Raw genomic sequence first — 55,019 nt, forward strand, 5'->3', positions numbered from 1 at the left:
GTACCGGCTGTACCGGCGGCCACCGACGTACCGGCCGTACCGGCGGCCGACGAAGCAACGGCTGAGCCTTGGTTCGAGGAAGAGCCGGCTTCTGTGCTCGATGCGCGACCGCAGGCTCCCGTGCCACTCCCGCCGATGCTGCAAGAGCTCGTCCACACCAGCGAGGAAGCCGAACCGGAGTCCTGGTTCCAGGCGAAAGAGCCACCCCCGGAGTACTCCGAGGAGACCCTCGCCGAGATGGCCGCCGCCACCCCACCCACCGACGCCACCGACGCTGACGCCACCGACTCCGATTCCGGCGCGGACGACGACTCGGACGAGGACGGGCAGCCCCGCGGCCGGCACAGTGCCGCGCCCGACGTGAGCGCCGTCCAGCGTCCGAACTGATGTCCTGCCACGCCGAAGCCGCCATCGACCTGCCGCTCGACCCGCAGGCCGCCTGGGACGCGGTGATGGACTGGAACGGTCAGTCCGCCTGGATGCTGTTCACCCGCGTCTGGTCCACCGACAACGACGGCCAGGGCGTCGGCGGGGGAGTAGCGGCGCGAACAAGTGTCGGTCCCTTGGGATTCACTGACGACATGGTCATCACCCACTGGGACCCACCCCACGAATGCACGGTGAAACACCTCGGCACGATCGTCCGCGGCACCGGTACGTTCGCAGTCCGCCCCACGACGGGTGGCAGCACGTTCACCTGGTCCGAGGACGTCATCCCACCCCTGGGCGCCCTCGGCCGGATCTCCTGGCCGCTCGTCCGCCCCGCGTTCGAGCTGATGATGCGCATCTCGCTCAAGCGCCTCGCCGCGGTGGTCGCGCGATGACGGCCGTGACCGGCCCCGACGGGCTGCTGCGGTGCAGCTGGGCCACCTCCGCGCCGGAGTACATCGCGTACCACGACGACGAGTGGGGCAAGGAGATCCGCGACGACCACGGCCTGTACGAGCGGATGACGCTCGAGGGGTTCCAGTCCGGATTGTCGTGGATCACGATCCTGCGCAAGCGGGAGAACTTCCGCAAAGCCTTCGACCAGTTCGATCCGGAGCGGATCGCGGCGTACGGCGAGCAGGACTTCGACCGGCTGATGGCCGACGCGGGGATCGTCCGCAACCGGCTGAAGATCAACGCCACCATCACCAACGCCCGCGCCCTGCTCGAGCTGGAGCCCGGCGAGCTGACCGACCTGCTCTGGTCGTTCCAGCCCGCCGATCGCCCGGCCCCGAAGACGATGAGCGACGTCCCGGCCACCACCCCGGAGTCGATCGCGATGGCCAAAGCCCTGAAGAAGAAGGGGTTCGTCTTCATCGGCCCCACCACCAGCTATGCCCTCATGCAGGCCACCGGCATCGTCAACGACCACCTCGCCGACTGCATCGCCCGCTAACTGTGGTCGGCGCAGAGGCAGCGAACTCCTGACGTGATCCAGTCCTGGCCGGTCCAGTCGGGGTGGCGTTTCAGCATGACGTCGGTGACCTCGGCGACGATCGTCTCCTCGTCCATCGCGGAGTCGCGGCGGCGCCAGGTCTCGTCGCGGAGCAGTTCGAGGTAGTCGCGGGTGTCGGCCAGCAGCTGAGCACCACCGACCTCGCCATGCCCCGGTACGACGGTGCGCACCGGCTCCGCATCGACCAGCCGCTGCATCACCGCCAGCCACCGAGTGCCCGACACGTCGACATCATGCGGCGGGAACCACGGGAAGATCGCGAACTGCCCAGCCTCGACCAGGTCGCCGGTGAAGAGCACGTCATCCACCCTCACCACCTGATCACCCTTGCTGTGCGCGCGACCGGTCGCCCGCAACTCAACCACCCGATCACCGAGATCCAGCGAGTGTGCCGATGCGTAGACCGTGTCCGGCGCGACGAGCTCGACTCCGTCCAACGCCTGCGCGACCGTCTCGCCCAACCCGCGGAACATCTGCAGGTACCCAGCTCCCTTGACCGCCAGGTCGTCGGCCTGCGCCTGGTTGACGAGGTATGTCGCCTCGCCCGCGAAGACCGCGGCCCCGAACGCGTGCTCGGGATGAAAGTGCGTCGTAGTCAGATACAGGCGTCGCCCAGCGGCGTACTCGAGCGCGAACTCCAGCACCCGTTCGGCATTCCGCGGCCCCATCCCGGTGTCCACGACAAGCACCGCCTCGCTACCACCGATCACCCCGATATTGGGCACCAGCGGCACACTCCGGTCGGGGATGACCACCAGGTCGCGGCCGATCTCCCGCGCACCGCCGACGTCGACAACAGGCTCAGGTAATTCCATTCGAAGGACTCCTTTCGTGTCCCGTTCAGTCCAGCGCGGGGGAGCGGCCGGCGTCCAAGCCCGATCCTGATGGCCCGATACCTTCCGGGTATCGTCGCTGGTGATGGACCTGCGCAGCCTCAACTACTTCGTCGCCGTCGCCGAGGAACTCCACTTCGGCCGCGCCGCCGCGCGGCTCGCGATGACCCAGCCCCCACTGAGCCGCGCGATCAAGCAACTCGAGACCGACCTCGACGCCATCCTCCTGACCCGCTCCCCGGCGGGCGTCGCCCTCACCCCGGCCGGCACCGCCCTGTACGACGAAACGCGCCTACTCCTCAAGCAGGTCGACCAACTCAGATCGCGCGTCGCCATCGCCGCCGGCGCCGACACGATCACCATCGGCACCCTCGGCGGCAGCGTCGAGCAGGCCGGCCCCGCCCTCATCGCCGCCTTCCGCGAACAACACCCCGGTATCACCGTGCTGATCCACGAAGCCGACTTCACCGACCCGACCATCGGCCTCCGCACCGGCCTCGTCGACGTAGCCATCACCCGCTCCCCCTTCGACGACACCGGCATCTCGACCCAGCTCCTCCGCTCCGACCCGGTCGGCGCCGTACTCCGAACCGACGACCCCCTCGCCGACCACGAATCGCTCGCCCTGACCGATCTGGCCGACCGCCCGTGGTTCCGCCTCCCCGACGGCACCGACCCGATCTGGCGCGCCTACTGGACTACGAACGACAGCACAGGACCAGTCGTGCGGACGGTCCAGGAATGCGTTCAATCAGTGCTCTGGAACGGAACTGTCGGCATCGCGCCACTCGGGCACGACCTTCCGCCCGGCCTCACCGTGGTGCCACTCAGCGATCGCCCACCGAGCCATCTCGTGCTCGCCTGGTCCAGCACCAACAAGACCGCGCCGATCCGCTCTCTGGCCCGCATCGCCGCCACCCTCTATCAGTGACAACCCCAACTCTGTCAGCGATCTCAAACGCCGGGTTACCCGGCCGGTTTTCAGATTCAACCGAGGGTGCGTGCAGGAATACCCTCGGTTATTTGCCGCCCTGGTGCGGAAAATGCCGCCCCTTGGTATCACTGCGGGGTCAGTCGCTTTCGGTAGTCCACCGATCGCTCTCCGCCCCAAGATCTGAATGAGGCCCGCCCATGCCCCATCGCAAGCTCATTTCCTCCCTGGCCGTCCTGGCCACCGCCGCCCTCGGCTTCTCGGCCGCGGCGGCCGGCCAGGCGACCGCCGCTCCCGCCCCCGAGCGCGCGGAGGCGACCACCGTCTCGACCTACGCCGGTTCGCCGGCCGAAGCCGCCGCCAACAAGGCGTTCTACGACGCGGTGATGAAGTCCGCCACGGCCAAGCAGGCCAAGAGCGGCAACAAGCTCGCGGCCGTCACGGTCCGGTACCGGAACAACGCGTCGTCGTTCTCCAGCCAGATCTCCCAGTCGACGTCGATCTGGAACTCCTCCGTCAGCAACGTCAAGCTGCAGCAGGTGACCAGCGGCTCGTACGACTTCTACTACACCCAGGGCAACGACCCGCGCGGTTCGTACGCGTCCACCAACGGCCACGGCCGGGGCTACATCTTCCTCGACTTCGCCCAGGCGCAGCAGTACAACCCGACCCGGATCGTCGCCCACGAGACCGGTCACGTGCTCGGCCTGCCGGACCACTACTCCGGTCCGTGCAGCGAGCTGATGTCCGGTGGCGGCCCCGGCCCGTCCTGCACCAACGCCTACCCGAACTCGACCGAGCGCAGCCGGGTCAACCAGCTGTGGGCCAACGGCAAGACCGGTCTGAGCACCTTCCAGACCATCCGCTGATCCTCAGCTGAACAAGCAGCGGCCCGGAAACCCTCAGGTGGGGTTTCCGGGCCGCGGCGCGTCCGGGACCTACTTGCCGTGGAAGGTCGGCTTCTCCTTCGCGACGAAGGACGCGACCGCGTTGCGGTGGTCCTCGGTGTCGCCGGTGAGCTGCATCTTGCCGCCCTCGAAGGCGAGCGACTCGGCCAGCGTGTGCGTCGCGGAGTACGCGATCGACTGCCGGATCGACCCGTACGCGACGGTCGGCCCGTTGGCCAGCTTGGCCGCCAGCTCAGCAGTCGCGCCGGCGAGTTCCTCAGCCGGTACGACGGAAGTCGCCAACCCCAGCGTCAGCGCCTCAGCGGCCGGGATCGTCCGCGGGAAGTAGAGCAGCTCGGTCGCCCGCGCCGTACCGATCAGCCGCGGCAGCGTCCACGAGACTCCCGTGTCGCACGACAGCGCGATCCCCGCGAAGGCGAAGTTGAAGCCGGCCGTCTCCGCGACGATCCGGAAGTCGCAGGCGAAGGCCATCGACGCGCCGGCCCCGGCGGCCACCCCGTTCACCGCGGCGATCACCGGCTTCGGCATCTCGGCCAGCGCCAGCGCGATCGGCGCGTAGTGGTCGGGGACCGTGCTCCACAGCGCGTCCGTGTCGTTCGCCTCGAGCAGCCGGATGTGCTCCTTCAGGTCCTGCCCGACGCCGAAGGCGCGCCCGGTGCCGGTCAGCACGACACACCGGACGGCGTCGTCCGCGGCCGCCGCCTGGACGGTGTCCCGCAACGCCACCTTGGTCGGGGTGTCGAACGCGTTCATCGCGTCCGGCCGGTTCAGGGTGATCGTCGCGACGCCGTCGGCCACGTCGTACAGAACAGAGTCACTCATCGTTGCTGGCTCCCAACACTCGGTGAAGATAGTCAGTGAATCGTCAGGCAGTTGTCCACGAAACGCCCGGCCGCGTGGCCCAGCCGGGTGGCGTGGAAGTCGAAGAACGCGGCCGCCCTGGTACCGGCCCAGTCGGCCGGCAGCAGCTCGGCCGGCAGCCCCGGATCGAGGAACAGGAACTTGCGCCATTCGTGCAGCAGTTCCGACCGTACTGCGAACGCCTGCTCGTCGGTGAGGTCGTCCCCGGCGTCGTCCACCAGCGCCTTCGCGTCCTTCAGCCAGGAGTCGTACGACGCGCCTAGCTCGTCCAGCTTCCAGACCCGGCGGGCGAACTCCGCCGCGTCGTCCTCGACCGGCGCGCGGAACCGGTCCACGGCGATCCCTTCCAGACCGAGGATCTGGTCCACCTCGGCGTCGTTGCGCAGGCCGACCCAGGCCGCGTCGGACAGCGGAGCCCAACCCAGGAAGGCGAGTTGGCTCGCCAGCTGCTCGCGCCGGCGGGCGTTCGGGACCTCCCGCAGGATGCCCAGATGCCAGTGCCCGTCCCAGCCGCCGGGTGCCTCGCCGTTGCTGCCCGGCCCGTCTGGCCGGTCCGGTGGGAGGTTGCCGTCGGCCTCTGTCCGGTAGATCCGGACGGCGGCATCATCGAGGCGGCGACGCGCCCGGGACGTGAGCGCGTAACCGGGTTGCCCGTCGATCCGGACCGGCTCCAGCCAGCCCTGCCGGACCATCCGCGACACGGCGGTGCGGACGGCCGGAGGATGCACGCCCAGCGGGGCAAGCAGCCGAACCAGGGCGGCCACCGGTGCACGCGCTCCACGCGCGCGCAGGTGGTCGCCGTACAGGTCGAAGAGGGCTGAACGGGCGTGCACGAGACCTGAGTCTGCCGTATGGTGCACGGCTCTGGCCTGGGATCGGGGATAATGGGTCGAGATACACACTTTGCGATGCGCGCCGACGGCGCATCACCGTGCGGGCGCCGGGGACTCCAGCGCCCGTGTGGTGTCGTCGCTCAACACCGAAGAGGGCAGTATCCAATGAGGGAAGGGGTGCGCGCATGGCGGCGATGAAGCCGCGGACGGGCGATGGTCCGCTCGAGGTCACCAAGGAGGGCCGGGGCATCGTGATGCGGGTTCCGCTCGAGGGCGGCGGTCGGCTCGTCGTCGAGCTGAACGCCGATGAGGCGACCGAGCTGGGGAACGCGCTCAAAGCCGTTGTCGGCTGATCCGATTCTCCGGTGTGCTCCAGGCGGGCGCACCCACAACCACTCCACGACCCCGGTGGGTGCCTTTTCCGGCACCGGCCGGGGTCGTTACGGTGACATCGACATTTTCATCTGATCAAAACAGTGAGGACGACCAAGGTGGCTCGCCGCAGCAGCGCCCGCAACAGCTTCCCGACTCTGCCTGCCGTCGTCTGGCAGCCGGGGCTCCCCGTGCACGGGTCGCGGACCTGGGTCATCGTGATCGGCGAGGCGGGTCTGCCGGCCGCTGCCAAGGAGGCCGGCGAGCGGCTCGGGGTCGACCTCGGCAAACTGCTCGAGGCGCAGCGCGCGTCCGGCTTCAGCGCCGCGGCGGGTGCGACCGCGGCGTACCCGCTGCTGACCGGTGAGGTCGCCGAGGTGCTGCTGGTCGGCGCCGGTGACGGGACCGCCCGGGAGCTGCGACACGCCGGTGCGGCGATCGCGCGGTTCGGCCGGGGCAAGGACGAGCTGACCACGGTCGTTGCCGAGGGCATCGACGACGAGGCGCTCCAGGCGTTCGCCGAGGGGATCGCGCTCGGGTCGTTCACGTTCACCCGCAAGACGGTCGACGTGGGCAAGCCGCTGGTCGAGCGGGTCGTACTGACCGACGGGACCGAGCTGGACCGCTCCGCTGTGCTGGAGCGCGGGTTGGTGATCGGCCGGACCGGGTGGCTGGCGCGGCAGTTCGCCACCACGCCGTCCAACGAGAAGGACCCGGCCTGGATGGCCGCTCGTGCCACCGAGCTCGCGGCGCAGACCGGGCTCGAGGTCAAGGTCTGGGACGAGAAGCAACTGGCGGCCGATGGCTTCGGTGGCATCCTCGCGGTCGGCAAGGGGTCGACCCGGCCGCCGCGGTTCATCCGGCTCGACTATGTGCCGGCGGGCGCGACCAAGAACACGCCGTACGTCGTGCTGGTGGGTAAGGGCATCACCTATGACACCGGTGGCCTGTCGCTGAAGCCGCGCGAGGGCATGGTGTCGATGAAGCGGGACATGACCGGCGGCGGCTCGGTGATCGCGACGATGTCGGCCCTGCGCGACCTGGGGGCGCAGGTCAAGGTCACGGGGTTGATCTGCTCGGCGGAGAACATGCCGTCGGGGACGGCGTACCGGCCGGACGACGTGATCCGGCACTACGGCGGGCGGACGACGGAGGTCAAGAACACCGACGCCGAGGGGCGGCTGGTGCTCGCCGACGGGCTCGCTTATGCGGTCAACGAACTGAAGCCGGACGCGATCGTCGACATCGCGACGCTGACCGGCGCGATCAAGGTGTCGCTCGGCTCGATGCTGTACGGCGGCCTGTTCGCCACCGACGACGGCCTCGCGTCGCAACTGGCCGACGCCGGCGAGACCTCGGGCGAGCGCCTTTGGCGGATGCCGCTGCCGGACGAGTACGCCGACCTGATCTCCACGCCAGTCGCCGACTCGGTCAACAGCTCGAAGGGCCCCGGCTCCATCACCGCCGCCCTCTTCCTGAAGGCCTTCACCGGCGGCCTCCCGTGGGCCCACCTCGACCTGTCGAGCATCGCCGAGTCCCCCCGCGACGAGTACGAATACTCGTTGGGCGCCACCGGCGCCGGCGCCCGCCTCCTCACCACCTGGCTCACCAGCGAATCCCCAACCGCCGGCATCGGCTAGGACCAGCGCGCCCACCACACACCAACCTCGCCGACTCAGCTGGCTCACGCTCAGCGCGGCCGCCGGCACCCCACTCTTGCCGGGTTGGCGTGTGGTGGCGGCTCGCTGTCTAGATCAGCGACTGGTAGAGCTCGACGGTGCGGTTGGCTACGGCGTCCCAGCCGAAGTCGGCGATGGCTCGGGTGCGGCCGGCCTTGCCCATCGCCTCGGCCTTGGCGGGGTTGGCGACGAGGGCGTTGATGCCTTCGGCGAGTTGGCGTTCGAAGGTGGTGGGGTCGTTCTCGTCGTACGCGACGAGCGTGCCGGTCTCGCCGTCGACGACGACATCCGGGATGCCGCCGACCGCGCTGGCGACGACGGCCGTCTCGCAGGCCATCGCTTCCAGGTTGACGATGCCGAGTGGCTCGTAGATCGACGGGCAGCAGAACGCGAGCGCGTGGGTGAGCACCTGGCGGACCTCTTCGCGCGGCAGCATTTCGGAGACGATGAAGACGCCGTCGCGACTCGTCTTCAGCTCGTCGACGAGGGCGTCGGTCTCGGCCTTCAGTTCGGGGGTGTCGGCGGCGCCTGCCAGCAGTACGAGCTGTACCGACGGATCCAGCTGCAGCCCCGCGCGGAGCAGATGCGGCACCCCCTTCTGGCGAGTGATCCGGCCGACGAACGTCACGTACGGACGGCTGAGGTCGACGCCGAGCCGCTCGAGCACGGCCGTCGACGGGTCCGGGTGGTAGAAGTCCGCGTCGATCCCGTTGGTGATGATGTGGACCTTGGCCGGGTCGATCGCCGGGTAGCTGGCGAGGATGTCGTCGCGGGTCGCGTTGCTGACCGCGACGACGGCATCAGCAGCCTCGTACGCCGTACGCTCGGCCCAACTCGACAGCCGGTACCCGCCGCCGAGTTGCTCGGCCTTCCACGGGCGCAGCGGTTCGAGGGAGTGCGCGGTCACCACGTGCGGGATGCCGTACAGGAGCTTGGCCCAGTGGCCGGCCATGTTCGCGTACCAGGTGTGGGAGTGGACGAGCTGGGCCTCGCCGACCGCCGCCGTCATGGTCAGGTCGGTCGAGAGAATGCGCAGCGCCGCGTTCGCGTGCGGGATCCGCGGGTCGTCCTCGGAGTGCGCGATCGCGCCGGCTCGTGGTTCGCCCATGCAGTGCACCTCGACCTCGAGCAGCTTGCGCAACTCCCGGACCAGAAAGTCGACATGCACCCCGGCCCCGCCGTACACATCCGGCGGAAACTCACGCGTCAGAATCGCGATCCTCATCCCCCGACCATAAGCCACACCACCCCCTCCCCTCCCGCCCCCAGCCCCCTCTCCCGCCACCATCTGAGGGGTTAACCCCTCAGACGGTGGGTTGCCCAGCGAGTATCTGAGCAGGCAACCCACCAACTCAGGGGTTAACCCCTCAGATGGTGGCGGGGGAGGGGGCGGGCGGGAGAGGGGGCGGGCGGGAGAGGGGCGGGCTTCAGGATGTGTGGGTTGCTACCCAGAAGCGGAGTTTGCCGTGGCGTTCGTCTTCTTGTTCGCCGCCGGCGGCGAGGATGACCTTGCGGGATGCGTCGTTGTCGGCGTCGCAGGTGACCAGGGCGGGATCGATGCCGAGCCGGGCGGCGATCGGCAGCGACTGGTGCAGCATCTGGGTGGCGTGGCCGCGGCGGCGGGCGGACGGGCGTACGCAGTACCCGATGTGCCCGCCGAGCTCGAGCAGCGGCGGTGTGAGGGTATGTCGGATCGCGAGCCGGCCGAGCCACTCGACCCCGTCGTCGACGAACCAGAGCGTCGTCTGATGCACCAGATCGGGCGGCGGCGGGATGCTCTCGTCGGCGTCCGCGCGGATCGCCTCGACCATCCGCGCGAACTCGCCCGGGTCCTCGGCCTGCTCCCGGGTCCACCGCTCGCGGAACCCGCTCGCCCCCATCCACCGCTCCTCCGAAGACCGCAACTCGTCCCAAGCTTCGAGGAAGGATCGGTGAACAGAAGTGGTGGGTTCGACGAGCATCGGCATGCCCCCAGTGTGGCGACACTCGCAACCGTCTTATGCAAAGGGGAATCGAAAGCTAAGGTGCGGACATGGCGAAGGCACCCAGAATTCTCGGAATCGTGCTGGCCGGTGGCGAGGGGAAGCGGCTGATGCCGCTCACGGCGGACCGGGCCAAACCGGCCGTGCCGTTCGGGGGCAGTTATCGGCTGATCGACTTCGTACTGTCCAACCTGGTCAACGCGGGCATCCGCAGCTTGTGCGTCCTGACGCAGTACAAGTCGCACTCGCTCGACAGACACGTCACGGTCACCTGGCGGATGTCGACCTTCCTGGGCAACTACGTCACCTGTGTGCCGGCTCAGCAACGGCTCGGCCCGCAGTGGTACCAGGGCAGCGCGGACGCGATCTACCAGTCGATGAACCTGATCAACGACGCCAAGCCCGAGATCATCGTGGTGTTCGGCGCGGATCACGTGTACCGGATGGATGCCTCGCAGATGGTCGCCGACCACATCGCCCGCGGCAATGGGGTGACGGTGGCCGGGATCCGGGTACCGCGCGCCGAGGCGTCCGAGTTCGGCGTGATCAAGACCGCCGAGGACGGGCACACGATCGCCGAGTTCCTGGAGAAGCCGGCCGACCCGCCGGGGCTGCCGGACTCGCCGGACGAGACGTTCGCCTCGATGGGCAACTACGTGTTCAGCGCCGACGTCCTGGTGGAGGCGCTGCGCAAGGACGCGGCCAACCCGGCGTCGCGGCACGACATGGGTGGCGACATCGTGCCGATGCTGGTTGCCGAGGGCAAGGCCGGGGTGTACGACTTCAAGGACAACGACGTACCGGGGGCGCTGGACCGCGACCGGTCGTACTGGCGCGACGTCGGTTCGCTCGACTCGTACCACGAGGCGCACATGGATCTGGTCTCGATCCAGCCGGTGTTCAACCTGTACAACTCCGACTGGCCGATCTTCACCTCGCACCCGCAGCTGCCCGGCGCCAAGTTCACCGACAACGCGACCGTCGGTGAGTCGATCGTCTGCGCCGGCTCGATCATCTCCGGCGCGACCGTGGACCACTCGGTGCTCGGCGCCAACGTGATCGTCAGCGCGGGCGCGAACATCAAGAACGCGGTCATCATGGACAACTGCAAGATCGGCGCGAACGCGGTGCTGAAGAACGTCATCCTGGACAAGAACGTGATCGTGCCCGACGGCGTCGAGGTCGGCGTCGACCCGGACCGCGACCGCGAACGCGGCTTCACCGTCAGCAAGGGCGGCGTGACAGCAGTCGGAAAAGACACGGTCATCGAGTCGTGAGCCCAGACAAGCTGACGCCGGACGAGGACCAGCCCGGCCCGCTGGAGTCAGACTCGGAGAAGGCCGGCTCGGCGGGGTCGCAGAGCGTGGGGTCGGACTCGGCGGGGCCGGACGGCGTGGGGTTGGGCTCGGTGAAGCGGGGGTGGGTGCGGCCGGGGTGGATCGTGGATCCGGGGGAGGCCGAGGCGGCCGCTATCGCGCTCGACGAGGGCGACCCTGGGTGGCGGGAGTTGTTTGATGTTCCGCCGGTGCACTCCGGGGGGTATCCGGAGGTCGCGTACTTCGCGGGTAACTCGCTCGGGTTGCGGCCGAAGGCGACGCGGGTGGAACTGCTCGAGGACCTCGACTCCTGGGGACGCTGGGGTGTCGACGGGCATCACGATGCCGACCGGCCCTGGCTTCCGTACCACGCTCTGCTGACCGAGCCCGCGGCCCGGCTGGTCGGCGCGCTGCCGGCCGAGACCGTCGTGATGAACTCGCTGACGGTCAACCTGCACCTGCTGATGGTGTCGTTCTACCGGCCGACCGCCGACCGCTTCAAGATCGTCATCGAGGACGCGGCATTCCCGTCGGACAGCTACGCCGTACGGTCGCAGGCCGCGTTCCACGGCTACTCACCCGACGACGCGGTGGTGCGACTCCGGCCGCGCGACGGCGAGGACGTACTGCGGACTCCCGACGTCATCGAGGCCATCGGCCCCGACGTAGCGCTGGTGCTGCTGGGTGGGGTCAACTACCTGACCGGCGAGCTGATGGACATCCCGGCGATCACCGCGGCCGGTCATGCGGCCGGCGCGGTCGTCGGGTGGGATCTCGCACACGCGGTCGGCAACGTGCCGTTGTCGCTGCACGAGTGGGACGTCGACTTCGCCGCCTGGTGCTCGTACAAGTATCTGAACTCGGGTCCGGGCGCGCTCGCGGGCGCCTTTGTGCACGAGCGCCACCTGGATGCGGGATTGCCGCGCTTCGAGGGCTGGTGGAGCACGGAGGAGGCATCCCGCTTCGAGATGGCACCCGAGTCGCGCCCGCCGGCGTCGGCCGATGCGTGGCAGGTGTCCAACCCGCCGATCTTCTCGATGAGCCCGGTGCGGACCTCGCTGGAGATCTTCGACAAGGTCGGTATCTCGGTACTCCGGGAGCGCAGCCTGCGACTCACGGCGTACCTGGAGAAATTGCTGGCCGGGATCACCGCGACCCGTCCGTTGACCGTGATCACGCCGACCGATCCGCTGCGGCGGGGTGCCCAGTTGTCGCTCCGCATCGGCGGCGGGCTGCGGGCCGGCGCGTTGTCCGAGACGCTGCGCTTCGAGCACGGCGTCATCGCGGACGCGCGCGAACCCGACGTACTGCGGCTGGCCCCTGTGCCGCTCTATTCGCTGTACCACGACTGCTGGCGCGCGGTTGAGGCGCTGGCCGAAGCCGTTCCGGAGAATGCATGACTGAGCGTGTAGCCATCGTCGGTGCCGGCCTGGCGGGGAGTCTGCTCGGGTGTTATCTGGCGCGGCGTGGGCTGTCGGTCGACCTGTACGAACGCCGGCCGGACCCGCGAGTGGGGCAACCCGAGCGGGGGCGGTCGATCAACCTGGCGATCTCCGAGCGCGGGCTGGACGCGTTGCGCCGGATCGGGCTGGTCGACTCGGTGATGGCCGACGCGCTGCCGATGAAGGGGCGGATGATCCATCCGGTCGCCGGCCCGCTGGACTTCCAGCAGTACAGCGCGTCGGGGGATCGGGCGATCAACTCGATCAGCCGGGGGACGCTGAACAACGCGCTGCTCGACGCGGCGGCCGCGGCGCCTGGGGTCTCGGTGCATTTCGAGCATCGGTTGGCCGAGCTGGATTCGTGCACCGGGTCGATGGTCTTCGAGACACCCGGCGGCAAGGTGAAGGTGTCCGCGGACGTGGTACTGGGCGCTGACGGCGCCGGCTCGGCGGTCCGCGAACAACTGCTGGCGGAGGGTGCCGTGGGGGAATCGGTCGACTTCCTCGACTACGGTTACAAGGAACTGAGCATCCCCGCGGTGAATGCTGATTTTGCTTTGGACCCCGGCGCCTTGCACATCTGGCCGCGTGGTACCTCGATGATGATCGCCCTCCCGAACCCGGACCGCTCCTTCACCTGCACGCTTTTCTGGCCGGCCGGCGACTTCGATGCCCTGAGCAACGCAGCCTCCATCGAGGCCCACTTCCGCACCCACTACCCAGATTTGTTGCCCCTAGCACCAACTTTGGTCGACGACTATCTCCACAACCCCGTCGGTGTCCTGGGCACAGTCCACACCCAACCCTGGCAAGCCCACGGCCGTACGGCGTTGATCGGCGACGCCGCCCACGCCATCGTCCCCTTCTACGGCCAAGGCGCCAACTGCGCCTTCGAAGACGTAGTCGAGCTGGACCGCTGCCTCGCCGACACCGGCGGCTCCTGGGCACGGGCCTTGCCCTTGTACGAACACCGCCGCCGGGAAAACACCGAGGCGATCGCCGCCATGGCCCTCGACAACTTCGTAGAAATGCGCGACAAGGTCACCAGCCCCGTCTTCCGCCTGGGCAAACGCATCGAACACACCCTCGAACGCCTCCTCCCGGGCCGCTACGTCTCCCGCTACGAGCTGGTCTCCTTCTCCACCACCCCGTACGCCGAAGTCCAACAACGCGTCCACCGCCAACACCAATTCCTGGCAGCCGCCGTTCTGCTAGGAGCCGGCGTCCTAGGCGCAGCCGCCCGCATCGCCCGCTCAGGAGCAAGACGATGACCTCCATCGGTCGCGACGAAGCGAGGTGGCGCCGATGAGCGCCGGATTGTGGCAACCCGGTCTGCTGACCGGCAAACCTTCGTCGGTCGGGCTGCTGCGCAACTTTGTTGGTGGTTCGTTTGTCGACGGGGGCTCGACGTTTGCGAAGGTCAGTCCGGTGACGGGGGAGCAGATCTTCGACGTTGCCGAGGCCGACTCCGGTGTTGTGGATGCTGCTGTGACTGCTGCTCGGGCTGCTCTCGACGGGCCTTGGGGGCGGATGAGTGAGCAGGAGCGGGCGGGGGTGTTGCGGCGGGTCGCGGATGAGTTGGAGCGGCGGTTCGAGGATCTGGTGGCCGCGGAGGTGGGGGATACGGGGAAGTCCATAAGTCAGGCTCGGACGTTGGATATTCCTCGGGGGGCGGCCAACTTCAGGGCGTTTGCGGACTTTGCGACTACTGCCTCGACGGAGTCGTTTGCTACGACGCTGGCTGACGGGCGGCGGGCGCTGAACTACGCGGTGCGCAAGCCGGTGGGCGTCGTCGCGATCATCGTGCCGTGGAATCTGCCGTTGCTGCTACTCACCTGGAAGGTGGCGCCGGCGCTTGCCTGCGGCAACACTGTGGTGGTGAAGCCTTCCGAGGAGACGCCCTCGTCGGCGACCGTCCTCGCCGAGGTGATGGCGGCTGCCGGCGTACCGGACGGGGTTTTCAATCTGGTGCACGGCTTCGGTCCGTCGTCGGCCGGTGAGTTCCTGACCAAGCATCCGGGCGTCGACGCGATCACCTTCACCGGCGAGTCCGCCACCGGCAGCGCGATCGCCAAGGTCGCCGCCGACGGCGTGAAAGCGGTGTCGTTCGAGCTCGGCGGCAAGAACGCCGGTCTGGTCTTCGCCGACGCCGACCTCGACGCGGCCGTCGAGGGATCGGTCCGCTCGGTCTTCACCAACGGCGGCCAAGTCTGCTTGTGCACCGAACGCCTGTACGTCGAACGCCCGGTCATCGAGGAGTTCAGCACCCGCCTCGCCGCCCGCGCCGCCGAACTCACCTTCGGCTGGCCGGCCGACGAGGCCACCGTCAACATGCCGCTGATCTCCAAGACCCACCGCGACAAGGTTCTCTCGTACTACGACCTCGCCCGGGCCGAAGGCGCCGACGTCCTCACCGGCGGCGGCGTACCGTCCTTCGGCGACGCCCGCGACAATGGTTGCTATGTGCAACCGACCGTGGTGACCGGTCTGCCCCCGACCGCCCGGACGAACACCGAGGAGATCTTCGGCCCGATCTGCCACATCGCGCCGTTCGACACCGAGGACGAGGCGTTCGCCCTGGCCAACGATTCGCAGTACGGGCTCGCGGCAACTGTCTGGACGCGGGACGTCGGCCGGGCGCATCGGGCCGGCGCGGCGCTCGACGTCGGCATCGTCTGGGTCAACACGTGGTTCCTGCGCGATCTGCGTACGCCATTCGGTGGTACCAAACTCTCCGGCATCGGCCGCGAGGGCGGGAACCACTCGCTCCACTTCTACTCGGAGCTGACCAACGTCTGTGTGGAGCTGTCGTGAGCGACGCGAAGGTGGTCGCCGGGAAGGCGACACCGCGGGGGCGGTTTCCGCATGTGAAGGTGGCCAACGGATTCGCCTTCGTATCGGGGACCTCGAGCCGGTTGCCGGACAACACGATCGCGGGCGCGTCGGTGGACGAGTTCGGGACGACGACGCTGGACATCCGGGTGCAGACGCGGGCGGTGCTGGAGAACATCCGGGACATCCTGGTGGCGGTCGGTGCCGGGCTCGACGATCTGGTGAGCGTTACGGCGTACCTGGTGTCGATGAACGACTTCGGTGGGTACAACGAGGTCTACGGCGAGTTCTTCGACGAGACCGGGCCGGCCCGGACGACGGTCGCCGTGCATCAGCTGCCGCATCCGCAGCTCCTGATCGAGATCCAAGCAGTCGCCGCTGTCAAGGCGCAGCCGTAAAGGAGAGGTGAAGACGATGGCGAACCTGGAGTCGACGAACTTCCCCGAGTGGGTCGAGCAGAACAAGCACCTGCTCAAGCCGCCGGTGGGCAACAAGCAGATGTTCCCGACCGGCGACGACTTCATCACGATGGTGGTCGGCGGGCCGAACCAGCGCAACGACTTCCACGTCGATCCGTACGAGGAGTTCTTCTACCAGATCAAGGGCACGATGCACGTCGACGTGATGACGGAGGACGGGCCGGCCCGGGTGGACATCAACGAGGGCGAGATGTGGATGCTGCCGCGCAACATGCCGCACTCCCCGCAGCGCGACGCGGACTCGATCGGCCTGGTGATCGAGCGGGTCCGCGAACAGGGCACGCTGGAGAAGTTCCGCTGGTACTGCGCCAACTGCAACGCGATCGTCCACGAGGTCGAGCTCCAGGTCAACGACATCGTCGAAGACCTCCCACCCGTCTTCAAAGCCTTCTACGACAGCGAAGACGCCAGGACTTGTCCGTCCTGTGGAACCCTCCATCCAGGCAAGGCCTGATGCCAGAAGCAAGGAACCGCGCGCATCGCCGCCGCGCGGCGATGCGCGCGGTGGGGAAGCGGGCGGAGCCCACACGGCGGGGGTGTTGGAGTTGAGCGGGGCGGTGGATGTGCACACCCACCTCGTGCCGAAGGGGTGGCCGGATCTGGCTGTTGCTTGTGGTGGGGAGGGGTGGCCTTGGTTGCGGGTGGATTCTGAGCGGGACGCGATGATCATGGTCGGGGAGACGGAGTTCCGGCCGGTGGGGGCGCAGGCCTGGGATCCGGGGACCCGGCGGGCGGATATGGATGCTGATGGCATCGATCTTCAGGTGGTTTCGCCTACGCCGGTGTTCTTCGCGTACGAGCGGCCGGCGGATCAGGCGATCAAGGTTTCGCGGATCTTCAACGATCTGACGCTGGAGACGCTGGCGGGGGACAGCAGGCTGGTGCCGTTCTGCCAGGTGCCGTTGCAGGATCCGGATGCGGCTTGTGAAGAGCTGGATCGGTGTCTGGCGGCGGGGCACGTGGGGGTCGAGATCGGCAACCACGTGGGGGACAAGGATCTCGACGACGCCGGGATCGTTGCCTTCCTCAAGCACTGCGCCGAGGTCGGAGCGCCGGTGCTGGTGCATCCGTGGGACATGCCGGGCGGACCTCGGCTGGATCGATGGATGGCGCGCTGGCTGACCGGGATGCCTGCGGAGACACATCTCTCGCTGCTGGCGATGATCCTCGGCGGCGCCTTCGACGAGCTGCCCGAATCGTTGCGGATCTGCTTCGCCCACGGCGGCGGGAGCTTCGCCTTCTGGTTGGGGCGAGTGGAGAACGCCTGGAATCGCCGCGGCGACGTAGTACGGGGCAAGTCGCAGTACCCGCCCAGCCACTACCTCGGCCGCTTCTCCGTCGACACCGTCGTGTTTGAGCAACCAGCGTTGCGGTTACTGGTCGATACCCTCGGCGAGGACCAGGTGATGGTCGGCAGTGACTATCCGTATCCACTGGGTGAGCGACCCGTCGGGGAGGTCGTCCGGCGGGCCGACTGGCTCTCGGAGGCCCAGCAGGTCAAGCTGCTGTCAGACAACGCCTTACGTTTCCTGGGGGACCGAACTGGGAGGTCTTGATGCTGGGAGGCCCGCAATGACTGAGGACCGCTCTGTACTGACCCGCGAGGCCCGCGACCCGGACGAGGAGCTGAGCTACGGCACCTACCCGGAGCAGATGGTCGACGTCTGGCATGCGCAGGAGCAGCGCCCGGTGATCATCTTCATCCACGGCGGCTTCTGGCGCCCGGAGTACGACCGGGTGCACGCCCGCCCGCTCGGTGAGGCACTGGCCGAGGAGGGGTGGCCGGTGGCATCCATCGACTACCGCCGCGAGCCCGGCAACCCCGACGCTACCGCCACCGACGTCCGCGACGCCCTGGAGCGGCTGGAGGACCTGATGGACCTCCGGGCAGGCTTCGTACTGGCTGGCCACTCCGCAGGCGGCCACCTAGCCCTGTGGGCGGCAGCGACGTTCAACCCCATCCGCCTCCGCGGAGTAGTTGCCCTGGCCCCAGTGGCCGACCTCCTCCTGGCCGACCAACTAGAGCTCGACAAGACCGCCGTACAAGACTTCCTGGGCGGCGGAGTCCGCAACGACCTGGACCCCACCCACCTACCAGCCCCGATCATGCCGGTATCGATCGTCCACGGCACAGCCGACGCCCGGGTCCCCATCGCAGTCTCCGAGTCCTACGCCACCGCCCACCCCACCGCCCGACTCGTCCGAGTGGAAGACACCGGCCACTACGAACTAATCGACCCCCTGAGCACCGCCTGGCCCCACGTAACAGCCGAAATCACCAGATACGCCGGCTGGGCCCAGGAGTAAGGGTTTCAGCGGTCGTCCGCCTCAAGTGAGCCAGTGAAACGATGGTCAGTTGAAAGCAGCAACGATGGGAGGGGTCTCGTCCGCTTCCGCGACGCTCTCCTCCAGGAGGGAAAGTTGCTCCCGAGACACGAGACCGACTTCGGACAGTTGTTCGCTCAGCGTCATCAGACCGATAGGGCTGTCCAGCCCCTGGGTGACATCGGCAGCGGCCAGCCAATGGCAAAGTCTGACCGCATTCGGGATGGCGGAAAGGCTGCTGTCATCGGCTGCGATGGTCGGCTCGTCGTGCTTGCCGTAATGCTGTCCTTGCCGGACATCAATCGCGGGAATACGGGCCAGTTCTCTGGCAGGTACCACCCAACACCAGTGACAGAACCACGGTTGCAAACGGACATGCACCGGCGCGGTGGCGATGTGCGACTTCGTACCGCTCCACTTTCGGTCCTGCCAGACACTCGAGTTGCGGCAGAACAGGCAGTGCGGTTCACCCAAGCAATCGCCTAGTTGGCAATCAGCACGCCACCAAGGTGATTCAGGCCAGGGCGGCTTTGCCGGGAGCAGGTACAGCACGTTCAAGCCGCGGAGGAACGCGAACTGTTGCAGTTGCATCTTCCGGACCGGTAGTACCCAAGGTTGGGACGGATCTCTTCGTGCGTCGCTGATGACGGCCTTGGCCTCGAAGATCGCGAATCTCGAACCTGTAGCGATCTGATGGTCCCAGGAGCCGGCAAACTGCGAGGGGGACCAGATCAATGCATCCTGTAGATGCAGGACGACCTCGGCGGCGAACAGTGAATCTATGGTTCTCTCCGGAACGAGGCGTTTGAACCCAGCGCTCATCGGCGGTCCTCGACTCGTTCAATCACAAGGTTGCGCATCCTGGGGCTACTCTCCGGGTGACTAGAGCCCAGGACAGTCAGAGGCGCTTCGAAGTACCCAAAACAAGCAACAAACGTACTAATCGGTGGCCGGATTAGCGCCATTGTCGGTTCTTTGGGTAGTTCGAGGTGTGGTCGGGCGACGCTCAGGCGCGTTTGACGGCGGCTAGGAGGCCGTCGCTGGTGGGGAGTAGGGCTGAGGTGAGGTCGTCGTTGTCGCGGATGGCTCGGATGAGGTCGCGGACGGCGGTGGTGTCGGGGTCGCGGTGGGAGGGGTCGGCTACCCGGCCGCGGAGTAGGGCGTTGTCGAAGGCGACCACGCCGCCGGGGCGGAGCAGGCGGAGGGCCTCGTGGAGGTACGCCGTGTACTCGCGCTTGTCGGCGTCGCAGAAGACCAGGTCGTAGTGGCCGTCCGTCAGCCGGGTGACGACGTCCAGGGCCGAGCCTGCGATCAGGCGGAAGCGGTTGGACGCTACGCCGGCGTCCAGGAAGGTCTTGCGGGCCAGCCGCTGGTTCTCCGCGTCCAGGTCGACCGTGGTCAGCGTGCCGTCGGCGCGCATGCCGCGCAGTAGCGCCAGGCCGGAGACACCGGTGCCGGTACCGATCTCCACGACCGCCTTGGCGCCCACCGCGGCCGCCAGCATGCTCAGCGCGGAGGCGGCACCTGGGCCGATCGAGGAGATGCCACTGTCCTCAGCGCTCGCCCGTGCACCGGTGACGACTTCGTCCTCACCGGTGTAGTCCTCGGCGTAGGCCCAGGACGTGGGGTCGATGCCCGTGGCGATGATGCCCTCCCTGATCGATGCCGCTGCGGTACTCATCTACGCCGAAGCCTAGCGTCCCGCACCTGCCAGACCGCGCCTCCCGCGCTGAGGTTGCGCACTCTTGCTCGTAACTTCTGGCCCTGAGCAGATATGATCGTGTTGACTAGGCAGCAAAGACCCAGCGAAGGAGGTGCGGAGAGATGTCGGGCCAGTGCTCAGGAGCGGATGACGTCGATCCCGGCTTCCTTGAAGATCGACAGCTGCGACTCGTCGGCCTGCGCGTCGGTGACGAGCGTGTCGATCTCGCTCAGCTCGCAGATCCGGGCGAAGGCGCGCTGGCCGAGCTTGCTGGAGTCGGCCACCACGACCACCTTGGCGGCCCGGCTGACGATCAGCTGGTTGATGTTCGCCTCGCCCTCGTGATGGGCGGTGGCGCCGGTCTCGTCGATCCCGTCGACGCCGATGAAGGCGATGTCCAGCGACAGGTCGGCCAGGATCCGGTGCGACAGCGGGCCGATCATCTCGTACGACTGCGGCCGGGCGACGCCGCCGGTCAGCACCATCTTGACGTGCGGGCGGACGATCAGCTCGTTGGCGATGTTCAGCGCGTTGGTGACGAGCGTGAAGGCCGGCTCACCGTGCTCGGCCGACAGCTCCGGCCGGGTCGCCAGCGTGCGCGCCACCTCGGAGATCGTCGTCCCGCCGTTCATCCCGATCACCATGCCGCGCCGGACCAGCGTCGCCGCGGCCTGCGCGATCCGCTGCTTCTCGGACGCGAAACGCGCAGTCTTGTAGCGCAGCGGCAGGTCGTAGGAGACCGCGTTGGCGACCGCGCCGCCGCGGGTCCGGGTCAGGAGCTGCTGTTTTCCCAGGTGGTCCAGGTCGCGCCGGATCGTCGCCGCGGAGACGTGCAACTGTTCCGCGAGCTCGTCGACATCGATCGCGCCCTTTTCCGCGAGCGACTCGAGCAACGTATTCAGGCGTTCATAACGCTTCACCCGGGGCTCCTCCTTCACACAATCGGTCAGCGGGATAGCTGCCGGTTGGCACCATTCGATCACGTTCGAGCAGTTTCGACCATTACAAGTCCGGAGACGACATGACCGACACGCCATTCGTGAGCACTGAGATCGCCACTCAGCCCGAGCTGTGGCGGCAGGTGTCAGCCGGTTTCGCGCAGTACGGTGGCGCTTTGCCCACCGCCGGACAGCGCGTTGCGGCGGTCGGCTGCGGCACCTCGTGGTTCATGGCGATGGCGTACGCCGCGCTGCGCGAGGACCTCGGCCAGGGCCTGACCGACGCGTTCGCCGGGTCGGAGTTCCCGGCCGGCCGCGAGTACGACGCGATCGTGGTGATCAGCCGGTCCGGTACGACGACCGAGGTGCTCGACCTGATCCGCGACACCCAGTTGCCGACGATCGCGATCACCGCGACGCCGGGCTCGCCGATCGTCGACCTCGCCGATCACACGATCATGCTCGACTTCGCCGATGAGCAGTCCGTCGTACAGACCCGGTTCGCGACCACCACGCTGGCGCTGCTGCGGGCGTCCCTCGGGCAGGACCTGTCGCAGGCCGCTGCGGATGCCGAGGTCGCCCTGACCATCGACGTCGACGAGCTGGCCAAACTGGAGCAGGTCACGTACCTGGGCACCCGCTGGACCATCGGCCTGGCGCATGAGGCCGGCCTGAAGCAGCGCGAGGCAGCGTCGGCCTGGACCGAGGCCTACCCGGCCATGGACTACCGGCACGGCCCGATCGCCATCGCCCAGCCCGGCCGCGGCGTCTGGATCTTCGGAGAGCCGCCGGCGGACCTGCTCGACGACGTGACCGCCACCGGCGCCACGATCGTCCACCACCCGGACCTGGACCCGATGGCCTCCCTGGTCGTCGCCCAGCGGGTAGCGGTCGCCAAGGCCCTCTCCCTGGGGCTCAACCCCGACCAGCCCCGCAGCTTGACCCGTTCTGTCATCCTCGGCGGGTGACTGACAAAGAACGCTTCGAAGTACGGCGACAGATCGCTGCCTCACCCGCGGAGATCTTCGCCGTACTACGAGAGCCCAGCGGCCATGTGGCGATCGACAGCTCCGGCATGCTCCAATCGGCCGAGGGGAAGCAGGTCACGGCGGTCGGCGACGAGTTCGTCGTCCACATGGACCGGGAGGCGCTGAACGACCTCCCCATGGGCAAGTACGACGTCACGGTGATCATCACCCGCTTCATCGAGGACACCGAGATCGAGTGGACCATCTCCGGCTCCATCCAGCCGCCCATCAAGCACCTGTACGGCTACCAGCTGCAGCCGAGCGCCGTGGGCAGCCTGGTGACGTCGTACTACGACTGGAGCCAGATCGAGGAGCGCTACCGGGGCCGGGTGAACTTCCCGATCATCCCCGAGGCGGGTCTGCGCGCAACTCTGGGCATTCTTGCGCGCACAGTCGAGCAGCGGTCATAGGAGACACCAGCACCCAGCCCAGCCGGTCGTAGAGCTGCTGCCCTTGCTCAGTAGCGACCAGTACTCCGGTACGCGCGCCACTGCGGCTCGCTGCCTGGCTGAGCGCTCGCATGACGGTGGTACCGAGTCCCCGGCGCTGGTGGCCGGGCTCGGTGACCACCTGATCGATCACCGCGTACTCGCGGCTCACCGCCGCCTTGCCACGCGCTGCCAGTGCACCGTCCTTGCTGACGACTACGTCGATGACCTCGCCGACGCTGACCTCCAGCTCGTACTCCGGTGGGCAGATCGGTGCTGTGGTGGTCAACTGCGCGCTCATCAGGTACTCCGGCGCCTGGACCTCCCACCGCCCATCTAGGCGCGGTGCCGCCGCGCAGATCTTCAACCAGGTGTCTGGCGCTGTCAGTCGAGCTGCTAGCTCCGGTGCATGGGTGGGCAGCACATAACGCGTGAGGTGTCCCGGCCTGTTGACGTCGATGCGGTAGCCCTCTGGGACCTCCACCGGCGCCGGTGTTGCGCGCGCTATTGCCCAGCCGTCGGCCCAGGCTTTAACCAGCATGTGCGACCGCCTTGAAGCTCGATAGGTAGCCAAGGGCTGAAGCGCCGACCAGGCTTGCCGCGATGAGTAGGAGAGCGGTGTCGGTGCCGATAGCTGGGACTAGCAGGCCAGCGGCCGCTTGGCCGACAGCGGCGGCACCTATTCGGAGGCTGGCGGCTGTGGTGCTGACCCGGCCTTGTAGAGCTAGTGGGCTGTAGACCTGGCGGGCGGCGAACATGGCGGGCAGCGTCGGACCCTCCAGGAGGCCCGTGACGGCGGCGAACACCAGCAGCACAGCGAAGCTGCTCGCCAATGGCCAAGCGGTGAAGGCGACGCCGTAGGCGGCTATCGACAGCATCACGACGTGCTCTGGGCGCCAGCGGGTCTGGAAATGACCTAGCAGAAGGGCTGTCGTCACGCTGCCCAGCTCCAGTGCAGTCCAGAGGTAGCCGGCGGCAGAGCGTGGCATGCCGAGCGAGGCCATGTGCAGCGGCAGCGTGATGAGCAGCATGCCGATCACGCCCATCAGGAGCGTCGTGGTCACCGTGGAGGCTCGCAGACGCGGAGTGCGGGCTAGGTGGGTAAGGCCGCCTACTACTGAAGCCAGGAAGGGTTCCTGGACTTTATGGGCGGGCGGTAGTGCAGGTAGGCGGCCGATGGCCAGGATGCTGAGCGTGGCGGTCAGGGCGATCACTACGGCGGCCGCTTCTACCGATACGGCTGCGGCGATGGTGGCGGCTGCCGCAGGGCCGGTGATGGTGGCGGTGCCGAAGCTGGCTGCCTCCAGCGAGTTGGCCCGGGGGAGACGCTCCGGCGGGACCAGGCTCGGGAGCATGCTGGTGAATCCGCCGCTGACCAGTGGCAGGGTCATACCGGCGAGTGCTGCGAGCGTGGGAGTGACCCAGTGCGGGCTATGGCCCACGACGGCGAGCATGGCGACCATGACGGCGCCTACGACGGTCTGGTTGAGGGCTAGCGCAGTACGGCGGTACGGCGTTCTGTCGAGCCACGCGCCGAGCAGGGGACCGGTGACGATTGCGGGGAGCGCGTAGGCGGCTCCCGTGATGCCGGCCAGCGCAGCGCTGTCGGTGCGGTCCAGGACGAGCAGGACGAGGGTGAACACGACCATCTCGGCGCCGACCCGCGCGATGGTCGCGGCGGTCAGGTAGCGGGCCAGCATCGTCGCTCCTCAGTGTCGTAACGGATAAGTGGTCGTTACGCGTTACGTTAACAAAGGCGTTACGATCGGTCGAGTGGATAGTTTGACGACGCCGGACCGGATGATCCGGATCGCGGTCGACCTGGTGAACACCAAGTCGCTCGATCCGGAGCAGCTGACGTCGGTCGAGGCGCTGCGCGAGTTCCTGCTCGAGCACGGCGAGCCGACGGCGACAGTCGACGACGGGGACCTCGCCGCCGTCAAGGCGGTCCGGGAGCGGATCCGGCCGGTCTTCCACGCCGATCCGCGGGAGGCGGCCCGCATCCTGAATGAGTTGCTGAGCGACTACGCAGTACGGCCGTACCTGTCGGATCACGACGGGTCGCCGTGGCACCTGCACGTGGCCAAGCCGGAGGCGACCTGGGCCGAGTGGGTGGCGGCGGGTGCGGCGCTCGGGCTGTCCGGATTCGTGGCCGGTCATGGTTTCGACGCGATCGCCACCTGCGCCGCGGCGGATTGCGAGCGGGTCTTCGTCAACGCGGCGGAGCGACGCCCACGACGGTTCTGCACGCCGACGTGCGCCGGCCGGACCCGCGTTGCGTCGTACCGGGCCCGCACCAAGGCATCCGGGGCTTAGTGTCCCGTGAGCGACGTAGCTCGACCACGGGACACTAGGATCAACTGCGAGGACCCCCGGCAACAGAGGAGCGCGCGTGAGTCACACCGTGGTGGCAGAGCTGGTGGCGAACGTCCAGACGATCATCGCCAAGGCCGGGGACACGGTGGGGCCGGAGGACACCCTCGTCATCCTCGAGTCGATGAAGATGGAGATCCCGGTGCTCGCCGAGGTGGCCGGCACGATCACCGAACTGAAGGTCGCCGAGGGCGAAGTGGTCCGCGACGGCGACCCCATCGCCGTGATCGAAGAGAAGTAGCGTTCAACCTTCATGGCCGTTCGTGCGTCTTGTAGATGAGAGTTCCATGAGAGCTACCGAGGCGGGGAACTTCCCGTCAGCGGGGGCCGTTGACTCGTCGTACTGGCATCCCAGGGTCGAACCAGGGTGTACCCGACGTGCGAAGAGGACGGTGAACGCGGCACCATGGTGTTCTCACTCGTTGCCGAGCGGACCCAGGGAGGCGTTGCCGTGAAACCGGTCGACACTCCCGTGGTGCCCGCTGCGAGCACCCCGAAGGTCCAGCTGGAGATCGAGGCGCTGCCGTCCTGGGACGAGATCGTCCGCGCCCACTCGGCCCGCGTCTACCGGCTCGCGTACCGGCTCACCGGCAACAAGCACGACGCCGAGGACCTGACCCAGGAGGTCTTCGTCCGGGTCTTCCGGTCGCTGTCGTCCTACACGCCCGGCACCTTCGAGGGCTGGCTCTACCGGATCACCACGAACCTGTTCCTGGACGGCGCCCGGCGCAAGCAGCGGATCCGGTTCGACGGGCTGCCCGAGGACGCGCACGACCGGCTGCCCGCCAAGGGCTCCGGCCCGGCCGAGAAGCTCGACCACGACCTGTTCGACCACGACGTGCAGTACGCGCTGGACGCGCTGCCCGAGGACTTCCGGGCGGCCGTGGTGCTCTGCGACATCGAGGGCATGACGTACGACGAGATCGCCGACGTGCTGGATGTGAAGCTCGGCACCGTCCGCAGCCGGATCCACCGCGGCCGCTCGATGCTGCGCAAGCACCTCGAGCACCGCGCGCCGCGGTCAGGTCAGACCCGTATCAGCGGCCCGCCCACGGACGGGCCTGGCATTGCCGGAGGTGGCGACCGGTGACCGTGCAACACCCCTTGGACAAGCTGAGCGCCGTCGTCGACGGTGAGCTCGACCACGACTCGCGCGACAAGGTGCTGAGCCACCTGGTCGGCTGCGACACCTGCCGCTCCGAGGTGGACGCCCAGCGGCGGCTCAAGGCCCGGCTGGCCGCGACGGCCGCTCCGGACCCCTCGATGGACCTGATGCAGCGCCTGATGGGCGTCTCGTCGTTCGGCACGGAGCCGCGCGAAGAGATCCGCCCGGTGCTCACCCCGGCCGCCTTCACGCTCAGCCCGCAGCGGTCGGCCTTCCCGGCGGCTCGGAGCGACGCAACGCGACCAGGGTCCCGTACTGCGGTCCGCAGCCGCCGGCGTACCGGCGTACTGGGTGCAGCCGGCTCTGCCGCCGCCATGGCCTCCCTGCTCGGTACTGCGTTCGTGCTGGGCGACCCGGCTCGGTCGGAGCAACCGCCGTCACTGCAACCGCCGGTCACGAGCTTCAGCGTCGACCACGCGGCTGCAACCGCCGGCGCTCCGTTCGCGGACCCGGTAGCGCTGATGAACTCCTTCAACGGGGCTGGCTACGCCGGGCTGAGCCCGACGCTGCAGCCGGTGGCTCTGACAGGCCGCTGACCGATGAGCCTCTCCCGGCTCGCCGTACTGGTCGGCACTGCGCTGATCGGCTTCGGCCTGCCCATGCCTGCTGCTGCGGCGCCTGTCCCGGTGGCGCAGCGCGAGGACAATCCGAACGCTGTCGCCTGGCTGGAGCGTGCGGCGGCAGCGCCGGACCACGTGTCGTACCACGGCACCCAGATCATCACCTCCTGGGGATCGCAGGGGTCGAGCTCCGCGATGCTCGACATCGTCCACGCGGCATCGCAGGGGTCTGAGATCAGCGTGGTCGGGTCGTCCGCGTCACCGGGCGCCAAGGCGTTCGTACAGCGCGCCAGCCACGCAGTGGGGCCGACTGTCGACGGTGGGCCGCTCTCGCTGCTCAAGGCGACGTACGAGCTCGCCTTCAAGTGCTGCACGGACACGATCGGGCGGGCGGCGGTACTGATCGAGGCGCTCCGGGGTGACCGGACGCTGGCGGCGCGGTTCTGGATCGACCAGGCGACCGGGTTGCTGCTGCAGCGGCAGTTGTTCAGCGACGACGGCAAGACGCTGGTCCGGGCGACCGTGTTCACCGACCTGGAGATCGAGGAGTCCGAGTTCATCGGCCACCTGCCTCCGATGGCTCCGGGCAGCGTCGAGGCGGTCGGGATGGGCAGTGTCGACGGGCTGCGCTCGCAGGGCTGGACGTGCTCGCCCGTGCTGCCGGCGTCGCTGCAGCTGTACGACGTGCACCAGGACCAGGCGACCAAGTCGCTGCAGTTCTCGTACTCCGACGGGCTGTTCAACGTCTCGCTCTTCGAGCAGCGCGGGGAGCTCGACCCGGCCGCAGTGGCGGGCTACACGGCGTCGACGACGCCTGAGGGGGCTCGGGTCTACCAGCGGTACGGGATGCCGTCGTACGTCGTCTGGTCGTCCGATGGGATCGTCTACACGATGGTCGGCGACCTGCCGTTCGAGACGCTCGGCAAGGTGGTCGCGGCGTTCCCGCATGTGCCGCCGCCGAAGGTGACGGCGGTCCAGCGGATGGGCACCGGGTTGGCTAAAATCGCCTCTTGGCTCACACCGATGGGTGCGCTTTCCCACAAGCTGGGATAATGAATTGTGGGACTACCTGCCGGCACCCCGGTGCGGGCGGCTCCCGACTCCAAGATGACGACGACGTGAGGCGGGCACCGTGAGCTGGGATGACGCCGAACCGACGCCCCGGAACCCTGCGGTTCCGGAGAGCAGCCAGGAGGGTGGGGCGCCGGCGGGCGACTCGACCCTCGCCGAGGCGGCGGCAGGTCTGACTGCGCCGACGCCGGTTACTCCTGCGCCTGCCCCTGCGCCCACACCTGCCCCTGCCGTGCCTCCGGCGGGCACGGGCTTCTTCGGGGCGGCTCCTTCGGCCAACGGGCACGTGGGGAGTCCGGCGGTCTCCGCACTGACTCCGCCGAACACGATGGCGGGGTCGCAGCCGTTGCCGGCGCCGGGGAGCAGCAGTTCGGCGTACCGGCAGAGCAACGGGCGGTCGACGACCCAGCGCAGCTTCGGGCGGCCCGAGCCGCAGGAGAACGGGTTCCGGCCCACGTACTCCGCTGGGCAGGCCATGCAGGGGACATATGTGCCTCCGCCGCCGCTGGACTGGCACCAGCAGCAGGCGCGCGCCTACACCCCGGCACCGCCGGAGAAGCGCAACAAGATCATCAGCCTGGCCGCCGTGGTCGCGCTGCTGGTCGGTCTGGTCGCAGGCGGAGGTGCGGCCGTGGCGGTGGTGGCTCTGGACAAGAACAGCGTCGACGACTCCGGTCCGGAGATCGGTACCGGCGCCGACCCGAAGATCAAGACCGGCTCCGTCTCGGCCGTCGCCCAGACGCTGCTGCCGAGCGTGGTCCAGCTCAAGGTGGAGGGGTCGGACGACTCCAGCGCCACCGGCTCCGGCTTCGTCATCGACGGCTCTGGGCACATCCTGACCAACAACCACGTCGTCGCGGCCGCGGCGGACGGCGGTTCGATCCAGGTGGTGACGCAGAAGGGCAAGGTCGCCACGGCTCGCCTGGTCGGCCGCTCACCGGCGTACGACCTGGCTGTGGTCCAGGTGTTCGGGGTCGACGCGCCGTCGGTGCAGTTCGGCGAGTCCGCGAAGGCTGTCGTCGGGCAGGACGTGGTGGCGATCGGTTCGCCGCTCGGCCTGGCCGGAACGGTCACCTCGGGCATCGTGTCGGCCAAGAACCGCCCGGTCAGCGCCGGCGGCGACGGCGAGCAGACCTCGTACATCAACGCGCTGCAGACCGACGCGGCGATCAACCCGGGCAACTCGGGCGGGCCGTTGGTCGACATGGACGCTCATGTGATCGGCGTGAACTCGGCGATCGCTACGGTGCGTGGTGCTGAGCCGGGTTCGAGTGGAAACATCGGGCTCGGTTTCGCGATCCCGATCGACCAGGCGCGGCGTACCGCGCAGCAACTGATCGCCTCCGGCCACGCGTCGTACCCGGTGATCGGCGCGAACGTGGACATGCAGTTCGAGGGCGGCGCCCGGGTGAGCGAGATCCTGCCGAAGAGCGCGGCCCAGCGAGCCGGACTGCGGACCGGTGACGTGATCACCCAGATCAACAGTCAGCCGGTGGACACCGCCGAGGCGCTGATCGTCGCGATCCGCACGCACCAGCCCGGCGAGAACGTCCGGCTCGTCTTCGAGCGCGGCGGCAAACCGCGCGAGGTGACGCTCAAGCTGACCGCCCAGGAAGGCTGAGCGACCCGGACTGGTTGTCGACCAGCAGCGGGCTAGGCTGTCCGCGGCGCAACGGAACCTCGGAAAAGGTGGGGCATGTTCAACATCGGTCCGCTCGAGATAGCGGTGATCGCCATCGTCGCGATTCTCGTCTTCGGCCCAGACCGGCTCCCGGAGTTCGTCCGCACCGCCGCCAAGCTGCTCGGCCAGGTCCGCGGGATGGTCAGCAAGGCCCAGAACGACCTCCGCGAGGAGCTCGGCCCGGAGTTCGCCGACCTGGACGTCCGCGACCTCAACCCCCGCAGCTTCGTCCGCAAACACCTCCTCGACGGCATCGACGGCATCGACGGCGACTTCGACGACAAGCCCGTCTCCAACGGCTACACCGCCCCCGAACGCCTCCCAGCCGGCACCCGAGCCCCCTTCGACCCCGAAGCCACGTAGCACCCACCAGCCACCAGGTACCACCCCACGCCGGCGCCACGCTCGCTCCTACGTCGCTCCCACGGCGCTGAGCTCCCGCCCGCCCTGGTGCGCGGGCTGCTTCGCCGCCCGCTTGGTGAGAGCAGCGTGATCGTCGCAGGCACCGTACGGGTGAGGTGACTGTCAGGTCGTATGCCGGGGCTGGCTGGTGCATGTGTGAGGTGACTGCGAGGTCGCTGGCCAGGCTGGTGTCACCTGTCGAGGTGCCCGCCTGAACCGGCTGGCGTGTAGCGCTAGCTCCTCAGACGGAGCCGAATGCCGCTCGACTCGGCTACCGCGGAGTCCATGTAGGCGTTGCCTTCTCGCAGTTCTGTGTCGGCCGCCTCATAGGTACACCAGTCGACGGTTGCGGTCCATCGCTGGGCGAAGTCCAGTACCGAGTGAAGGGTCTGGCCGTCGCCGGCGCCGTTGCTGACGCCGACCAGTCCGGCGAGATAGTTGTTTCGAAAGACGGTCGGGATCACTATCCGGATCTGCCCCGCGGTGCTGAGTTCGGCGTTGGCGAACAACCGGGCGATCCGTCCGTTGCCGTCGTCGAACGGATGTACCTCGGTTAGCAACAGCATGATCGCGACCGCGCGCTGAAATGGATCGATGACAGAGGAGATGGCATCGAAGCCGCGGCGAAGTGTGCCAAGAACCATCTCGGGCGCCACGAAGGCGTAGCCGCCTGCGTAGTTCTGCTGTTCTTTGAACTGTCCGGGCCGCTTGTCTTCGCGGGCAGCCATCAACGTGGCGTGCCTTTCGACCAGAAGGTCCAGTAGTTTCTCCCCGGACATCGGCACTTCGGCGGACAGCTCCGGATCCGAGGCGATCCGGTAGGTCGCCGCGACATCGTGGGCGTCTTGTGGTCTCGCGACGGGCACATCGCCGTCGATCGCGATACGCCGGGCTTCCTCGACGCCGAACTGGGTGCCTTCGATGAAATTGGAGAAGTACGACTCGAAGAACGGCAGCCACTGCCATTGCTGTGTTCCACCGAGGGCAGGTCTGGGCACGGGAGGGACCGTGTGGAGATAGTCGACCAGACGGCCGAGCAATTGCAGCCGGTGCTCGTCATAGGGCTGCCCCTCGAGCCGTGCCGCGAACTTGGCTGACTTGAACTCCGTCTCGGCGCGGGTGCCGATCAACGCCGCCAGCCGGCTTCGAACAGCCTCGACGGAACGATCGTTGAAGTGGCCGGAGATCACGTCCAACTGTTGAAGCAGAGCGCGAACTCGACCTGCTCCGCCGACCCGGGCCTGCTCGTCCATCTGGTCCTCGACGGTGGCGATTCCAGCTTGCCTGGCGGGCTTACCTTCCCTGGGACGACCTCGAGTCTCCGCGTTCTCGATCAGAACTCTGGCGCGGCCAGAGAGAAACAAGCCGGATGGCATGGCCATATCGCCCGGCAAGTGCCCTGGTCCGATCCGGACCGAGAAGGTGAGTCCAGGCACCGTCAGATCCGCCCGGCGTTGAGGATCCGGATGACAGAGGAAGAGCCACCCGTCGACTGGCTCACCGCCACTCAGCGCCGTGCGGTCGCACAGCACCGCGCCAGGCCACAGATGGGCCGCGATGGCAAAGCGGTGCTGATAGGCGACCTTCTCCGGCGGAAGGGTCGCATCGATCGCGTAAAGCCCTGGCGCCAGGCGAATCGCCCGACCAGACTTGTGCCACCGGGACAGGCGTGAGCGAGTGCTCTCGGTTGCGAACTCAAGGTGGCCCGCAGGATGCGCAGTCTGTGCAACGTTCATCAGCAAAGTCCACTCGTCTACGGCCCCTGTGCAACATCTAGCGCATAAATAATGCCACCCTTGCAACAAATGCACCATAATTGTTGTCTGTGCAGGCTCTTGGTGCCCCTGCCTCGTAGGCACGGCTTTCGTAAGCCCGCGCTTGATCAGAGTTTGCCGGGGTTGAAGCGAAGGATGACGGCGCGTTGGTAGAACGGGCCTTTGCTGGGGGAGGTGGCGTCGTAGGCGCTGATGCCGACGTAGCCGACGGCCCAGATGGTTTTCGTTCGCGGGTCGGGGGACAGCGCGGACACGCTCGGCTTCTGGGCGCGGTCGGCGGGGGTGAGCTTGCCGGTGGGGCCGGGCAGCAGCTGGGGTGGGCCGATTCGGCGGAGTTGGCCGTCGGCTGTTCGCTGCGTACTGATGTCCGGCAGGATGACGCCGCCTTCGCCGTCGACGCCGAGAGTCCAGCTGTGCAGGGACTTCGGCGCCTCCTCCCAGCGGTCGCCGGTCCAGTGCAGGACGATCTTCTCCTCCGGCGGGTTGTCCTCCGCGATGCCGGCGCTGCCGGTATGGCTGCCGACGGCCCAGACATCGTCGGGTCCGACGGCGACCACCTTGGTGAGGCTGGTGGATTCGCTCTCCAGCGACTTGGTCTTGAAGTGGTACGGCCGGACCGGGACCGTCCGCCAGGTCCGCCCGTCGAAGTGCCTGGCCGCCGGCTGCAGGACGCCGGCCGTGACGGTCGCGCCGACCGCCCAGATGTCGTCCGGGGCAACCGTTGAGAACGTGGTGGCCTGGAAGTTCTTCAGCCCGGCGTCGTTCCAGCGTCGTCCGTTCCAGTGGCGGACCACCGCGCCGAAGGAGTCGACGGCCCAGATGTCGTCCGGTGCCAGCACCAGTACTGCCAGCGGGCTGATGGCACCGGGTGCGGCCAGCCATCGGCTGCCGTCCCAGCGCCAGGCGTACGGCTTGCTCTTGACCGCGGCGTACAGCCAGACGTCGTTCGAATCAGGAGCCGCGGCGAACTGCACATTGGAAAGGTCTGTCGTGCCGGCGTACGCCGGTGGCAGCGCAACCGGCTCCCACTTGCCATCGCGCAGCCGCATCAGCAGCTCGCGCCCGGGCCGCACGCCGCTGGGGTCTTGCGCGCCGAGCGCCCACACCTCGCTCGCTGTCACGGCGACGGAGAAGAACGACGAGTCCACCGACTTGCTGGAGTAGGCAACCTCCCACTTGGGCGGCACCGGCTTCTCCGGCGACACACTCGCGCTCTGCCTAGGCGCTGCGTCGCCCGATGGCATCCACCGGCCAAACCCGCTCTCGCGGAGGCCGGCAACCCACTGAGGACCTAGCGGCCGGCTGGGGAGAGGCCTAGTTGGCGGCCGAGGAGGCCTCGGGGCTTGCCGCCCAGGCGGTCGGCTATTTCGTTGAGGACCAGGGCGGCGGGAGTCTCCGGGTCGGCCATCACCAGGGGCTGGCCGATGTCGCCGCCGCTGCGGAGACGTTCGTCGAGGGGGACCTCGCCGAGCAGCGGGATCTCGTAGCCGAGGCGCTGGGACAGGGTCGACGCGACGCGGGCTCCACCGCCCGAGCCGAAGATCTCGATGCGGTGGGAAGGGCCGCAGTGCGGGCAGGGGAGGAACGACATGTTCTCGATCACGCCGGCCACCCGCTGGTGGACCATCTGCGCCATCGTGCCGGCCCGCTCGGCCACCTCGGCGGCAGCCTCCTGCGGGGTGGTCACCACGATGACCTCCGCGCTGGTCAGCCGCTGGCCGACCGAGATCGCGATGTCGCCGGTACCCGGCGGCAGGTCGAGCAGCAGGACGTCGAGGTCGCCCCAGTAGACGTCGGCCAGCATCTGTACCAGCGCGCGGTCCAGGATCGGCCCACGCCAGGCGACGACCTGGTCGCGCTTGGGCTTGAGCATGCCGATCGAGATCACCTTCACGCCGTGCGCGGGCACCGGCATGATCATGTCGTCCACGGCGGTCGGCCGCTCGTCCGCGACGCCGAACATCGCGGGGATCGAGTGGCCGTAGATGTCGGCGTCCAGTACGCCGACCGACAGCCCCTTGGCCGCCATCGCGACGGCCAGGTTCACCGTCACCGACGACTTGCCGACGCCACCCTTGCCGGACGCGATCGCGAACACCTTGGTCAGCGAGTCGGCCCGTGCGAACGGGATCTCCTTCTCGGCCACCCCGCCACGCAGCTGGGTCTGCAGGGCGGCGCGCTGCTCGGTCGACATCACGCCGAGCTCGATCTCCACCCCGGTCACGCCGTCGAGGGCGCTGACGGCGGCGGTGGTGTCGCGGCGCAGGGTGTCCTTCATCGGGCAGCCGGCGACGGTCAGCAGGATCTTCACCGCGACCACGCCGTCGGTTTTCACCACGACGGATTCGACCATGCCGAGTTCAGTGATCGGCTTCTTGATCTCCGGGTCGATGACGCCACCCAGTGCGGCGGTCACTTGGTCAGCAGTTGGGGCCATGTCCACAAGGCTACGTGCTGCGCAACCCCCACCGGACCCCAGTCCACTGTGACCTAGGCCCGGCAAGGCGAACCTAACCGATCACGCGGGCCCCAGACCTACCTCAGACGCGGTCGTCCTCGCGGTCCTTGAGGTCGAGCTCGGCCAGCAGCGAGCGCAGTTCCGAGCGGAGGAAGTCGCGGGTGGCGACCTCGCCGACGGACATCCGCAGGGCGGCCATCTCGCGGGCCAGGAACTCCATGTCCGCCCGGGTCCGGGCGTCGACGTCGCGATCGCGCTCGTACTGGACCCGGTCGCGGGCCTCCTGCCGGTTCTGCGCGAGCAGGATCAGCGGAGCGGCGTACGAGGCCTGGAGGCTCAGGGCCAGCGTCAGGAAGATGAACGGGTACTGGTCCCAGCGCATGTTCTCCGGCGCGAAGATGTTCCAGAGCACCCAGAGCACGATCGTCAGGGTCATGTAGACCAGGAACTGCCCGGTGCCGAGGAACCGGGCGATCCGCTCCGACAGCCGGCCGAACGCGTCCGCGTCGTACGCCCGCCGCCGCACGATCGTCCGCCGCAGCTCGCGCGGGATGTCCAGCCGGTCGGCGGCCGGCCGGGTCAACCGGCGCTCGTCGGTACTGCGGTCGTCACGGGGCATGGCCGTCCACCTCCTGCTGATCGGGTTCGCGCCAGTCGTCGGGGAGCAGATGGTCGAGTACGTCGTCCACGGTGACCGCGCCGAGCAAGCGGCCCTCGTCGTCGAGCACAGGTGCCGCCACCAGGTTGTAGGTAGCGAGGTACTTGCTCACGGCATGCAGGCTGTCATCCGGCCGCAGCCCGTCGAGGTCGGTGTCCAGCACCCCGGACACCAGCGCTGACGGCGGCTCGCGCAGCAGCCGCTGGATGTGGCCGATGCCGATGAACCGGCCGGTCGGGGTCTCCAGCGGCGGTCGGCAGACGTAGATCATCGCGGCCAGTGCCGGGCTCAATTCGGCATTCCGCACATGCGCCAGCGCGTCGGCGACAGTGGCGTCCGCAGGCAGGATCACCGGCTCCGACGTCATCAGACCACCAGCGGTCCGCTCCTCGTACGTCAGCAGCCGCCGGACGTCCTCAGCCTCGTCCGGCTCCATCAACGTCAGCAGCGCCTCGGCGGTCTCCGTCGGTAGCTCGGCGATCAGGTCGGCCGCATCGTCCGGCGACATCTCCTCGAGCACGTCCGCGGCCCGCTCGGTATCCAGGCCGGCCAGGATCTCCACCTGGTCGTCCTCGGGCAGCTCTTCCAGTACGTCGGCCAGCCGCTCGTCGTCCAGCGCCGCAGCGATCTCCTTGCGCCGCTTGGGCGACAGCTCATGCAGTACGCCGGCCAGGTCCGCCGCCTTCATCGAGTCGAAGGCCGCCAGGATGTGGGTGGCGCCCTGACCCTCCTCCACCGAAGCGAACCCGCTCACGTCGGCCCAGTCGAGCACATGCGACTGCCCCCTGCGTCGCCGGAACCGCTTGCCGCCCTCAGTGACGGCCACCTTCGTCAGCACCCAGTCGCGGGTCCGCCACTGCTCCATCGCGAGGTCGAACACAGTGGCCTGCGCACCCGACTCGACGATCGTCACCGTCCGGTCCAGCAGCTCGCCGAGCACCAGTACTTCGGTACTGCGCTGTTCGAACCGGCGCATGTTGACCAGCCCGGTCGTGATCACGTGCCCCACGTCCACCGAGGTCACCCGGGTCATCGGCAGGAAGATTCGCCGCCGGGTGAACACCTCGACCACCAGCCCGAGCACCCGCGGCGGCTGGGTCCCCTGCCGGAGCATGACGACGACGTCGCGGACCTTGCCGACCTGGTCCCCGTTCGGGTCGTACACGGGAAGACCAGCCAGCCGGGCCACGTAGACGCGCGTAGGAGGGCCGCTCATAACTCGAAGGCTAGTGCCCCCGGCTAGCTCTCCCCGCCTAAGACATGTTTCAGGTGAGCTTGGGGCGGCGTTTGGAGCGCCGGTGGAAGGTGATCGGCCGCTTGCCCCGGGTGGTCGCAGTGCTCCCTGTAGGCGTCTCCAGCCGGGACTGCCCGTCGTACCGGCCGACAGTCTCGGTGATCTCGCCAGTGGGCTCCAGGATGAGCAGGTCGGCCTCCACCCGCCAGCGGTCGAGCTGGGTGTCCAGGCCGTCCGCGTTGAGGCGCTCCGTGCGCAGTACCAGCGCAGCGGCCGTCCACTCCTCGCTAGCGGGATCCAGGCGCCGTACCGACGCCTTCCACCCGGCCAGCCGGTTAGTCGCGGGCTTAGCCGGTACTACGACCTCAGCCGTCCCCGCCTCAGCCAACCCAGGCAGCGGCTGCTCGGCACTCCCAGCCCTGTCGGCCAGTACTACGTACGCCCCCTCCACCGTCGCAAACCAAGCCGGTGCAGGCCGTCCGCCGTTCCAGGACAACCAGACGAGCCCGGCCTTCTTCATCACCCCGGCGATCTCCGCAACAGCCTCGTCAGTCGTCACCCGCCTAGGTTGTCACACCACCTGGGCAAGCGGTCAGAGGTCGCGCAGAGCCGCCTGTGCCCCGGCCTGGAACCGGGTCTGCGCGCCCAGCTCCTGCATCAGCCCAGCGAGCTTCCGCTGCGCCGTCCGCGGGCTCACCCCGAGTTCACGAGCGATCTGCCCGTCCGAGAGCCCCGACAGCAGCAGCGAGGTCAGCAAGCGAGCCTCTGCCTCCTCGTCGGGCACAGCAGGCAGCGCCCGCTCCCACAGCCGCTCGAACAGCTCTTGGTACGCATCGAGCAACCCACACGGCTGAAGAATCGCAGCGCGGTCCTCGCCGAGCATGATCAACGCCATGCGGTCGTCGACGAGGTAGAGCTCCACCGGCAGCGTCGGCACCACCCGCACCTCGCCACACGGATCCGGCTGCAACGCTGCTGTCTCGTAGATCGTCCGGCATTCGACGTGAACCTCAAGAGGCACCTGCGGAGTCCGGATCAGCCGACGCACCTCCAGCCGCGCCGCCTGCTGGACCTGCACGATCCGCTGTCGCACAGCAGCGGCATCCCCGACGTATTCGAGCAGCGTCGGCCGTGGCGCCGTCACATGCTTGCGATAGGCAGCCATGAGCGACGAGATGTGCTCGCGGGCCTCCCGCAGCTGCCGCTCCCGGTCGAGGATCAGCACCTCCAGCGCGATGTCCGGCGCCACCGCCTCATGCCCGCCGTCGACAGGCGTCGCCAACCCCTTGTCCACCAGGGCCGTCAACACCTCACCGGCCGGTACAGGCTGATGCGCGATCAGCGCCCGGTACGCCGCCTGCTCGGCCGGCGTCAGGCCGAGTACTGCGAGGTCATCCGTCATGTGAGTCCAGCCATCCCCGGAGTACGGCCTGGTGGCCCGCCTGGAACCTGGTGTCGGCGCCAAGCCGCTGACGCATCCGCTCGATCCGGGAGCGGACATTGCGCTCGGTCCAGCCCAACTGAGTCGCCGTCTCACTGTCCGTGAGCCCTGACATCAGCAGGGCGAGCAACTCCCGCTCCTGCTCGGTCGGACGGTCCGTACGGCCAGACTGCCCGGCGTACGTGGCCAGTGGGACGGCCCTGCTCCACAGCAGCTCGAACAGCGCCTGCAGAGTCGCCACCAGCGTCGGGTCGTGGATCAGCAGCGCTGCGGAGTACTGGCTGGCGCCGATGTCGATCGGCACGAACGCCATCGGCCCGTCGGTCAGGATCAGCTTGAGCGGTACCTCGCCCACCCGGGCCCGCTCGCCGTCGTTGACGCCGCTGACCCGCGACGCCAGCCGCCCGGGCCGGTCGACGGACCCCTTCCGGTCGTAGAGGATCCGGAACGAGATGCCCTCGCGGAGGTGCTCCAGCTCGTTCTGGTGGACTTGACTCGGGTCAGCCATGAACGGCGGCGCGTCCGAGAAGCAGACCTCACTCCTGGCGCTCCGGACCAGCCGTTCGATGCCCGCTGCGATCTCAGGCTCACCCCGGAGTACTTCGATCAGCTCGGCCGGCTCGCTGCGCGTAGTACTGGTGTGGAAGCTGGTGGCGAGCAGCACCGTCTCCTGCCGCGCCTTGGCCAACTCCAGCTCGCGGTCCCGGAGCAGGAGTTCCAGGGCGATGTCTGGCGGCAGTACCAGGTAGCGAGGCGGGTTGGAGGGCATCAGGGAGAGCAGACCGAGCTCGACCAGGCGCTTCGCGGCAGCGGGGTCACTGACCTCCGCCTCGGTCACCGGCAGCCGCGATACCAGGTCTTCGTAGAGGTCCTGCTCAGCACGAGTTAGTCCGAGAGGCTCCAGCACAGCACCGATCATCGCTCACGCCTGGGGTCGTCCGGGAGCCGGTGACCCCGGACACATCCCCTTCGGGCGTGAGGGATGTCACCGAGGTACGGCCCGCGGTTTCGCCGTACGCTGCGAGTGACCGACGGGTAACCGGACTGAAGGATGCGGCGATGGCTGACGAGACGACCACCAGCAAGGCCCTCCGGAGCAGGCGTTCTTGCCTGGCGACACCGGGCTCGAACCCGCGTTTCCTGGAGAAGGCCAAGGGCCTGGACGCCGACCAGGTGTTCCTCGACCTGGAGGACTCGGTCGCGCCGATCGCGAAGGTGGACGCGCGCAAGAGCGTCGTCGCCGCGCTGAACGAGGGCGGCTGGGGGAACAAGATCCGCGTGGTCCGGGTGAACGACTGGACCACCGAGTGGACCTACGGCGACGTGATCGAGGTGGTGGCCGGGGCCGGCGCCAACCTCGACTGCATCATGCTGCCGAAGGTGCAGACCGCCGAGCAGGTGGTCGCGCTCGACCTGCTGCTGACCCAGCTGGAGAAGGTGCACGGCTACGAGCAGGGCCGGATCGGGATCGAGGCGCAGATCGAGAACGCGCTCGGGCTGACCAACGTGAACGCGATCGCGGCCGCCTCGCCGCGGGTCGAGACGATCATCTTCGGGCCGGCCGACTTCATGGCGTCGATCAACATGAAGTCGCTGGTGGTCGGCGAGCAGCCGCCCGGGTACGACGTCGGCGACGCCTACCACTACATCCTGATGCAGATCCTGATGGCGGCCCGCGCCTACGGCAAGCAGGCGATCGACGGCCCGTACCTGCAGATCAAGGACGTCGACGGCTTTCGTCGGGTGGCCGGCCGCGCCGCCGCCCTCGGCTTCGACGGCAAGTGGGTGCTGCACCCCGACCAGATCGCTGCCGCCAACGAGGTCTTCTCGCCGCGGCAGGAGGACTACGACCACTCCGAGAACATCCTCGACGCCTACGACCACTACACCTCGGCCGCCGGCGGTGCCCGCGGCGCGGTGATGCTGGGCGACGAGATGATCGACGAGGCCTCCCGCAAGATGGCCCTGGTCATCTCCGCCAAGGGCCGCGCCGCCGGGATGACCCGCACGGACGTCTGGAAGCCCGAAGACTAGACCTGGGACATCAGCGCCAGCAGATGTCCGTCGGGGTCGGGGAAGAACGCCATCCACTCCTCGACCCCGTCGTCATGTTTGTGGATCAGATGCGGCGCCGCCTCGAAGGTGACGCCGCGCGCGACCAGTTCGTCGTACGCCGCGTTGATGTCATCGACCCGGAAGTACAGGACCGAAGGTTCACCGACCGCCTCGTCGCTCGCGCTCAGGAAGAGCCGGGTCCCACCGCAGTCGAAGAACGCCAGGTCGCCGAAGGTGTAGAGATGCGGCAACCCGAGCACTTCCCCGTACCACCGAACGGCGACCTGGATGTCGCGGACAGGTCGCGAGATCTGCCCGATCACGCCTAGCTGGACTGCCATCCCGCAGACTCCCTCTCGCAGCGCGCTGCCGACTGGTATTCCACGCCAGCCGCGCAGCTCGGCCCGGCGATCCAGCCCGAGCTTCTGCAACGCGTTGGCGACGTGGAACTTGACCGCGTCGACGCTGATCCCGCGGCGGGCGGCGATCTGCCGGTTCGACAACCCGTGCCGGACCGCGTCCACCACCCGCCACTCGGCAGGAGTCAGTACGTCGGGATGCCGCGGGCGACCGCGTCGTGTGGTCACGCCTTCAAGCTAGCCCGCGGCCGCCCGAATTACCCTCCCCCAAGGGGACTCAGCCCAAGGTGAGGACCTTGAGGATGCGGATCGGGTAGGTGGGCGGGCCGTCCTGGTCCGGGTCGGCGATGCCGGCCTTGACCATCCGGTCGAAGGTGGACATCCCGAAGATCACGTGCCCGAGCACGGTGTAGTTCGGCGGGATGTTGGCGAACGAGTGCACGACGAAGAACTCACTGCCGTTGGTCCCCGGCCCTTGGTTGCCCATAGCAACGGTGCCGCGCGGGTAGGTCTCCTTGCCGGTCACCTCGTCGGGGAACTTGTACCCCGGCCCGCCCTCCTCCTGGCGGTAGATGTCACCGCATTGCAGGACGCCGAGCCGGGCCGAGTTCGTCAGCCGGAAGCACTGCGTCCGGTCGTAGAACCGGCTGTTCACCAGGTGGACGAAGCTGGACACCCCGCACGGCGCGTTGGCCCGGTCCATCCGCACCACGAACGGCCCGTAGTTGGTCACGAAGAACACGTCGACCGTGCCCTTCGCGAGCGCCTTCGCCTTCGGCACGGTGACCGGCTTGGCGGCCGGGTTCTCCGGCGTCGGCGTGAACTCGCACCGCACGGTCGGCCGCTGGTGCCCGGCCGGTACTGCGGACGCGGCGTTCGCGGTGGTGGACGTAAGGGTCGCGGCGGCAAGGCCGGCCACGACCAGCAAACTCAGTCTGCGCAACATGGTCGCCAACCTAGTCCTGACATGACAGCGCTGTCACCGGAAACCGGCGTGGTTTCCGGTGACAGGACGCTGGGTCAGCACTCCTCCAGGCCGTCGATGCTGTTCGTCGCGTTCTCGATGTAGTAGCTCGACATGTAGCCGCGGATGTTGTTCGGGGTCTCGACCCAGACCCAGTACGGGTTACCGCCGACGACGGTTCCGGCGCTGTTCTGGCAGAAGATCTTGACGACGCTCCACGAGTTGACGGTGTCGATGACGTTCGGGCAGTTGAACGGTCCGGGGTACAGGCTGCACTGCTCGCCGGTGACACCGCGGACGGCGACGCCGTCGGCCCAGACGCCGTAGAAGCCGGCCCCGTGGCCGGCCGCGGATGCGGTGGGCGCGCCGACGGTGACGAAGGTGGTGCCGGCGAGCAGCAGTCCGGTTCCCGCGGCAGCGATCCGCCGGGCGAAGCGAGAAAGAGTCAAGGACCTGTCCTTTCGTGAAGACGAGTCGTCGCGCACTGCGACGGTGGCGTCACGAAAGGTGCCAGTGTGAGCGTGCCGGAGCAATGCTTTTTGACGCTGGTCTAACCGAGCAGCTCAAAGGTTTGCTGAAGTAATTCGCTGTGGACTCGCACCTGATGGACGAGCCGCCTAGGGTGGGGCGGCGATCCGGCTGACTGTGAGGTGTTGGGTGTGAACGGCGAGGTACTCGCGGGGCGCTATCGATTGCTGGCTCCGTTGGGGCATGGCGGCGCAGGCGAGGTGTGGCGGGGCGAGGACTCGGTCCTGGCCCGTCCGGTGGCGGTGAAACTGCTGCGCCGGCTCGAAGGCGACCAGATGGACGCCGTCGAGCGATTCCGCACCGAGGCGCAGGCGGCGGCGCGGTTGACCCACCCCAACGTGGTCGCGACGTACGACGTCGGTACTGCGAACGGCCAGGTCTTCCTGGTGATGGAACTCGTCGACGGCCCCGACCTGGCGCAGTTGCTCCGCACCAAGGGCCTGCCGTCCGAGCGCTTCGTCGCCGACATCGCGATGCAGGGCGCGCGCGCATTGGACGCGGCCCATGCGGCCGGGATCGTGCACCGCGACGTCAAACCGGCCAACTTCCTGCTGGCCCCCGACGGCACGCTCAAGATCACCGACTTCGGCATCGCCCAGGCAAGCGGAGCAGACGGCGCCACCGGTCCGGTCCTGCTCGGTACTGCGGGCTACGTCTCGCCGGAGCAGGTCCGCGGCGAGCGCGCGACCCCTGCCAGCGACTGGTACGCACTGGGCTGCGTTCTCTACGAACTACTCGAGGGCACCACTCCCTTCGTCGGCGCAGACGTCATGGACGTCATGCACCAACACCTGGACGCGACCCCAGTCCCAGTACGCCGTACCGACACAGTGCCCGGTCTGGCCGACCTGGTCATGCACCTACTGGCCAAAGACCCAGCAGCCCGCCCTTCCTCCACCACAGCGCTAGCCGCCTACCTGGTGCCGACGGCTGCCGCGGCCCAAACAGTCGACAACAGCACTCGAGTCCTCCCACTCCCTGCGGGAGGAGTGGGAGTGGGACCGGCGAGCCCAGCCGATGCGCTGGCTGCCGGGGCCGGCTACGGAGATGGGCCGGCCGGTGCAGGCTCGGGGGACGGGCAGCCGCCGGCTGCTGCGGGGCTGCTGCCTGCGGGAGCGTTCGATGAGCATCCGGAGCGGGAGGAGCCTAGTAAGCGGCGGGTGACCTTTACGCGGGTGCTGGTCGGGGCTGCTGTGTTGGTGGTCGGGGTGATGATTGCCGCGCTGCTGCGGGAGGGTGTGTCTTCGGATACGCCGGCTGAGGCCGGGGGAGTGCCGTCGACTACGCCCTCGACCACGGTGAAGGCGGTAGCCAAGCCGAAGGCGACTCCTACGCCTACCCCGAGCAAGACGCCCAGTAAGAAGCCGACGCCGAAAGAGACGCCGACCAAGAAGCCGTCGAAGCCGCAGAACAACACCTCGGCGGCACTGCGGACGCTGGCCCAGATGGTTCGGGATCACAAGCAGGAGCACGCCAAGCGGACCGTGCAAGAGGCCGCCAAGGATCTGGAGCAGGCAGCCAAGGCGCTCGACGAGGGCGACACCGGCGAGGCCGTGGAGCAGTACCAGCAGGCCAGGCAGCGGCTGATCGAGGCTCAGCAGCAGGGCCGCTGGCAGTCGACGCCGCAGATCTCCGGCATGTTCGCCGCCGTCGGCGCGGCCCTGCGCGCCGAGAACAACGACGGCGACACCGGCAACGGCTGGAACCGCAACTAGCCACGGCACCCCGCACCTCCTAGCAACCGGCACGGCGGAGTACCAGGTCGCGGTGGCGTGAGGCAGGTGACTGTTGGGGCGTGGTCGGTGTCACAGCGGGTGTCGGTGGTGGCGAGCATGCTGGGGGACCCGCGATACTCGCGAGTAGTGTCGACGTGGGCCGACCGAAGGAGCGCCGCTGATGAGCAGGTTGCAGCAGACCGAGGGACTCACCGACATCCAGGAAGAGATCCTGAAGACGGTGCGTGCCTTCGTCGAGTCCGAGATCCTGCCGGTCGCGACCGAGCTGGAGCACAAGGACGAGTACCCGACCCAGATCGTCGAGGGCCTCAAGGAGCTCGGCCTGTTCGGGCTGATGATCCCCGAGGAGTACGGCGGCCTGGGGGAGTCGCTGCTCACCTACGCGCTCTGCGTCGAGGAGATCGCCCGCGGCTGGATGAGCGTGTCCGGCATCATCAACACGCACTTCATCGTCGCGTACATGCTGATCCAGCACGGCACCGACGAGCAGAAGCAGAAGTACCTGCCGAGAATGGCGACCGGCGAGGTCCGTGGCGCGTTCTCGATGTCCGAGCCCGGCTGCGGCTCCGACGTCGCCGCGATCAAGACCAAAGCGGTGAAAGACGGCGACACCTACACGATCAACGGCCAGAAGATGTGGCTGACGAACGGCGGTAGCGCCAACCTGGTGGCGGTGCTGACCAAGACCGACGAGGGTTCGGACTCGGTCTACAAGAACATGACCACCTTCCTGGTCGAGAAGGAGCCGGGCTTCGGCGAGGTCGACAAGGGCCTGACCGTGCCGGGCAAGATCGAGAAGATGGGCTACAAGGGCGTCGACACGACCGAGCTGATCTTCGACGGGTACGAGATCGCGGCGGACCAGATCCTCGGCGGCGTACCGGGCAAGGGTTTCTACCAGATGATGGACGGCGTCGAGGTCGGCCGGGTCAACGTCGCCGCCCGCGGCTGTGGGGTGGCCCGGCGGGCGTTCGAGCTCGGCATCTCCTACGCCCAGCAGCGCGAGACGTTCGGCAAGAAGATCGCCGAGCACCAGGCGGTGCTGTTCCGGCTGGCCGACATGGCGGTCAAGGTCGAGGCCGCCCACGAGCTGATGGTCAAGGCGGCCCGGAAGAAGGACTCCGGTTCGCGCAACGACTTCGAGGCCGGCGTCGCGAAGTACCTGGCCAGCGAGTACTGCTCACAGGTGGTCGAGGACTCGTTCCGGATCCACGGCGGCTACGGGTTCTCGAAGGAGTACGAGATCGAGCGCCTGTACCGCGAGGCGCCGATGCTGCTGATCGGGGAGGGAACGGCCGACATCCAGCGGATGATCATCGGCCGCCGTCTCCTCGAGGACTACAAGTTGTGAATCGGCAGGTCTGAGCCGTCGAGCAACGCTTTGCCGAGCGGGGTCAGGTCGTGCAGGACCGCCTGACCCGCCCTGCGGGTGGTGATCAGCCCTGCCTCGCGCAGGATGCCCGCCTGGCGGCTCGCCCCGGCCAGGGAGATGTCGCAGCGCCGGGCCAGCTCGGTCGTCGTACAGACATCTGAGATGGCCGCTAGTGCGGATGCTCGAGTAGTGCCGAGCAGGGCGGCCAGTGGCTCGGTACGGGACTCCACACTCGTGAGGTGCAGCATCCCTGGGGCTTCCCGGACCGGATAGACCAGCACTGGTGAGAGCTGCGGGTCGCGCAGCTTGGTAGGCGTGCGCCAGCAGAACACGGACGGCTGCAGCCGCAGTCCGCGGCCCTCCAGGTGCAGGTCCCGCTCGGCGAAGCCCATGATCTTCAGGACCGGCCGCTCCCACCGCACTGCGGGGTGCAGGTTGCTCAGCAGGTCGTCTACTCCGGAGGTGGTCAGCCTGCTCACCTGCTGGTGCAGATCGCTCCGGACAGAGGCGCGGATGGAGTCCCAGTACGGCGCGATCGCATGCCGGTGGTAGATCTGGAGCGCCTGCCCCAACCCGTTGAGCGCGTCGCGCCGCCCCACTGCCAGGTCCCGGGTCCAGCTCGATCCGGGCCGCCGGACCATCTCCAGCTCCTGGTTGATCCGGCGGGGCGCAGTGGACAGCACCTGCTCGACGGCGTCGTCGAAGGAGCCGCCGGCGGGCGGGGGAGTCAGGAAGTCGGGCGAGTAGCCGCGGGGCGGCGTCAGGTGCAGCAGCCGCTCCGCATGCCGCGGGAACTGCCGCCGCGTGCGCTCACGCCAGTAGCCGTACTGGCCTGCGCCGTCGCGCCCCTGGAGCTGGTGCAGGCTCAGCAGCACCTCCCACATCGGGTCGGGTTCCTCGGCCAGCGTCGTACGGGTCAGGTCCTGACTGGTGAAGTGGATCCGCAACAAGAGAAACGCCCCCTCCTAGGTGCTTCAATCCTGCCGAAAACACCCTGTCAGCAGCCTGTCACGCAGAAGGGCCACTCGCGGTAATCTGCCAGCCTGCGGCTGGCGGCCGAGCAGAAGAGTCCTAGCGCACCAGGGCATCCGGTACTGCGACACGCGGCCGCACACTGCCCGAGCCGTGGCCGGACAGCAGCCAGATCCCCAGTTGGGTGACCTCATGCCGCACGGATGCGCCCACCCGACGCGTGGTGATCAACCCTGCCTCGCGCAGCACGGTCGCTTGGTGGCTGGCCGCGGCTGGGGAGATCTTGCAGCGACGGGCCAGCTCTGTCGTCGTACAGCCGGTCACCGTGGCTTCCAGAGCGGCTGCCCGGGTGGAGCCGAGCAACGAGCCCAGGACGTCCGAGGAGGCCGACTCGAGTGACGACTGGCGCAGGATGCCCGGCGCGTGCTGGATCGGGTAGACCAGGATCGGCTTGAGCTCCGGATCCCGCAGCTTGGTCGGCACCTGCCAGCAGAACGCGGACGGCTGTAGCTCGATGCCACGGCCGTCCAGGTAGAGGTCGCGATCGTTCATGTCCAGCACCTGCAGCACCGGCGCGACCCAGCGGACCCGCGGGTGCAGCGTCGACAGCAGCCGGTCGACCCCGTGCCGGGCCAGCGCCTCGCCGCGGTGCGAGTGGTCGGCGGACACGTGCGTGCCGATCGACTTCCAGTACGGCGCGATCGCGGCGTCGTGGTACGACCGGATGGCCCGGCCGAGCTTGTGCAGCGAACTGCTGTCGCCGTGGGCGAGCTCGCGGGTCCACGGCGAGACCGGCCGGTACTTGCTCAGCAGCTCCAATTGGCTGCGCAGCTGCGCCTTCGGCGTCGACAGCATCAGGTCCAGCCCGGTCTCGAAGTCCGGTGCGGACGCGGCCGGGGTGAGGAAGTCGGGTGAGTAGCCCTTGGCCGGGGTCAGCTCGAGCAGCAGCCGCATCTGGTCCGGGGTCACCTTGGTCCGGATCGAGCGGCGCCAGTCCTCGAAGATCAGCCGGCCCTCGGAGTGCTGCAGCATGTGCAGGCTGAGCAAGATCTCCCACGACGGCGCGGGCTTGGTGGAGACCGTCGTCCGGGCGAGATCGCGCGGCGTGAAATGTATGCGGAGCATGGGGCCCTCCCTGATCCTGAGCGTCACGACATCCCCCAGATGCCGTCGGTCGCAGAATGTGGCGGATCGCTGACCGAAAGCGACCCGTCGATTGAATCAGGCGGATGGGGCCAACAACAACCGGATCTGTCTCACTGCGCCGGGGCAGTGGCGGCCATGGCACGAGGTTGCCAACTCACCGCTCAATGTGTACGGGTGGTGATTGGGTGACAACGAGGTGTCACAGCCACCGATTGCGCTTGAACAGCAGGTAGAGCACGGTGCAGGCGACTGCCATCAGCCCGAGCGCGCCGTAGTACCCGTAGTGCCAGCCCAGCTCGGGCATGTTGTCGAAGTTCATCCCGTAGACGCCGGCGACCAGCGTCGGCACCGCGATGATCGCGACCCAGGCCGAGATCCGGCGCATGTCGTCGTTCTCCGACACCTGCACCTGGGCCAGCCCGGCCTGCAGGATCGAGCTGAGCAGCTCGTCGAAGGAGATGACCTGCTCCTTCACCCGCAACAGGTGGTCGTCGACGTCGCGGAAGTAGTTGCGGATGTCGTCACCGATCATCGGGTGCGGCAGCGTCGACAGCAGCCGCATCGGGCCGGTCAGCGGGGCCACTGCCCGCTTCAGCTCCAGTACCTCGCGCTTGAGCTGGTAGACCCGGTCGATGTTGCGCCAGCCGCGCGGGCTGAACATCTCGATCTCGATCAGGTCGATATCGGCCTGTACCGCGTCCGCCACCGCCAGGTAGCTGTCCACCACGTGGTCGGTGATCGCGTGCAGAACAGCACCCGGTCCGGCGGCCAGTCGCTCGGGCGCCTTCTCCAGCTCCTGCCGCAGTCCAGTCAGCTCGCCGTGGTCCCCGTGCCGCACGGTGATCACGAAGCCGGGACCGCAGAACACCATCACCTCACCGGACTCCACCACCTCACTGGTGGCGGTCAGGTCGTCGTGCGGGACATACCGGACTGTCTTCAGTACTGCGAACAACGTGTCGCCGTACCGCTCCAGCTTGGGGCGCTGGTGCGCCTCGGTCGCGTCCTCCAGAGCCAGCTTGTGCAGGCCGAACTGGTTGCCGACCACTGCCAGCTGATGCTCGTTCGGCTCGAACAGGCCGATCCAGACGAAGCCGTCGCCACGCCTGGCCCGGGTGAGCGCGTCGACATACGATCCGATCCTGGTGTCGCGACGGCCGTCGCGGTAGTAGGCCCAGTCGACCAGGGCGCCGTCCAGCTTGCCGCTGCCGACCAGATCCAGCGGTGCGTCAGCACCCGGGGGACGTCGCGCGAAGACGCGTCCTACCCGGCGTGTCGCGCCCATGTCCCACTTCCGCCCGGCCATCGAGGCGAGGCTATCAATGTGCCGTCACCAGTCGTCGGCAATGATGGAGTTGGACGCAAGCGAGAGGAACGACGATGACCACGCAGGGCATGGGTTCGATAGACCCCCGGCCGACCGGCCTGACGATCGGGACCTACGACACCTACCGGGAGGCACAGCGAGCGGTCGACTACCTCTCGGACGAGAAGTTCCCGGTCGAGCACACCACCATCGTCGGCAACAACCTGCGCCAGGTGGAGAAGATCACCGGGCGACTGACCTGGGGCCGGGCGCTCACCGCGGGGCTGGCCAGCGGTGCCTGGTTCGGCCTGTTCGTCGGGGTACTGCTCGGGTTGTTCACCAGCGGCAACGGCGGCTGGCTGGCCGCGCTCGTCACCGGTGTGGTGCTCGGCGCGGTCTTCGGGATGGCCTTCGGCGCGATCGGGTACGCGCAGTCCGCCGGGCGCCGTGACTTCACCTCGCGGACCGCGGTGGTGGCGACGACGTACGACGTCCTGTGCGACTTCAAGTTCGCTGAAGAGGCCCGCAACCACCTGGCCAAGCTGGCCCTCAAGGGAGAGGTGGCTCCGCGCCTGCCGGAGCAGACCAACTAGCAGTGGGCTAGCTCCGGCTAGCCCTGGTTAGGGAGTGCGGCCGTCCAGCAGTGCGATGCCGAGGGTGGTCGCCTGGTGGATCACCGACTTTCCCTGGCGCCGGGACTCGATCAGGCCGGCGTCGCGTAGTACGGCGGTCTGGTGGCTGGCCGTCGCGAGGGTGATGTTGCAGGAGCGAGCCAGCTGGGTGGTGGTCGCGCCCTCGATGGTCAGGGCCAGCACTATCGCCCGGGTCTTGCCCACCAGGGCGGACAGCCGCTCCTGGGTGTCGGCGTCTTCCTTGGCCTGCTGCAGTAGGCCGGTGGCGTGCTGGATGGGGAACACGAGCACTGGTGACAGGTTGGCGTCCAGGAGCTTCGTGGGGTCTCGCCAGCAGAAGTACGACGGCTGCAGGCGCAGGCCCCGGCCGTTGAGCTGCAGCTCCTCGTCGGCGAAGGCTGCGATCTCCAGCGTGTCACCGCGCCAGCGTGCCTGCGGATGGATGGCTTCGAGCATCGAGGCGACACCACCGGCCGTCAGTTGCAGCATGCGTCGCCGGTTGTCCAGCTGCACGGCCGACCGCAGCGACGACCAGTACGGTGCCAGCGCCTCGCGATGGTAGACGCGTACTGAGTGACCTAGCCGGTGCAGAGTCTCCGGACGAGCCTCGGCGAGCTGGCGCACCCAGGCGGCCGCAGTACGGCGGGTGGACAGCCGGGAGAGGTCGCTGCGCAGTTGATGGCGGGGTACGGACAGCATGAGCTCGAGCGCGTGGTCCAGCCCGCTCGACTGGGCTGATGGCGTCAGGAAGTCGGGGGAGTAGCCGACCGGCGGGGCAAGCGCGGCCAGCGGACCCACTGTCTCCCGCGGGAGGGTCCGGCGCATCCGCTGCCGCCAGGTGCCGTAGGCCACGGGGTCGTCGTCCACCTGCAGCATGTGCAAGCTGAGCAGTACCTCCCAGAGCGGGTCCGGCTCGGCGGCGAGCGTAGTACGGGCAAGGTCGTCGGCCGTGAAGTGGATCCGCAGCATGTGGCAAAGGAAAACATCTGCCTCTTACCGATGACTTACCGCCCGATGGCTCAGCGCGTGATGCATCTCTCGCCCGGCCGCAACCCTACTGAGAGGTAGGCCACGCGGCGCGGTACTGCCGCCGGCGCCCGGTTTTGGGCAGCATGGGGCTCGGGACGGGGTCATCGGAAGGAGCAGGGATGCAGTTCGGTCGCAGTTACGAGGAGTTCGAGGTCGGCGCGGTCTACAAGCACTGGCCCGGCAAGACGGTCACCGAGTCCGACGACCACCTGTTCTGCCTGCTCACGATGAACCACCATCCGCTGCACCTGGACGCCAACTACGCCGAGCAGACCACCCAGTTCGGCAAGAACGTTGTAGTTGGCAACTACATCTACTCGATCCTGCTCGGCATGTCCGTCCCCGACGTCAGCGGCAAAGCGATCGCCAACCTCGAGATCGAGTCCCTCCGCCACGTCGCCCCCACCTTCCACGGCGACACCATCTACGGCGAGACCGTCGTCCTCGACAAGTGGGAGTCCACCTCCAAGGACGACCGAGGCATAGTCCAGGTCCAAACCAAGGGCTACAAACAAGACGGCACAGTCGTCTGCCTCTTCACCCGCAAGGTCATGGTCCCCAAGAACTCCTACCTGGAAGCCCGCGGCGGCGAGCAACCAGGTCGCCCCACACCCCTCAGCTAGGCCTCAGCTCGATCAGGACGGCTGAAGGCATTTGCAGCGTCAGGGTGAGCTCTTCGCCGCTTTGCTTCAGCGGTTTCGTCTCAAGCTGGTTGCTTGCTGCGAGCTGCTCCCACTGCTCCTCGGTCGGCCACTCGCCGACCCCGAGTGCGGCCGCCTCCGCCACCAGGTCGCCAGAGCCACCAGAGCCGGCGCCCGGGGTCAGCCAGGTGGCGGATGCTTGCCAGGACGGGTCGACTCCGGCGAAGGAGAGGGTGATCTCGCGGGTGAGGTCGGCCGCGCCCTCCGCCTTTGACTGATCCAGGGTCAGATTCCACACCAGCACGGCGATCCGGTCGCGATCCCTCGAAGCCCACGCCTCCACCAGGCTGCCGCCGCCGTCGCCTTCGAAACCAACCGGCAGTTCGACCGGACCGAGCCGGCTCAGGAGGGACATCGCGTGGAAGCGCGGCTTCGCGAGCCCGCCGACCGTCTGTAGGCCGAAGCCGCCGTGCAGCAAGCGCGGCGGCCTGCCAAGTTCCTCGAAGTGGTCCGACGCCACCCAGTAGGACAGCGCCTCCACCCGTCCGGCCGCCGACCGCATCCCGCGCAGCAGGAACACCCCGGAGAACACCGAGTCGTTGATCGGGTTGAAGTGCCGCGGCGTCACCCCCCACTCCGTCCACAGGATCCGCGCCTCGCTGAACCCGTGCCGATCCAGCGAAGCCTGTACGTCGAGCGGCGGACTCCCATAGGTATGCGTCGTCACGAAATCCACCGGCGTGCCATGCGCCGCCGCATGGGCGAGCAGATCGTCCACCCACCCGGCCGCCGCCGAGGACGGCCCGCCGACGGCCAGTCGCTCGTCGACGGACTTCACCGCGGCCGCGCTCACGTCGTACAGGTGCATCCACTCGGCCTTGGTGCCGGACCAGAAGACCTCGAGGTTCGCCTCGTTCCACACCTCGAAGTCCCAGCCCAGCACCTCCTCCAGCCCGTACCGCTCCACGAGATGCCCGACCAGCGCCCGCACCAGGTCGTACCACCGCTCGTACGAGGCCGGCGGCGAGATGATCGCGCCGTACCCGAAAACAGTCCGCGACGGATCCGACGCCAGCTCCCGCGGCATGAACCCGAGCTCCACCACGGGCCGCAACCCGATCCCGAGCAGCTTGTCGTAGATCGCGTCCACCACGCTGAAGTCGTAACCCTCAGCACCGAAGACATGGGTGTCGTCGTGGAAGATCGCATGCGCCCGCACGGTCCGCACCCCGATCTCGTCATGCATCCGGCGCAGCGCGTCCTCGAGCTCCCCGCCGATCTCGCGTCCACCGGTGAGGTCCTTGCAGAGCAACTGGCTGAGCCGCTCACTGCCGATCATCGGCACCCACGGCCGCTGCAACTCGGTGCCTTCAGCAACGGCATCCACCATCAACCGCAGACCAGGAACCTTGCCGTCAGCAACCAAGGGGGTCGCTTCGGCCGATGCGCCCGGCCGGCCGTGCACGGTCACCTCCGGCACACTCGCCACCGCGTACCTGTACGCCGTACCGGGTGTGCAGGTCGTGTCGACGTACGGCGGCGACGGCACGGACAAGATGTCACCGCTGTGATGGTCGACCGGTACGAGTTCTTCCGAGCCCGTCCCGCGCAGGATCACATACCCGACCGCGCCCGGCACCAGCGACCAGTCCACCGTCACCTGCCCGGCCCCACCGACCGCCGTCACCCAGGCCGGTGGGTCCAGGTCAGGCAACTCCACTTCACGGCTCTCGTCGCTGCGGATCGCGATCCGCGAGTCCCAATCAGCCTTCGCATCGCTCTGCATGCCGCTCCCCGTCACTCGATACCGGATCCGAACTGCTCCATCGCGATCAACGGCCGGATCCCTCGCTCGGCCCGCCGATCGGCGAAGTTGCGCCGGATCAGGTCGTTGCCGAAGACGTTGCCGATGGCGCCCATCACCATCGCCTGATCGAGCGCGAGGTAGCGCTTGGCGATCAGCCCCGACTTCACCGCCACCGCGTCGTAGAACCCGCCGGTGCCGTAGGCATGCAGGTCCCGCTCGATCTTGCTCAGGTTCTCGATCGCCTGCCGCGGCGCGTACGCCATCGCCAGGAAGGCCGCGTGCGGAGTCACCACACCATCGCCGTAGGTCGGATTCGGGTTGACGCCCACGCGACAGTCCCCGAATCCGCTGTCGAAGTTGGTGCCCTCCAGGTCCGACGGATACCCGCCCGGATCCATCCCGATCGGCTCGACTCCGTAGACCGAGTAGCCGCCCTTCGGATTCGACGCGGGGGAGAAGCCCCAGTACCCGTACTTCGCTTCGTCGAGCCCGTGCTCGATCTGCGCCCGCACGGTCAGCGGGTGGTTGATGCCCCAACTGCGCGGCGCCCAGGTCGCCTCCGGCACGAACAGGTCAGGCATCAGCGATTCGAACATGTCGCCGCCCCAGGACGGGACGAGCCGGAATCCGCGATAGGAGTAGGTCCCCTCGAAGACGTCGAGCCCGAGATACGTCCGGTGTACGCCGACCGGCTGCTGCTCCACCCACGACCAGTCGCAGCTCTCCGGGAAGGTCCGGTACGTCGCGAAGTACTGCGTGTGCGGCACCTGGCCGAGCACGAACCCGACGTACCCGGCGATCCGGGCCTCGGTGTTCAACGTGTCGTAGTGGAACTTGCGGTAGTACACGTCCGGGCCGGTCCCGGCGTGGTTGCCCTTGTCGGTCGCCTCGTCCGGCGGCGGCGTCTCGAAGAAGCCACCGCGCATCAGCCCACCCGGCCGGGCCGCGGGGTTGTAGTAATAGGCGAAGTTCATCTTGTCGAGCAGCGAGTCCGCGAGCGCCCGGGCGCGCGGCTCGGCGTTGCGGACCACCATCAGCGCACAGGCGAACCAGCCGTTGTCGACACTCGACACGAACGGCGTGATCGGCTTCGTGCCGTCCGGGTCGACGTAGCGGACCTCGCCGGTCGATTCGTCGTACCAGTTGAAGAACATGCCGCTGGGCTCGTGATGGTCGACGTTCTTCATCGTGGTCAGCGTCTGGGTGATCCGGCGCAGCGACTCCTGCGGCGAGATGATGCCGAGGTGGCGGGCGACGACGACGCTCCACAGGTAGCCGCCGATGTTGGTCGGCGACGTGTACTTGCTGCGGACCGGGCTGGTCACCGAGTCGCCGATGTTGTCCGCGGGCAGGCCGGTGTGCTCGTCGGTCATCGCGACGAGGCTGCGCCAGGTGTCCCTGGCCCAGCGGCCGACCAGGGCACGGTCCTGGCGACTCGGCTGCCAGTTGCCGCGGAGGAGTTTGCCGGGGTCGGCGGCCGGCGTACCGGCGTACGAGCTGGTCTGTAAGCCGGTGGATCCGGCGATGGCGGCGGTGGTCGTGGCTGCTAGCAACGTGCGTCGGGTGAGATTGGCGGTCATCCGAGCCTCCAGAGGTTATTTGATGCCGGTGATGGCGATGCCCTTGGTGACGTGGCGCTGGAAGGCGAGGAAGATCACCAGGACCGGGAGTACGACGACGACCGCGCCGGCCATCAGCAGGCCGAAGTTCTGCGCGTTCTGTCCGGTCGAGTACAGCGCCAGGGCGACGGGCAGGGTGTATTTCTCCTCGGTCTGGGCCACCACGAGCGGCCAGAGGAAGTTGTTCCAGGAGCCGAGGAAGGTGAGGATCCCGAGGGTGGCCAGGGCAGGCCTGGTCAGCGGGAGCATGATCCGGGCGAAGATGCCGAGCTCGCCGCTGCCGTCCACCCGGGCGGCGTCCATCAGGTCGTCGGGCAGGCCCTGGAAGAACTGCCGCATCAGGAACACGCCGAACGGCGAGACCAGGAACGGCAGGATCAGGCCGGGGTAGCTGTTGGCCAGACCGGCGTTGGTGACGAGCACGAACAGCGGCACGAAGGTGACCACGCCCGGGATCATCAAGGTGCCCAGGACGACCACGAACAACGCGTTGCGGCCGTGGAAGTTGAGCTTCGCCAGGGCGTAGCCGACCATCGAGCAGAACAGCAGGTTGCCGGCCGTCACGGCGAGCGCGACGATCGTGGAGTTGAGGAAGTACCGGGGGAAGTTCGCCTTGCTGAACAGGTCGTCGTAGTTCTGCGTGGTCGGTGCCTCGGGCAACCAGGTCGGCGGGACCCGGAGCAGCTCGCCCTGGGTCTTGAAGCTGCCGAGCAGCATCCAGACGAACGGCGCGGCCACCGCGATCAGGCCGAGGACCGCGATCAGGTAGATCCACCAGGTGCGTCGCATCACTTCTCCCTCAGCAGCCGGAACTGGATGAAGGTGATCACGGCGATGACGACGAACAGGATGTAGCTCATCGCCGTCGCGACGCCGTAGTTGCCGAAGCCGAACTGCTGGTAGGTGTACATCGACACACTCACCGTGCTGTTGAGAGGTCCGCCCTGGGTCATCACGAACGGTTCCTCGAAGAACTGCAGGTAGCCGATCCCGGTCGTCACGCTGGTGAACAGGATCGTCGGCCTGAGCAACGGGACGATCAGGTAGCGGAACCGCTGCCACGAGCCCGCGCCGTCGAGCTGGCCGGCCTCCTCGACGGTGGCCGGGATGCCTTGCAGGCCGGCCAGGAAGATGATCATCGCGGAGCCGAAGTTGCGCCAGACGGCCATCATGATCAGCGACGGCATCGCCCAGGTCTTCGACGCGAGCCAGTTCGGCCCGTCGATCCCGACCCAGGACAGGACCGTGTTGAGCAGCCCCGACTCCGGCGCCAGCACGAACCGCCAGATCACGGCGATCGCGACGATCGAGGTGATCACCGGCAGGTAGTACGCGACCTTGAACAGACTCTGGAACCGCTTGACGCCCCGATCCAGCAACACCGCCGCGGCCAGCGCGAGCGCCAGCGTCAACGGCACGCCCACCAGCACGAAGTACGCCGTATTGAGCGCCGCCTTCCGAAACGTCTCGTCCGACAACGCCTTCACATAGTTGTCGAACCCGACCCCGTTGACCGCGAACGGAGTCCGCAGATCCCGCTGCCTCAAGTCGGTGAAACTCATCCCCAGCGACCCGAGCACCGGCCCGGCAGTAAACGCAAGGAAGAGAACGACAAAGGGCAGAGTCAAGATCCAGGCCGCGGCCGTCTGGCGGCCGGAGGCCGACGACCGGCGACCCCGGCCGGCGCCTCGCCCACCGGTTG

General features: G+C 68.1%; 58 protein-coding genes. 29 read left to right on the plus strand and 29 right to left on the minus strand.

Annotated elements, in window-relative coordinates; translation table 11 throughout:
• The 3 genes from ABD116_RS38535 to ABD116_RS38545 all read left to right on the plus strand — a co-directional run.
• Positions 1-387 (plus strand): hypothetical protein (locus ABD116_RS38535; protein ID WP_343982658.1); only part of this gene is annotated, 387 nt, incomplete at its 5' end.
• The gene (locus tag ABD116_RS38540; RefSeq protein ID WP_343982662.1) at positions 387-824 is read left to right on the plus strand and encodes an SRPBCC family protein; all 438 of its coding nucleotides are present in this window, start codon (positions 387-389) and stop codon (positions 822-824) included. The genes ABD116_RS38535 and ABD116_RS38540, both read left to right, overlap by 1 nt.
• Positions 821-1,384 (plus strand): DNA-3-methyladenine glycosylase I, encoded by a 564-nt coding sequence (locus tag ABD116_RS38545; RefSeq protein ID WP_343982665.1) that lies wholly within the window; start codon positions 821-823, stop codon positions 1,382-1,384. The genes ABD116_RS38540 and ABD116_RS38545 overlap by 4 nt, the downstream gene beginning before the upstream one ends.
• On the opposite strand, the gene ABD116_RS38550 is transcribed toward ABD116_RS38545, so the two are convergent.
• The gene (locus ABD116_RS38550) at positions 1,381-2,259 is read right to left on the minus strand and encodes an MBL fold metallo-hydrolase (protein ID WP_343982668.1); all 879 of its coding nucleotides are present in this window, start codon (positions 2,257-2,259) and stop codon (positions 1,381-1,383) included. The genes ABD116_RS38545 and ABD116_RS38550 overlap by 4 nt on opposite strands.
• A 103-nt stretch (positions 2,260-2,362) precedes the next feature.
• Between ABD116_RS38550 and ABD116_RS38555 the strand changes: the two genes are divergently transcribed.
• A complete protein-coding gene (locus tag ABD116_RS38555; RefSeq protein ID WP_343982672.1) occupies positions 2,363-3,208 on the plus strand; it encodes a LysR family transcriptional regulator in 846 nt (281 codons plus the stop codon).
• A gap of 200 nt (positions 3,209-3,408) precedes the next feature.
• On the plus strand, positions 3,409-4,077 hold the full coding sequence (gene snpA / locus ABD116_RS38560) for a snapalysin (protein ID WP_343982675.1): 669 nt from the start codon (positions 3,409-3,411) through the stop codon (positions 4,075-4,077).
• A gap of 69 nt (positions 4,078-4,146) precedes the next feature.
• Here snpA and ABD116_RS38565 read toward each other — a convergent pair whose 3' ends face one another.
• Both ABD116_RS38565 and ABD116_RS38570 read right to left on the minus strand, forming a co-directional pair.
• Positions 4,147-4,938, minus strand: a complete 792-nt coding sequence (locus tag ABD116_RS38565) for an enoyl-CoA hydratase/isomerase family protein (protein WP_343982678.1) — start codon at positions 4,936-4,938, stop codon at positions 4,147-4,149.
• A 32-nt stretch (positions 4,939-4,970) separates the two neighbouring features.
• Positions 4,971-5,810 (minus strand): PaaX family transcriptional regulator, encoded by an 840-nt coding sequence (locus ABD116_RS38570; protein ID WP_343982681.1) that lies wholly within the window; start codon positions 5,808-5,810, stop codon positions 4,971-4,973.
• Positions 5,811-5,995: 185 nt separating this feature from the next.
• On the opposite strand from ABD116_RS38570, the gene ABD116_RS38575 reads away from it, so the two are divergent.
• Together ABD116_RS38575 and ABD116_RS38580 are read left to right on the plus strand one after the other, a co-directional pair.
• A complete protein-coding gene (locus tag ABD116_RS38575; RefSeq protein WP_012923066.1) occupies positions 5,996-6,163 on the plus strand; it encodes a DUF3117 domain-containing protein in 168 nt (55 codons plus the stop codon).
• Between the two features lie 123 nt (positions 6,164-6,286).
• Positions 6,287-7,822 carry a leucyl aminopeptidase family protein gene (locus tag ABD116_RS38580; RefSeq protein ID WP_343982684.1) on the plus strand — a complete coding sequence of 512 codons (1,536 nt, stop codon included), beginning with the start codon at positions 6,287-6,289 and terminating at the stop codon, positions 7,820-7,822.
• A 109-nt stretch (positions 7,823-7,931) separates the two neighbouring features.
• On the opposite strand, the gene glgA is transcribed toward ABD116_RS38580, so the two are convergent.
• Positions 7,932-9,086, minus strand: a complete 1,155-nt coding sequence (glgA, locus tag ABD116_RS38585; RefSeq protein ID WP_343982687.1) for a glycogen synthase — start codon at positions 9,084-9,086, stop codon at positions 7,932-7,934.
• A gap of 202 nt (positions 9,087-9,288) precedes the next feature.
• Positions 9,289-9,828, minus strand: a complete 540-nt coding sequence (locus tag ABD116_RS38590; RefSeq protein WP_343982690.1) for a GNAT family N-acetyltransferase — start codon at positions 9,826-9,828, stop codon at positions 9,289-9,291.
• A gap of 65 nt (positions 9,829-9,893) precedes the next feature.
• Between ABD116_RS38590 and glgC the strand changes: the two genes are divergently transcribed.
• The 8 genes from glgC (at position 9,894) to ABD116_RS38630 (ending at position 18,219) form a co-directional block, all read left to right on the plus strand.
• Positions 9,894-11,120, plus strand: coding sequence for a glucose-1-phosphate adenylyltransferase (glgC, locus tag ABD116_RS38595; RefSeq protein WP_343982693.1), 1,227 nt, complete (start codon positions 9,894-9,896; stop codon positions 11,118-11,120).
• Positions 11,117-12,559 carry a kynureninase gene (kynU, locus tag ABD116_RS38600; protein WP_343982695.1) on the plus strand — a complete coding sequence of 481 codons (1,443 nt, stop codon included), beginning with the start codon at positions 11,117-11,119 and terminating at the stop codon, positions 12,557-12,559. The genes glgC and kynU overlap by 4 nt, the downstream gene beginning before the upstream one ends.
• A complete protein-coding gene (locus ABD116_RS38605; RefSeq protein WP_343982697.1) occupies positions 12,556-13,872 on the plus strand; it encodes an FAD-dependent oxidoreductase in 1,317 nt (438 codons plus the stop codon). Before kynU ends, ABD116_RS38605 begins: the two co-directional genes overlap by 4 nt.
• 34 nt (positions 13,873-13,906) lie before the next feature.
• Positions 13,907-15,415 (plus strand): 2-hydroxymuconic semialdehyde dehydrogenase, encoded by a 1,509-nt coding sequence (locus ABD116_RS38610; RefSeq protein WP_343982700.1) that lies wholly within the window; start codon positions 13,907-13,909, stop codon positions 15,413-15,415.
• Complete coding sequence (locus ABD116_RS38615) at positions 15,412-15,831, plus strand: RidA family protein (protein WP_343982702.1); 420 nt, start codon at positions 15,412-15,414, stop codon at positions 15,829-15,831. The genes ABD116_RS38610 and ABD116_RS38615 overlap by 4 nt, the downstream gene beginning before the upstream one ends.
• A 16-nt stretch (positions 15,832-15,847) precedes the next feature.
• Entirely contained in the window at positions 15,848-16,366 is a 519-nt protein-coding gene (locus ABD116_RS38620) for a 3-hydroxyanthranilate 3,4-dioxygenase (RefSeq protein ID WP_343982704.1), read from the plus strand.
• A 91-nt stretch (positions 16,367-16,457) separates the two neighbouring features.
• On the plus strand, positions 16,458-17,468 hold the full coding sequence (locus ABD116_RS38625) for an amidohydrolase family protein (RefSeq protein ID WP_343982707.1): 1,011 nt from the start codon (positions 16,458-16,460) through the stop codon (positions 17,466-17,468).
• Positions 17,469-17,484: 16 nt separating this feature from the next.
• Positions 17,485-18,219: an alpha/beta hydrolase family protein gene (locus ABD116_RS38630; RefSeq protein WP_343982710.1), complete on the plus strand. Its 735-nt coding sequence runs from the start codon at positions 17,485-17,487 to the stop codon at positions 18,217-18,219.
• Between the two features lie 45 nt (positions 18,220-18,264).
• On the opposite strand, the gene ABD116_RS38635 is transcribed toward ABD116_RS38630, so the two are convergent.
• The 3 genes from ABD116_RS38635 to ABD116_RS38645 form a co-directional block, all read right to left on the minus strand.
• A complete protein-coding gene (locus ABD116_RS38635) occupies positions 18,265-19,059 on the minus strand; it encodes a hypothetical protein (protein ID WP_343982713.1) in 795 nt (264 codons plus the stop codon).
• A 184-nt stretch (positions 19,060-19,243) separates the two neighbouring features.
• Complete coding sequence (locus ABD116_RS38640) at positions 19,244-19,918, minus strand: O-methyltransferase (protein WP_343982716.1); 675 nt, start codon at positions 19,916-19,918, stop codon at positions 19,244-19,246.
• Between the two features lie 158 nt (positions 19,919-20,076).
• Positions 20,077-20,859, minus strand: coding sequence for a DeoR/GlpR family DNA-binding transcription regulator (locus tag ABD116_RS38645; RefSeq protein WP_328327915.1), 783 nt, complete (start codon positions 20,857-20,859; stop codon positions 20,077-20,079).
• A 101-nt stretch (positions 20,860-20,960) separates the two neighbouring features.
• Here ABD116_RS38645 and ABD116_RS38650 point away from each other — a divergent pair, with 101 nt between their 5' ends.
• Both ABD116_RS38650 and ABD116_RS38655 read left to right on the plus strand, forming a co-directional pair.
• Positions 20,961-21,845 carry an SIS domain-containing protein gene (locus tag ABD116_RS38650; protein ID WP_343982720.1) on the plus strand — a complete coding sequence of 295 codons (885 nt, stop codon included), beginning with the start codon at positions 20,961-20,963 and terminating at the stop codon, positions 21,843-21,845.
• On the plus strand, positions 21,842-22,315 hold the full coding sequence (locus ABD116_RS38655; RefSeq protein WP_343982723.1) for an SRPBCC family protein: 474 nt from the start codon (positions 21,842-21,844) through the stop codon (positions 22,313-22,315). The genes ABD116_RS38650 and ABD116_RS38655 overlap by 4 nt, the downstream gene beginning before the upstream one ends.
• Here ABD116_RS38655 and ABD116_RS38660 read toward each other — a convergent pair.
• On the minus strand, positions 22,248-22,874 hold the full coding sequence (locus ABD116_RS38660) for a GNAT family N-acetyltransferase (protein WP_343982726.1): 627 nt from the start codon (positions 22,872-22,874) through the stop codon (positions 22,248-22,250). The genes ABD116_RS38655 and ABD116_RS38660 overlap by 68 nt on opposite strands.
• Positions 22,864-24,033, minus strand: a complete 1,170-nt coding sequence (locus tag ABD116_RS38665; protein WP_343982729.1) for an MFS transporter — start codon at positions 24,031-24,033, stop codon at positions 22,864-22,866. Before ABD116_RS38665 ends, ABD116_RS38660 begins: the two co-directional genes overlap by 11 nt.
• Before the next feature lie 73 nt (positions 24,034-24,106).
• On the opposite strand from ABD116_RS38665, the gene ABD116_RS38670 reads away from it, so the two are divergent.
• The 7 genes from ABD116_RS38670 (at position 24,107) to ABD116_RS38700 (ending at position 29,546) form a co-directional block, all read left to right on the plus strand.
• The gene (locus tag ABD116_RS38670) at positions 24,107-24,649 is read left to right on the plus strand and encodes a CGNR zinc finger domain-containing protein (protein ID WP_343982732.1); all 543 of its coding nucleotides are present in this window, start codon (positions 24,107-24,109) and stop codon (positions 24,647-24,649) included.
• Positions 24,650-24,725: 76 nt separating this feature from the next.
• A complete protein-coding gene (locus ABD116_RS38675; RefSeq protein ID WP_343982735.1) occupies positions 24,726-24,947 on the plus strand; it encodes a biotin/lipoyl-binding carrier protein in 222 nt (73 codons plus the stop codon).
• A 165-nt stretch (positions 24,948-25,112) separates the two neighbouring features.
• Complete coding sequence (gene sigE, locus ABD116_RS38680) at positions 25,113-25,796, plus strand: RNA polymerase sigma factor SigE (protein WP_343982738.1); 684 nt, start codon at positions 25,113-25,115, stop codon at positions 25,794-25,796.
• Entirely contained in the window at positions 25,793-26,407 is a 615-nt protein-coding gene (locus ABD116_RS38685) for an anti-sigma factor family protein (RefSeq protein WP_343982741.1), read from the plus strand. Before sigE ends, ABD116_RS38685 begins: the two co-directional genes overlap by 4 nt.
• 3 nt (positions 26,408-26,410) lie before the next feature.
• Complete coding sequence (locus ABD116_RS38690) at positions 26,411-27,484, plus strand: sigma-E factor regulatory protein RseB domain-containing protein (RefSeq protein WP_343982743.1); 1,074 nt, start codon at positions 26,411-26,413, stop codon at positions 27,482-27,484.
• Positions 27,485-27,563: 79 nt separating this feature from the next.
• Entirely contained in the window at positions 27,564-29,123 is a 1,560-nt protein-coding gene (locus ABD116_RS38695) for a S1C family serine protease (RefSeq protein ID WP_343982746.1), read from the plus strand.
• 75 nt (positions 29,124-29,198) lie between these two features.
• Positions 29,199-29,546: a sec-independent translocase gene (locus ABD116_RS38700; RefSeq protein WP_343982749.1), complete on the plus strand. Its 348-nt coding sequence runs from the start codon at positions 29,199-29,201 to the stop codon at positions 29,544-29,546.
• 272 nt (positions 29,547-29,818) lie between these two features.
• On the opposite strand, the gene ABD116_RS38705 is transcribed toward ABD116_RS38700, so the two are convergent.
• The 8 genes from ABD116_RS38705 to ABD116_RS38740 all read right to left on the minus strand — a co-directional run bounded on the left by ABD116_RS38705 (position 29,819) and on the right by ABD116_RS38740 (position 38,058).
• The gene (locus ABD116_RS38705) at positions 29,819-31,321 is read right to left on the minus strand and encodes a Fic family protein (RefSeq protein WP_343982752.1); all 1,503 of its coding nucleotides are present in this window, start codon (positions 31,319-31,321) and stop codon (positions 29,819-29,821) included.
• A gap of 146 nt (positions 31,322-31,467) precedes the next feature.
• Positions 31,468-32,604 (minus strand): hypothetical protein, encoded by a 1,137-nt coding sequence (locus ABD116_RS38710; protein ID WP_343982754.1) that lies wholly within the window; start codon positions 32,602-32,604, stop codon positions 31,468-31,470.
• 47 nt (positions 32,605-32,651) lie between these two features.
• Positions 32,652-33,797, minus strand: coding sequence for an Mrp/NBP35 family ATP-binding protein (locus ABD116_RS38715; protein ID WP_343982758.1), 1,146 nt, complete (start codon positions 33,795-33,797; stop codon positions 32,652-32,654).
• Positions 33,798-33,900: 103 nt separating this feature from the next.
• On the minus strand, positions 33,901-34,437 hold the full coding sequence (locus ABD116_RS38720) for a DUF1003 domain-containing protein (protein WP_343982761.1): 537 nt from the start codon (positions 34,435-34,437) through the stop codon (positions 33,901-33,903).
• Complete coding sequence (locus ABD116_RS38725; protein ID WP_343982763.1) at positions 34,427-35,692, minus strand: magnesium transporter MgtE N-terminal domain-containing protein; 1,266 nt, start codon at positions 35,690-35,692, stop codon at positions 34,427-34,429. The genes ABD116_RS38720 and ABD116_RS38725 overlap by 11 nt, the downstream gene beginning before the upstream one ends.
• Positions 35,693-35,741: 49 nt before the next feature.
• Positions 35,742-36,269 carry a hypothetical protein gene (locus tag ABD116_RS38730; protein WP_343982766.1) on the minus strand — a complete coding sequence of 176 codons (528 nt, stop codon included), beginning with the start codon at positions 36,267-36,269 and terminating at the stop codon, positions 35,742-35,744.
• Between the two features lie 33 nt (positions 36,270-36,302).
• Positions 36,303-37,112, minus strand: a complete 810-nt coding sequence (locus ABD116_RS38735; RefSeq protein ID WP_343982768.1) for a hypothetical protein — start codon at positions 37,110-37,112, stop codon at positions 36,303-36,305.
• Positions 37,102-38,058, minus strand: coding sequence for a LuxR C-terminal-related transcriptional regulator (locus tag ABD116_RS38740; RefSeq protein WP_343982772.1), 957 nt, complete (start codon positions 38,056-38,058; stop codon positions 37,102-37,104). Before ABD116_RS38740 ends, ABD116_RS38735 begins: the two co-directional genes overlap by 11 nt.
• A 152-nt stretch (positions 38,059-38,210) precedes the next feature.
• On the opposite strand from ABD116_RS38740, the gene ABD116_RS38745 reads away from it, so the two are divergent.
• Positions 38,211-39,185 (plus strand): HpcH/HpaI aldolase/citrate lyase family protein, encoded by a 975-nt coding sequence (locus tag ABD116_RS38745; RefSeq protein ID WP_343982775.1) that lies wholly within the window; start codon positions 38,211-38,213, stop codon positions 39,183-39,185.
• Here the strand turns inward: ABD116_RS38745 and ABD116_RS38750 are convergent.
• From ABD116_RS38750 to ABD116_RS38760, 3 genes are all read right to left on the minus strand, one after another.
• Positions 39,182-39,793: a VOC family protein gene (locus ABD116_RS38750; RefSeq protein WP_343982778.1), complete on the minus strand. Its 612-nt coding sequence runs from the start codon at positions 39,791-39,793 to the stop codon at positions 39,182-39,184. The genes ABD116_RS38745 and ABD116_RS38750 overlap by 4 nt on opposite strands.
• Positions 39,794-39,842: 49 nt before the next feature.
• Positions 39,843-40,511, minus strand: coding sequence for a peptidylprolyl isomerase (locus ABD116_RS38755; RefSeq protein WP_343982782.1), 669 nt, complete (start codon positions 40,509-40,511; stop codon positions 39,843-39,845).
• A gap of 74 nt (positions 40,512-40,585) precedes the next feature.
• Positions 40,586-40,978 (minus strand): hypothetical protein, encoded by a 393-nt coding sequence (locus tag ABD116_RS38760; RefSeq protein WP_343982785.1) that lies wholly within the window; start codon positions 40,976-40,978, stop codon positions 40,586-40,588.
• Between the two features lie 210 nt (positions 40,979-41,188).
• Between ABD116_RS38760 and ABD116_RS38765 the strand changes: the two genes are divergently transcribed.
• Both ABD116_RS38765 and ABD116_RS38770 read left to right on the plus strand, forming a co-directional pair.
• Positions 41,189-42,772 (plus strand): serine/threonine-protein kinase, encoded by a 1,584-nt coding sequence (locus ABD116_RS38765; protein WP_343982788.1) that lies wholly within the window; start codon positions 41,189-41,191, stop codon positions 42,770-42,772.
• Between the two features lie 181 nt (positions 42,773-42,953).
• Positions 42,954-44,144: an acyl-CoA dehydrogenase family protein gene (locus ABD116_RS38770; protein WP_343982792.1), complete on the plus strand. Its 1,191-nt coding sequence runs from the start codon at positions 42,954-42,956 to the stop codon at positions 44,142-44,144.
• On the opposite strand, the gene ABD116_RS38775 is transcribed toward ABD116_RS38770, so the two are convergent.
• From ABD116_RS38775 to ABD116_RS38785, 3 genes are all read right to left on the minus strand, one after another.
• Positions 44,132-45,115 (minus strand): ArsR/SmtB family transcription factor, encoded by a 984-nt coding sequence (locus ABD116_RS38775; RefSeq protein WP_343982795.1) that lies wholly within the window; start codon positions 45,113-45,115, stop codon positions 44,132-44,134. The two genes, ABD116_RS38770 and ABD116_RS38775, sit on opposite strands and share 13 nt — an antisense overlap.
• A gap of 121 nt (positions 45,116-45,236) precedes the next feature.
• The gene (locus tag ABD116_RS38780; RefSeq protein ID WP_343982798.1) at positions 45,237-46,262 is read right to left on the minus strand and encodes an ArsR/SmtB family transcription factor; all 1,026 of its coding nucleotides are present in this window, start codon (positions 46,260-46,262) and stop codon (positions 45,237-45,239) included.
• A 220-nt stretch (positions 46,263-46,482) separates the two neighbouring features.
• A complete protein-coding gene (locus ABD116_RS38785) occupies positions 46,483-47,589 on the minus strand; it encodes a magnesium and cobalt transport protein CorA (protein ID WP_343982800.1) in 1,107 nt (368 codons plus the stop codon).
• Between the two features lie 74 nt (positions 47,590-47,663).
• Here ABD116_RS38785 and ABD116_RS38790 point away from each other — a divergent pair, with 74 nt between their 5' ends.
• Complete coding sequence (locus ABD116_RS38790; RefSeq protein WP_343982802.1) at positions 47,664-48,182, plus strand: YflT domain-containing protein; 519 nt, start codon at positions 47,664-47,666, stop codon at positions 48,180-48,182.
• Between the two features lie 27 nt (positions 48,183-48,209).
• On the opposite strand, the gene ABD116_RS38795 is transcribed toward ABD116_RS38790, so the two are convergent.
• Complete coding sequence (locus ABD116_RS38795; protein WP_343982804.1) at positions 48,210-49,190, minus strand: ArsR/SmtB family transcription factor; 981 nt, start codon at positions 49,188-49,190, stop codon at positions 48,210-48,212.
• A gap of 179 nt (positions 49,191-49,369) precedes the next feature.
• On the opposite strand from ABD116_RS38795, the gene ABD116_RS38800 reads away from it, so the two are divergent.
• Positions 49,370-49,873, plus strand: coding sequence for a MaoC family dehydratase (locus tag ABD116_RS38800; protein WP_343982806.1), 504 nt, complete (start codon positions 49,370-49,372; stop codon positions 49,871-49,873).
• Here ABD116_RS38800 and ABD116_RS38805 read toward each other — a convergent pair.
• From ABD116_RS38805 to ABD116_RS38820, 4 genes are read right to left on the minus strand one after another with little or no spacing between them, the layout of a single operon-like run.
• Positions 49,866-51,677 carry a GH39 family glycosyl hydrolase gene (locus ABD116_RS38805; RefSeq protein WP_343982808.1) on the minus strand — a complete coding sequence of 604 codons (1,812 nt, stop codon included), beginning with the start codon at positions 51,675-51,677 and terminating at the stop codon, positions 49,866-49,868. The genes ABD116_RS38800 and ABD116_RS38805 overlap by 8 nt on opposite strands.
• Positions 51,678-51,688: 11 nt before the next feature.
• Positions 51,689-53,278: a glucoamylase family protein gene (locus ABD116_RS38810; protein ID WP_343982810.1), complete on the minus strand. Its 1,590-nt coding sequence runs from the start codon at positions 53,276-53,278 to the stop codon at positions 51,689-51,691.
• A 15-nt stretch (positions 53,279-53,293) separates the two neighbouring features.
• The gene (locus ABD116_RS38815) at positions 53,294-54,106 is read right to left on the minus strand and encodes a carbohydrate ABC transporter permease (protein WP_343982812.1); all 813 of its coding nucleotides are present in this window, start codon (positions 54,104-54,106) and stop codon (positions 53,294-53,296) included.
• The gene (locus ABD116_RS38820) at positions 54,106-54,945 is read right to left on the minus strand and encodes a carbohydrate ABC transporter permease (protein WP_343983013.1); all 840 of its coding nucleotides are present in this window, start codon (positions 54,943-54,945) and stop codon (positions 54,106-54,108) included. Before ABD116_RS38820 ends, ABD116_RS38815 begins: the two co-directional genes overlap by 1 nt.
• Positions 54,946-55,019: the final 74 nt, after the last annotated feature.

Source organism: Kribbella koreensis, assembly GCF_039525325.1.
Lineage (GTDB): Bacteria > Actinomycetota > Actinomycetes > Propionibacteriales > Kribbellaceae > Kribbella > Kribbella koreensis.

Excerpts from the sequence above, each read along its gene's own strand:
- ABD116_RS38755 (WP_343982782.1), bottom strand. The coding sequence starts at position 40,511 with ATGTTGCGCAGACTGAGTTTGCTGGTCGTGGCCGGCCTTGCCGCCGCG.
- ABD116_RS38665 (WP_343982729.1), bottom strand. The coding sequence starts at position 24,033 with ATGCTGGCCCGCTACCTGACCGCCGCGACCATCGCGCGGGTCGGCGCC.
- ABD116_RS38620 (WP_343982704.1), top strand. The coding sequence starts at position 15,848 with ATGGCGAACCTGGAGTCGACGAACTTCCCCGAGTGGGTCGAGCAGAAC.
- ABD116_RS38710 (WP_343982754.1), bottom strand. The coding sequence starts at position 32,604 with ATGCCATCGGGCGACGCAGCGCCTAGGCAGAGCGCGAGTGTGTCGCCG.
- ABD116_RS38800 (WP_343982806.1), top strand. The coding sequence starts at position 49,370 with ATGCAGTTCGGTCGCAGTTACGAGGAGTTCGAGGTCGGCGCGGTCTAC.
- ABD116_RS38725 (WP_343982763.1), bottom strand. The coding sequence starts at position 35,692 with ATGAGCGGCCCTCCTACGCGCGTCTACGTGGCCCGGCTGGCTGGTCTT.
- ABD116_RS38700 (WP_343982749.1), top strand. The coding sequence starts at position 29,199 with ATGTTCAACATCGGTCCGCTCGAGATAGCGGTGATCGCCATCGTCGCG.
- glgC (WP_343982693.1), top strand. The coding sequence starts at position 9,894 with ATGGCGAAGGCACCCAGAATTCTCGGAATCGTGCTGGCCGGTGGCGAG.
- ABD116_RS38590 (WP_343982690.1), bottom strand. The coding sequence starts at position 9,828 with ATGCCGATGCTCGTCGAACCCACCACTTCTGTTCACCGATCCTTCCTC.
- ABD116_RS38720 (WP_343982761.1), bottom strand. The coding sequence starts at position 34,437 with ATGCCCCGTGACGACCGCAGTACCGACGAGCGCCGGTTGACCCGGCCG.
- glgA (WP_343982687.1), bottom strand. The coding sequence starts at position 9,086 with ATGAGGATCGCGATTCTGACGCGTGAGTTTCCGCCGGATGTGTACGGC.
- ABD116_RS38810 (WP_343982810.1), bottom strand. The coding sequence starts at position 53,278 with ATGACCGCCAATCTCACCCGACGCACGTTGCTAGCAGCCACGACCACC.
- ABD116_RS38610 (WP_343982700.1), top strand. The coding sequence starts at position 13,907 with ATGAGCGCCGGATTGTGGCAACCCGGTCTGCTGACCGGCAAACCTTCG.
- ABD116_RS38735 (WP_343982768.1), bottom strand. The coding sequence starts at position 37,112 with ATGACGGATGACCTCGCAGTACTCGGCCTGACGCCGGCCGAGCAGGCG.
- ABD116_RS38815 (WP_343982812.1), bottom strand. The coding sequence starts at position 54,106 with ATGCGACGCACCTGGTGGATCTACCTGATCGCGGTCCTCGGCCTGATC.
- sigE (WP_343982738.1), top strand. The coding sequence starts at position 25,113 with ATGGTGTTCTCACTCGTTGCCGAGCGGACCCAGGGAGGCGTTGCCGTG.
- ABD116_RS38790 (WP_343982802.1), top strand. The coding sequence starts at position 47,664 with ATGACCACGCAGGGCATGGGTTCGATAGACCCCCGGCCGACCGGCCTG.
- ABD116_RS38745 (WP_343982775.1), top strand. The coding sequence starts at position 38,211 with ATGGCTGACGAGACGACCACCAGCAAGGCCCTCCGGAGCAGGCGTTCT.
- ABD116_RS38690 (WP_343982743.1), top strand. The coding sequence starts at position 26,411 with ATGAGCCTCTCCCGGCTCGCCGTACTGGTCGGCACTGCGCTGATCGGC.
- ABD116_RS38630 (WP_343982710.1), top strand. The coding sequence starts at position 17,485 with ATGACTGAGGACCGCTCTGTACTGACCCGCGAGGCCCGCGACCCGGAC.
- ABD116_RS38545 (WP_343982665.1), top strand. The coding sequence starts at position 821 with ATGACGGCCGTGACCGGCCCCGACGGGCTGCTGCGGTGCAGCTGGGCC.
- snpA (WP_343982675.1), top strand. The coding sequence starts at position 3,409 with ATGCCCCATCGCAAGCTCATTTCCTCCCTGGCCGTCCTGGCCACCGCC.
- ABD116_RS38780 (WP_343982798.1), bottom strand. The coding sequence starts at position 46,262 with ATGCTCCGCATACATTTCACGCCGCGCGATCTCGCCCGGACGACGGTC.
- ABD116_RS38715 (WP_343982758.1), bottom strand. The coding sequence starts at position 33,797 with ATGGCCCCAACTGCTGACCAAGTGACCGCCGCACTGGGTGGCGTCATC.
- ABD116_RS38705 (WP_343982752.1), bottom strand. The coding sequence starts at position 31,321 with ATGAACGTTGCACAGACTGCGCATCCTGCGGGCCACCTTGAGTTCGCA.
- ABD116_RS38555 (WP_343982672.1), top strand. The coding sequence starts at position 2,363 with ATGGACCTGCGCAGCCTCAACTACTTCGTCGCCGTCGCCGAGGAACTC.
- ABD116_RS38550 (WP_343982668.1), bottom strand. The coding sequence starts at position 2,259 with ATGGAATTACCTGAGCCTGTTGTCGACGTCGGCGGTGCGCGGGAGATC.
- ABD116_RS38575 (WP_012923066.1), top strand. The coding sequence starts at position 5,996 with ATGGCGGCGATGAAGCCGCGGACGGGCGATGGTCCGCTCGAGGTCACC.
- ABD116_RS38785 (WP_343982800.1), bottom strand. The coding sequence starts at position 47,589 with ATGGCCGGGCGGAAGTGGGACATGGGCGCGACACGCCGGGTAGGACGC.
- ABD116_RS38650 (WP_343982720.1), top strand. The coding sequence starts at position 20,961 with ATGACCGACACGCCATTCGTGAGCACTGAGATCGCCACTCAGCCCGAG.
- ABD116_RS38770 (WP_343982792.1), top strand. The coding sequence starts at position 42,954 with ATGAGCAGGTTGCAGCAGACCGAGGGACTCACCGACATCCAGGAAGAG.
- ABD116_RS38795 (WP_343982804.1), bottom strand. The coding sequence starts at position 49,190 with ATGCTGCGGATCCACTTCACGGCCGACGACCTTGCCCGTACTACGCTC.
- ABD116_RS38540 (WP_343982662.1), top strand. The coding sequence starts at position 387 with ATGTCCTGCCACGCCGAAGCCGCCATCGACCTGCCGCTCGACCCGCAG.
- ABD116_RS38565 (WP_343982678.1), bottom strand. The coding sequence starts at position 4,938 with ATGAGTGACTCTGTTCTGTACGACGTGGCCGACGGCGTCGCGACGATC.
- ABD116_RS38605 (WP_343982697.1), top strand. The coding sequence starts at position 12,556 with ATGACTGAGCGTGTAGCCATCGTCGGTGCCGGCCTGGCGGGGAGTCTG.
- ABD116_RS38660 (WP_343982726.1), bottom strand. The coding sequence starts at position 22,874 with ATGCTGGTTAAAGCCTGGGCCGACGGCTGGGCAATAGCGCGCGCAACA.
- ABD116_RS38635 (WP_343982713.1), bottom strand. The coding sequence starts at position 19,059 with ATGAGCGCTGGGTTCAAACGCCTCGTTCCGGAGAGAACCATAGATTCA.
- ABD116_RS38805 (WP_343982808.1), bottom strand. The coding sequence starts at position 51,677 with ATGCAGAGCGATGCGAAGGCTGATTGGGACTCGCGGATCGCGATCCGC.
- ABD116_RS38640 (WP_343982716.1), bottom strand. The coding sequence starts at position 19,918 with ATGAGTACCGCAGCGGCATCGATCAGGGAGGGCATCATCGCCACGGGC.